The 51,719-nt window shown below is 72.4% G+C and carries 42 protein-coding genes and 1 pseudogene; 32 read left to right on the forward strand and 11 right to left on the reverse strand.

What is annotated here, in order from left to right; genetic code table 11:
• The 17 genes and pseudogenes from MXD95_RS19685 to MXD95_RS19765 form a co-directional block, all read left to right on the forward strand.
• A pseudogene (locus MXD95_RS19685) lies at window positions 1-1,527 on the forward strand (hypothetical protein); the annotation flags it as partial.
• 1 nt (window position 1,528) lies between these two features.
• The gene (locus tag MXD95_RS19690; protein WP_250642142.1) at window positions 1,529-1,948 is read left to right on the forward strand and encodes a roadblock/LC7 domain-containing protein; all 420 of its coding nucleotides are present in this window, start codon (window positions 1,529-1,531) and stop codon (window positions 1,946-1,948) included.
• A 109-nt stretch (window positions 1,949-2,057) separates the two neighbouring features.
• Window positions 2,058-2,429, forward strand: a complete 372-nt coding sequence (locus MXD95_RS19695; RefSeq protein WP_250642143.1) for a DUF742 domain-containing protein — start codon at window positions 2,058-2,060, stop codon at window positions 2,427-2,429.
• Entirely contained in the window at window positions 2,410-3,036 is a 627-nt protein-coding gene (locus MXD95_RS19700) for a GTP-binding protein (protein WP_250642144.1), read from the forward strand. Before MXD95_RS19695 ends, MXD95_RS19700 begins: the two co-directional genes overlap by 20 nt.
• A 116-nt stretch (window positions 3,037-3,152) precedes the next feature.
• Window positions 3,153-4,172, forward strand: a complete 1,020-nt coding sequence (locus MXD95_RS19705; RefSeq protein WP_250642145.1) for a LuxR C-terminal-related transcriptional regulator — start codon at window positions 3,153-3,155, stop codon at window positions 4,170-4,172.
• A gap of 458 nt (window positions 4,173-4,630) precedes the next feature.
• A complete protein-coding gene (locus tag MXD95_RS19710) occupies window positions 4,631-5,014 on the forward strand; it encodes a TcmI family type II polyketide cyclase (RefSeq protein ID WP_308301531.1) in 384 nt (127 codons plus the stop codon).
• Window positions 5,015-5,583: 569 nt separating this feature from the next.
• Window positions 5,584-5,841: an acyl carrier protein gene (locus tag MXD95_RS19715; RefSeq protein WP_250642146.1), complete on the forward strand. Its 258-nt coding sequence runs from the start codon at window positions 5,584-5,586 to the stop codon at window positions 5,839-5,841.
• 172 nt (window positions 5,842-6,013) lie between these two features.
• Window positions 6,014-6,523: an SRPBCC family protein gene (locus tag MXD95_RS19720; RefSeq protein WP_250642147.1), complete on the forward strand. Its 510-nt coding sequence runs from the start codon at window positions 6,014-6,016 to the stop codon at window positions 6,521-6,523.
• Window positions 6,524-6,537: 14 nt separating this feature from the next.
• Entirely contained in the window at window positions 6,538-7,038 is a 501-nt protein-coding gene (locus MXD95_RS19725; RefSeq protein WP_250642148.1) for a cupin domain-containing protein, read from the forward strand.
• A complete protein-coding gene (locus MXD95_RS19730; protein WP_250642149.1) occupies window positions 7,035-8,357 on the forward strand; it encodes a beta-ketoacyl-[acyl-carrier-protein] synthase family protein in 1,323 nt (440 codons plus the stop codon). The genes MXD95_RS19725 and MXD95_RS19730 overlap by 4 nt, the downstream gene beginning before the upstream one ends.
• A gap of 140 nt (window positions 8,358-8,497) precedes the next feature.
• Window positions 8,498-9,763, forward strand: a complete 1,266-nt coding sequence (locus MXD95_RS19735; RefSeq protein WP_250642178.1) for a beta-ketoacyl synthase N-terminal-like domain-containing protein — start codon at window positions 8,498-8,500, stop codon at window positions 9,761-9,763.
• A gap of 119 nt (window positions 9,764-9,882) precedes the next feature.
• Window positions 9,883-10,620: an SDR family NAD(P)-dependent oxidoreductase gene (locus MXD95_RS19740; RefSeq protein ID WP_250642150.1), complete on the forward strand. Its 738-nt coding sequence runs from the start codon at window positions 9,883-9,885 to the stop codon at window positions 10,618-10,620.
• Window positions 10,620-10,961: an antibiotic biosynthesis monooxygenase family protein gene (locus MXD95_RS19745; protein ID WP_250642151.1), complete on the forward strand. Its 342-nt coding sequence runs from the start codon at window positions 10,620-10,622 to the stop codon at window positions 10,959-10,961. Before MXD95_RS19740 ends, MXD95_RS19745 begins: the two co-directional genes overlap by 1 nt.
• 4 nt (window positions 10,962-10,965) lie before the next feature.
• Entirely contained in the window at window positions 10,966-11,436 is a 471-nt protein-coding gene (locus MXD95_RS19750) for an antibiotic biosynthesis monooxygenase family protein (RefSeq protein ID WP_308301532.1), read from the forward strand.
• Window positions 11,437-11,705: 269 nt separating this feature from the next.
• Window positions 11,706-13,103 (forward strand): hypothetical protein, encoded by a 1,398-nt coding sequence (locus tag MXD95_RS19755; protein WP_250642152.1) that lies wholly within the window; start codon window positions 11,706-11,708, stop codon window positions 13,101-13,103.
• A gap of 357 nt (window positions 13,104-13,460) precedes the next feature.
• Window positions 13,461-15,149 (forward strand): enoyl-CoA hydratase-related protein, encoded by a 1,689-nt coding sequence (locus MXD95_RS28630; protein WP_308301533.1) that lies wholly within the window; start codon window positions 13,461-13,463, stop codon window positions 15,147-15,149.
• Between the two features lie 1,494 nt (window positions 15,150-16,643).
• Window positions 16,644-17,981 carry an ATP-dependent 6-phosphofructokinase gene (locus MXD95_RS19765; protein WP_250642153.1) on the forward strand — a complete coding sequence of 446 codons (1,338 nt, stop codon included), beginning with the start codon at window positions 16,644-16,646 and terminating at the stop codon, window positions 17,979-17,981.
• Window positions 17,982-17,997: 16 nt separating this feature from the next.
• Here the strand turns inward: MXD95_RS19765 and metX are convergent, their stop codons facing one another.
• Window positions 17,998-19,176: a homoserine O-acetyltransferase MetX gene (metX, locus tag MXD95_RS19770; RefSeq protein WP_374122081.1), complete on the reverse strand. Its 1,179-nt coding sequence runs from the start codon at window positions 19,174-19,176 to the stop codon at window positions 17,998-18,000.
• Window positions 19,160-20,449: a bifunctional o-acetylhomoserine/o-acetylserine sulfhydrylase gene (locus MXD95_RS19775; protein WP_250642154.1), complete on the reverse strand. Its 1,290-nt coding sequence runs from the start codon at window positions 20,447-20,449 to the stop codon at window positions 19,160-19,162. The genes metX and MXD95_RS19775 overlap by 17 nt, the downstream gene beginning before the upstream one ends.
• A gap of 304 nt (window positions 20,450-20,753) precedes the next feature.
• Here MXD95_RS19775 and MXD95_RS19780 point away from each other — a divergent pair, with 304 nt between their 5' ends.
• Genes MXD95_RS19780 through MXD95_RS19800 form a run of 5 tightly spaced genes read left to right on the forward strand, consistent with a single transcriptional unit; the run spans window position 20,754 to window position 26,092 of the window.
• Entirely contained in the window at window positions 20,754-21,689 is a 936-nt protein-coding gene (locus MXD95_RS19780; RefSeq protein ID WP_250642155.1) for a proline dehydrogenase family protein, read from the forward strand.
• The gene (gene pruA / locus MXD95_RS19785) at window positions 21,686-23,347 is read left to right on the forward strand and encodes an L-glutamate gamma-semialdehyde dehydrogenase (RefSeq protein WP_250642156.1); all 1,662 of its coding nucleotides are present in this window, start codon (window positions 21,686-21,688) and stop codon (window positions 23,345-23,347) included. The genes MXD95_RS19780 and pruA overlap by 4 nt, the downstream gene beginning before the upstream one ends.
• Window positions 23,348-23,388: 41 nt before the next feature.
• Window positions 23,389-23,619, forward strand: a complete 231-nt coding sequence (locus MXD95_RS19790; protein WP_250642157.1) for a hypothetical protein — start codon at window positions 23,389-23,391, stop codon at window positions 23,617-23,619.
• A gap of 57 nt (window positions 23,620-23,676) precedes the next feature.
• Window positions 23,677-24,315, forward strand: coding sequence for a DUF5134 domain-containing protein (locus tag MXD95_RS19795; RefSeq protein ID WP_250642158.1), 639 nt, complete (start codon window positions 23,677-23,679; stop codon window positions 24,313-24,315).
• Window positions 24,316-24,352: 37 nt separating this feature from the next.
• Window positions 24,353-26,092, forward strand: coding sequence for a CoA transferase (locus MXD95_RS19800; RefSeq protein ID WP_250642159.1), 1,740 nt, complete (start codon window positions 24,353-24,355; stop codon window positions 26,090-26,092).
• A 12-nt stretch (window positions 26,093-26,104) separates the two neighbouring features.
• Here the strand turns inward: MXD95_RS19800 and MXD95_RS19805 are convergent, their stop codons facing one another.
• Window positions 26,105-27,292: a DUF4386 domain-containing protein gene (locus MXD95_RS19805; protein ID WP_250642160.1), complete on the reverse strand. Its 1,188-nt coding sequence runs from the start codon at window positions 27,290-27,292 to the stop codon at window positions 26,105-26,107.
• 804 nt (window positions 27,293-28,096) lie between these two features.
• Here MXD95_RS19805 and bfr point away from each other — a divergent pair.
• From bfr to MXD95_RS19820, 3 genes are all read left to right on the forward strand, one after another.
• Window positions 28,097-28,579, forward strand: a complete 483-nt coding sequence (bfr, locus tag MXD95_RS19810) for a bacterioferritin (protein ID WP_250642161.1) — start codon at window positions 28,097-28,099, stop codon at window positions 28,577-28,579.
• 532 nt (window positions 28,580-29,111) lie between these two features.
• Complete coding sequence (locus tag MXD95_RS19815) at window positions 29,112-29,720, forward strand: superoxide dismutase (protein WP_250642162.1); 609 nt, start codon at window positions 29,112-29,114, stop codon at window positions 29,718-29,720.
• Between the two features lie 357 nt (window positions 29,721-30,077).
• Window positions 30,078-30,854: an alpha/beta hydrolase gene (locus MXD95_RS19820; RefSeq protein WP_250642163.1), complete on the forward strand. Its 777-nt coding sequence runs from the start codon at window positions 30,078-30,080 to the stop codon at window positions 30,852-30,854.
• 17 nt (window positions 30,855-30,871) lie between these two features.
• Here MXD95_RS19820 and MXD95_RS19825 read toward each other — a convergent pair whose 3' ends face one another.
• Window positions 30,872-31,552 (reverse strand): HD domain-containing protein, encoded by a 681-nt coding sequence (locus tag MXD95_RS19825; RefSeq protein WP_308301534.1) that lies wholly within the window; start codon window positions 31,550-31,552, stop codon window positions 30,872-30,874.
• Between the two features lie 236 nt (window positions 31,553-31,788).
• On the opposite strand from MXD95_RS19825, the gene MXD95_RS19830 reads away from it, so the two are divergent.
• Together MXD95_RS19830 and MXD95_RS19835 are read left to right on the forward strand one after the other, a co-directional pair.
• Window positions 31,789-33,501: a GlnX family signal transduction membrane protein gene (locus MXD95_RS19830; protein WP_250642164.1), complete on the forward strand. Its 1,713-nt coding sequence runs from the start codon at window positions 31,789-31,791 to the stop codon at window positions 33,499-33,501.
• Window positions 33,498-34,652 (forward strand): glutamate ABC transporter substrate-binding protein, encoded by a 1,155-nt coding sequence (locus MXD95_RS19835; RefSeq protein WP_250642165.1) that lies wholly within the window; start codon window positions 33,498-33,500, stop codon window positions 34,650-34,652. Before MXD95_RS19830 ends, MXD95_RS19835 begins: the two co-directional genes overlap by 4 nt.
• Before the next feature lie 83 nt (window positions 34,653-34,735).
• Here the strand turns inward: MXD95_RS19835 and MXD95_RS19840 are convergent, their stop codons facing one another.
• Both MXD95_RS19840 and MXD95_RS19845 read right to left on the reverse strand, forming a co-directional pair.
• A complete protein-coding gene (locus tag MXD95_RS19840) occupies window positions 34,736-36,970 on the reverse strand; it encodes a serine/threonine-protein kinase (RefSeq protein ID WP_250642166.1) in 2,235 nt (744 codons plus the stop codon).
• A 949-nt stretch (window positions 36,971-37,919) separates the two neighbouring features.
• Window positions 37,920-38,198, reverse strand: coding sequence for a GlsB/YeaQ/YmgE family stress response membrane protein (locus tag MXD95_RS19845; RefSeq protein WP_250642167.1), 279 nt, complete (start codon window positions 38,196-38,198; stop codon window positions 37,920-37,922).
• Window positions 38,199-38,573: 375 nt separating this feature from the next.
• On the opposite strand from MXD95_RS19845, the gene ddaH reads away from it, so the two are divergent.
• Window positions 38,574-39,416 carry a dimethylargininase gene (gene ddaH, locus MXD95_RS19850; protein ID WP_374122082.1) on the forward strand — a complete coding sequence of 281 codons (843 nt, stop codon included), beginning with the start codon at window positions 38,574-38,576 and terminating at the stop codon, window positions 39,414-39,416.
• Window positions 39,417-39,572: 156 nt separating this feature from the next.
• Here ddaH and MXD95_RS19855 read toward each other — a convergent pair whose 3' ends face one another.
• Window positions 39,573-40,772, reverse strand: a complete 1,200-nt coding sequence (locus MXD95_RS19855) for an aminotransferase-like domain-containing protein (protein ID WP_250642169.1) — start codon at window positions 40,770-40,772, stop codon at window positions 39,573-39,575.
• Between the two features lie 219 nt (window positions 40,773-40,991).
• On the opposite strand from MXD95_RS19855, the gene mftR reads away from it, so the two are divergent.
• The 4 genes from mftR to MXD95_RS19875 all read left to right on the forward strand — a co-directional run bounded on the left by mftR (window position 40,992) and on the right by MXD95_RS19875 (window position 46,824).
• Window positions 40,992-41,651, forward strand: coding sequence for a mycofactocin system transcriptional regulator MftR (gene mftR, locus MXD95_RS19860; RefSeq protein ID WP_250642170.1), 660 nt, complete (start codon window positions 40,992-40,994; stop codon window positions 41,649-41,651).
• A 195-nt stretch (window positions 41,652-41,846) separates the two neighbouring features.
• Entirely contained in the window at window positions 41,847-42,539 is a 693-nt protein-coding gene (locus tag MXD95_RS19865; protein WP_250642171.1) for a hypothetical protein, read from the forward strand.
• Between the two features lie 274 nt (window positions 42,540-42,813).
• On the forward strand, window positions 42,814-43,809 hold the full coding sequence (locus tag MXD95_RS19870) for an undecaprenyl-diphosphate phosphatase (protein ID WP_250642182.1): 996 nt from the start codon (window positions 42,814-42,816) through the stop codon (window positions 43,807-43,809).
• 165 nt (window positions 43,810-43,974) lie between these two features.
• Window positions 43,975-46,824 (forward strand): cation-translocating P-type ATPase, encoded by a 2,850-nt coding sequence (locus MXD95_RS19875; protein ID WP_480024038.1) that lies wholly within the window; start codon window positions 43,975-43,977, stop codon window positions 46,822-46,824.
• A 28-nt stretch (window positions 46,825-46,852) separates the two neighbouring features.
• On the opposite strand, the gene MXD95_RS19880 is transcribed toward MXD95_RS19875, so the two are convergent.
• From MXD95_RS19880 to MXD95_RS19895, 4 genes are all read right to left on the reverse strand, one after another.
• The gene (locus MXD95_RS19880; protein WP_250642173.1) at window positions 46,853-49,279 is read right to left on the reverse strand and encodes a cytochrome c oxidase assembly protein; all 2,427 of its coding nucleotides are present in this window, start codon (window positions 49,277-49,279) and stop codon (window positions 46,853-46,855) included.
• Between the two features lie 2 nt (window positions 49,280-49,281).
• A complete protein-coding gene (locus MXD95_RS19885; protein ID WP_250642174.1) occupies window positions 49,282-49,980 on the reverse strand; it encodes a copper resistance CopC family protein in 699 nt (232 codons plus the stop codon).
• A gap of 120 nt (window positions 49,981-50,100) precedes the next feature.
• Complete coding sequence (locus tag MXD95_RS19890) at window positions 50,101-50,979, reverse strand: aminoglycoside phosphotransferase/kinase family protein (RefSeq protein ID WP_250642175.1); 879 nt, start codon at window positions 50,977-50,979, stop codon at window positions 50,101-50,103.
• 1 nt (window position 50,980) lies between these two features.
• Entirely contained in the window at window positions 50,981-51,481 is a 501-nt protein-coding gene (locus tag MXD95_RS19895; protein WP_250642176.1) for a glycine-rich domain-containing protein, read from the reverse strand.
• Window positions 51,482-51,719: the final 238 nt, after the last annotated feature.

Genomic DNA, 51,719 nt, shown 5'->3' on the forward strand with positions numbered 1-51,719 from the left:
CCTCACCGGCGGGTGCGCCTGCGGCGTTCCGTGGATCCCCGCCGGTCGGCTTCCCCGCTCCCGGTCATCCCGCGACGGCGGGGGGGGGGGGGGGGGGGGGGGGGGCCGCCGGGGGGGGGGGGGGGGGGGGGGGGGGGGGGGGGGGCGCCCCCCCCCCCCCCCGAGGCGGGCAGGACCGATGCCCTGTCCGGCCCCGTCGCGCTCAGCCCGGCCGGACCGTTCGAGCCGCCCACCGTGGCGCTTCCGGTCGCGCCGAGCGGCCCGACCGGCGGTGACTCCACCGACTCCACCGACTCCACCGGCTCGTTCACCGGTACCGGTGAGGGCGCCGCGGGCCGGGACGGCGAGTCGATCGGCTCGCGCGAGTCGTCGCGGGACGACGAGCGACCGCGCCGGCTGATCGCTGCGCGGTCGCGCATGGCCGAGACCCAGCCACCGCTGCCGCGCGGCTCGGACGAGACGCTCCTCGACGATCTGCCGGTGTTCGCCACCGTCCGGTCGAGCTGGTTCGTCGCCGACCGGCCGGGCCAGCAGCCAGGTGAACCTTCGGTCGAGGAGCTGGCGGGCCAGGCGGACCCGACCGATGCACCCGAGCCGAGCAGCCCGGGAGTGCCCACCACAGCTACATCTGCCGCGCCGCAGGGAGGAGAGTTCCCGGTGCTGCCCAGCCGTCGCTCCCGCTCCGGCCGTAGCCCGGTCGGGCCAGACATGGACACGCCCGGCACCGGGGCGGACGAGTCCGCGCCGCCCGCCCGAGGCACCGCGTCCTTCAGCGGTGGGGACCGGTCCGCCCGCGTGGACCATCCGGGCGGCTTGAGCCGGTCAGGCGGCCTCGAGCGGGGGAGCGGTCCGGACCAGTTCGGTCATGCCGCTGCTGCGGACCGGTTCGGGGAGAAAGACCGGTTCGGCGCGACGGAGCGGTTCGGGGCGACGGAGCGGTTCGGGGCCTTCGGTGCCGGACGTGGCGGTGCCGAGTCCGCGGGGTTCCCGTCCCAGGGACCTGGCCCGGCCGGGCCAGGCGAGACCGCTGCCCCCCTCGGCTACCTGCCCGGCGCGGGTGACCCGAGCGACGCCGGGACCGGCGCGGCGGCGCGTGACCTGACCGTCCGGCGGGATCCCCTCACCGCGCCGCTGAACCGCCCGACCGGGCCACGTACCGGTGGCTCCTCGCTGCCCGAGCCGCGATCGACCGGCGCGAGTCGGGGCGAGGCCCCGGCGACGGAGCAGCCGATCCTTCCCCCGCGCCGTGCCCAGCCGCCCGCCACGCGCGGCGCGGGCACTCCCACGCTCGACGGTGCGGAGCCGGAGAACCTCACCGACCTCGGGCTGCCCCGGCGGACCCGGCGGGCAAGCCTGGCCCCGCAGCTGCGCAGCGACGCGGCTCGGGAAGGCGCCGCCCCGCTGGCCGCGCAGCGCAGCCCGGAGGAGATCCGCTCGATGATGTCGTCCTTCCAGAGCAACTTTGGTCGCGGGCTCGTGGACGGACAGGAAGCCAACGACGGCGACGATCTGGGAAGGGTGACCTGAAATGCGTCCGCTGGGACCGTCCGAGAACATGAGCTGGTTGCTCAACAACCTCGTCAAGAAGGTGCCGGAAGTCACCTACGTGATCGCTCTGTCCTCCGACGGTCTGCTCCTCGCGACGTCGTACGGGATGGACCGGGCCACCGCCGACCAGCTTGCCGCGGTCGCGTCGGGGTTCAACAGCCTGGCCCGCGGCGCCGGCCGGTTCTTTGGCGGCGGCAACGTACGACAGACCATCGTCGAGATGGAGGAGGGTTTCCTGTTCGTGACCGCCGTCGGCGACGGCTCGTGCCTGGCGATCCTGTCCAGCCCGGGCGCGGACATCGGGCTCATCGCATATGAGATGGCCCTGCTGGTGACCAGGGTCGGAGAGTTCCTGACCCCGGAACTGCGCGCGCAGATGCAGTCCGCGCTGCCGCTGTAGCGGCGGCGGTACCGGCCGACGGGGGTACGGCCGTGAACCTGGTCTGCCGGTCGACCCCTGCCCGACCCGACCGGATCAGCACGCCCACTCGCGAGGCAGGAGGACCGGTATGTCGTACGACGAGGAATGGTTCGACGAAGAAGCGGGTCCGGTCGTCCGCCCCTATGCGGTCACCGGCGGCCGGACCCGCCCGACCAACCGGGCACTGGAGTTGGTCGCCCTCGTGACCACCACGCCCAACGGACGGCTGATGGCCGCGACGCTCGAGGCGGAGCAGCGCGCGATCGCGCTGCTGTGCCACCGGATGCAGTCGATCGTGGAGATCTCCGCGCGGCTCGACCTCCCGGTCGGCGTCGTGCGAGTTCTCGTCGGCGACATGCTCGACGGCGGCCTGGTCACGGTGGCCCGGCCGGCCCGCTCCTCGGACCGCCCTTCCGCTGCCCTCATCGAAAAGGTGCTCGATGGACTACAGGCCCTCTAGGCCGCGGTCACCGGAGACCGCGTCGCCACATCCGGTAAAGATCATCATTGCCGGCGGCTTCGGTGTCGGTAAGACGACGTTCGTCGGGGCGGTCAGCGAGATCCCTCCGCTGACCACGGAAGCCGCGATGACGTCGGCCAGCATCGGGATCGACGACACGAGCTCCGTCTCCGCGAAGACGACGACGACGGTGGCGATGGACTTCGGGCGGATCACGCTGGTGGACAGTGTCATCCTCTACCTTTTTGGGACGCCGGGGCAGGATCGCTTCTGGTTCATGTGGGACGAGCTGGTTCTCGGGGCGATCGGCGCGGTGGTGCTGGTGGACACCAGGCGCCTCGCCGACTCGTTTCCCGCCATCGACTACTTCGAGGAACGCGACATTCCGTTCCTCGTCGCGCTCAACCGGTTCGACGGATCCCGGGAGTACCGGGTGGAGGACGTCCGGGCGGCCCTGGATCTCGACCCCCGCCGTCCCATGGTGTTCTGCGACGCCCGTCAGCGAGAGTCGGTGCGCCAGTCGCTGGTCTCCCTGGTCCGCCATGCCCTGGACGTTGTCTCCGCGGAACAGTCCGGGCGGCCGATGCTGCCTCAGCGATCAGGGTGAGCAGCGCTGAGGACGGATCACGATCACCCGGCCTCTCCCGGCTGTCGTGGGCGCAGCCGGCGGCCGGCACTCGACCCCGAAGGGAGCGGCGCGAGCACACTCCGGAGAAGGACGCGGTGCCTGAGCTTCCCGAGTTCGACGACGTCACCCTGGCCGCCTACCGGGTCTGGTTGCGCCGTGCGTCCCTGACGGTCACCGAGGTGGCGGTGCTGCTCCAGAAACCGGTCCGCGACGTGGGACGGGTACGCGACCGACTGCTCGAGCTCGGCCTGTTGCTGGCCTCGCGGGAACGCCCCGGCCACTTCGTCGCCGTGCATCCGGAAACGGGTCTGGAACACCTGCTTCAGGTTCAGCACGAACAGCTCATCCAACGCCACGAGCGGCTGGTGCGGGCCCGCTCCCAGATCGGCGATCTCGTCGCCGACTACCTTGCGGGCCGGCCCGACCGGGACGGCGTCGAGGTGCAGCGCATCGACAGTGTCGACCAGGCTCGCGGCGAACTGCTCACCCTCGTGGGCCGGGCCGAACGGGAGGTGCTGACCCTGCACACCCGGCGGGGACTGTCGGGAGCGCTGTCCAACGACGTGCTGGCGACGGCGCTGCGCGCCCTGCGCCGTGGCGTGGTGATGCGCAGCGTCCTGCCCCGGGCGATGCGGCTCGACGAGCACGGGGCCGGCTATGTACGCACCGTCGCCGCACACGGCCTGGACGCGCGGGTTCTCGACGACCCGCGCCTCGATGCCACCGCCGTTGATGGCCGGGTCGCCCTGATCGGGCTGGGCGGGGTGCCGGGTGCGGGGCGCTCCGGCACCGGCGGACCGGCGCTGCTGGTCCGAACCCCGGAGCTGACCGCCGTGCTGCTCACCCTGTTCGAGCAGGTGTGGGAGACCGCCGAGCCGCTGGCCGGCGAGCCCGGGAAGGACAGCTCCGCGGCGGGCACGGATGACCGTCCCACCGACTCCGAACGGCTCCTGCTGCGTCTGCTCAGTCTCGGGGTGAAGGACGAGGCCGCGGCCCGGCACCTCGGCGTGTCCGTCCGCACCGTACGTCGCATGATCGCCGATCTCATGTCCAGGCTCGACGCGCGTAGCCGCTTCCAGGCGGGGACGATGGCCACCCGCCGCGGCTGGCTTTAGCAGAGGTCAGCGGGCCTCCGCCCGCTGTCCGGTCCGTTTCTGGGATGTCTCACATTTCGCCGCGGGCATTTGTCGTTCGGGCCGGTCCGAACCTCCTTGGCAGCGCCTGCCGGCCCGTGACGCGGACCGAACAACGGGGTCCCGGACGCGACACGAAGGCGGCGGCCGCGACGCGGAACTGCCAGCCGGGCGTGGGTGGCAGGAGGGTTTCGGGAGTGTCTTGGGTTGCCTGACCATGTGATTTGACGATGGCCTGGCAATACCGGGGGTGGCCATGGTGCGGGCCTTGGTCTGGCATTTGTCTGCCTGGCAGATTACTGCCAGGCGGATTCCAGGACAGCGGCAACGAGTGGCCGCATGCTCTCGATGTGCCGAGTACTGACAAGTGGTGGTCCGGCTCGTGTCCCTGGTCCGTGTGTCCCCTGGTCTCAGTCCCGAAGCGCCCGAGGAGCCACTCCGTGCCCGCAGTTGCCGGATCGCAGCCCGCCGTCAGTACGCCGGCGGCGTCGACCCACCGCACCCTGATCGTGGCGAGGATGAACCCCGCCGATGCCACCGCGGTGGCCCAGACCTTCGCCGAGTCGGACGCGGGGGAGCTACCCGGCATCGTGGGCGTCACCCGGCGTGAACTGTTCGCGTTCCACGGGTTGTACTTCCATCTCATCGAGGCCTCCGCGGATGTCGCGCCCGCGGTGTCGGACGTCCGGGACCACCCGCTTTTCGTCGATGTGAACCGCAAGCTCGAGCGCTACATCACGGCCTACGACCCGGACACCTGGCGCGGCCCGCGGGATGCGATGGCGCGCAGCTTCTACCACTGGACGCCGTCGACGCAGGCCTAGCCGCCAACGGCGCGCAGCGCCTCCGGTACGGCCGCGGGCGCAGCGCCGAGCGAGACCGAACCCCGACCGACAGCACGGGCGGCGATCCCGCCCCGGTGGGGAGCGTGGAAAACGTACGCGCGTGCGGGCCCGTCGTGGGCCTGCGGTGGGTCGGGTGGCCCGTCGGGATCGTCCCGCCTGGACGCACCAGACATGGTCCGGACCCGCGCCCCGCCCACTCGAACCCGCCGGCACAGCCCCACCCGCCGGCACAACCTTACCCGCCGGCACAGCCCCGCCCGCCGGCACAGCCCTCCGGCACCGCGCCCGCGTCCACACCGTCCGCGGCGGCGGCCGTCCGCACCGACGACCCGGCCGGGCCACCCGCGCCCCCGGGCTCTGGTCGCAGGTACACCGACGCTGGCAGATCCATGCCAGCGTCAGCCCGCCGCACCTGCGAACGCGCCTGTCCCGTGCCATGTGCTGTCCCGTGCCAAGCGCCGGGACCCCGCCCGCCTGCTTTGCGCCTGCCTACCCGATAGCGGTCCGGTCAAACCTGGCCGGACCCGATCAGTTCAGGAGAGTACGACATGCCCCCACAGTGGACCGCCGACGGACTGCTCGACTTCCTGACCACGCAGGCTGGTCTTCCGGCGCAGGACCGCCCCGGCGATCTGAACGTGACCTTCGCCGACATCGGCCTCGACTCGCTCGCCTTCCTGCAGCTGTCCGCCGAGGTCGCCGACCGCTTCGGCGTCGAGCTGCCGGCCGAGATGCCGGAGGACTACACGCTCGCCCAGATCCTCGGCACGGTCAACGGCGCCCTCGGCGAGCGCGAACCGGTCTGAGTGGACCCGGCCGCCCGATGACCTGATCCTCCCGATGTCCCAGCCACCCGGCCGTGCCGCGAGCACCGGAGCTTGTCCCGGCCGCCGAATCACACCCCGTCGCGGACGCCGATCGACCTCGGCCCCCCCGCGCGGGCCATCCCGGACGTCACTTCGACCTCGCGGAGCCGCTGTGAGTGGGCACACCGACAACTCGATCCTCATCAACGCCGACCTCGACACGGTCTGGACGATGACCAACGACCTGCCCTCGTGGCCGGAGCTGTTCACCGAGTACGCCTCGGTGGAGATCCTCGAGAAGACCGCCAACACCTTCCGGTTCCGGCTGACCATGCATCCCGACGAGAACGGCACGGCGTGGAGCTGGGTCTCCGAGCGCACGCTCGACCCGGTCAACCATGAGGTGCGCGCCTACCGGGTCGAGACCGGGCCGTTCGAGTACATGCACATCCACTGGACCTATACCCCCGAGGGAACCGGCACCCGGATGCGCTGGGTGCAGGACTTCCAGATGCGCCCCTCCGCCCCGGCCAACGACGAGCAGATGACCGCCCGGATCAACACCAACACGCCACGAGAGATGGCCGCGATCCGCGACAAGGTCGAACGGGCCGCGGCCGCCGGCCCCCTGCCGGCGCTGCGCGTGCCCGAGCCAGCCCACAGCCTCGCGGAACAGGTCTGAGGAGGACGACGGCGATGACTGCTCCGGTGACGACCACCCCGAAGGTTCTCTGCATCCACGACGTGGCCCCCAACCGGCGGCGTGGAGGTGACATCCGCACCCTGCTCTCGCCGGCCACGGTGGGTTCCACCTCGGGTTTCCTCGGCACGCTCACCCTGGAACCGGGCGAGGTGGTGACCGAGCACTGGCATCCGTACTCGGAGGAGTTCCTGTTCTGCGTGCGGGGGAGTGTGACCGCCCGCCTCGACGGCCAGCACCACGCGCTGCCAGCCGACTCCGGCGTCTGCATCCCGATCGGCATGCGCCATCGCATCGTCAACACCGGCGAGCAGACCGCGTTCCTGGTGTTCCACCTCAGCCCGTTGGCGCCCCGGCCGGACCTCGGCCACGTCGACACCGAGACGATCCCCAACCCGCACGTCCCGCACACCCCCGTCATCCTGTCCGGCCCGCACGCCGGGCACACCGTGCACACCGTGCACGCCGACGGTCTGTCGGCCGGGTCGACCCCGTGAGCGAACCGCGGCAGGTGGCCATCACCGGGGTGGGGGTGGTGGCCCCGGGGGGCACGGGACGCAAGGAGTTCTGGGCCCTGCTGACAGACGGCCGAACGGCGACCCGCCGGTTGTCGTTCTTCGACCCGTCCCAGTTCCGCTCCCAGGTCGCCGCCGAGTGCGACTTCGATCCGAGGGCGTCGGGCCTCACCGCCCGCGAGGTCGTCCGCAACGACCGGTTCGTGCAGTTCGCGCTGGCCGCGGCGCTCGAGGCGGTCGAGGACAGCGGTCTGGACCTGCGCCCGTCGGGTTGCGGTGGCCTCGGTGACGAGGGGGATCCGGGCGTCGCCGCCGGCCAGCCCGGGGACGGCCCGGTCATCGGGGTGTGCATGGGCAGCGCGGTCGGGGCGACGACCCGCCTGGAGAACGAGTACGTCGTCGTCTCCGACGCGGGGCGGCTGTGGGAGGTCGACCCCCACTACGCCAGCTCCTTCCTCTACCACGCGCTGGTCCCCAGCTGCCTGGCCACCGAGCTCGCCTGCCGGTTCGGGGCGCACGGGCCGGCCTCGGTGGTCTCCACCGGCTGCACCTCCGGCATCGACGCGGTGGGGTACGGCGCCCAGCTCATCGCGGACGGCGAGGCGGACATCGTGCTCGCCGGCGCCTCGGATGCGCCGATCTCCCCGATCTCCATCGCCTGCTTCGACGCGATCCGGGCGACGACGGCCCGCAACGACGACCCCGAACACGCCTCCCGTCCCTTCGACGTCAGCCGCGACGGGTTCGTCATGGGCGAGGGCAGCGCGGTCATGGTGCTCGAGGACGCGGCCTCGGCCCGCGCCCGGGGCGCCCACATCTACGCCCTGGTCGGCGGCTATGCCTCCCGGTCCAACGCGTTCCACATGACGGGCCTGCGTCCCGACGGCGTGGAGATGGCCGAGGCGATCCGGGTGGCGATGGACGCGGCCCAGGTCGGCGCGCACGACGTCGACTACATCAACGCGCACGGCTCGGGCACCAAGCAGAACGACCGGCACGAGACGGCTGCCTTCAAGCGGTCCCTGGGCTCTCGGGCCTACGACGTCCCGGTGAGCTCGATCAAGTCGATGATCGGCCACTCGCTGGGCGCGATCGGCTCGCTGGAGATCGCCGCCTGCGCTTTGGCCATCGAGAACGACGTCGTCCCGCCCACGGCGAACTGGTCCACCCGGGACCCGGCCTGCGACCTCGACTACGTCCCGAACACCGCCCGTGACCATCGGGTCGACGTCGCGGTGTCGGTCGGCAGCGGGTTCGGCGGCTTCCAGTCCGCGATCGTCCTCACCTCCCCGAACCGGTGAGCGCCATCACAGCGGGCGTCACGCCCGCCCGTGACGCCACCGCTCAGGCCGCCACCGGCGACCCGACCCCGCCCCCGACCCCGCCCCCGGGCCCGGCCGCGCAGACGCCGCCAGGCCCGCCACCCGGGTCGCCGCACGGACTGCCGGTGCGGATTCCGGCACAGGCCCGGCGGGTGCCGAGCACCGTGCGGCCCGTGGTGACCGGACTCGGCATCGTTGCTCCCAGTGGCATCGGCGTCGAGCAGTACTGGGCCTCGACGCTGCGCGGCGAGCTCGCGGTGGTGCCGATCAGCCGGTTCGACACCGCGCTCTACGACGCGAAGCTGGCCGGCGAGGTCACCGGTTTCGAGCCCGAGGAGCATGTCGACCAGCGCTACCTGGTCCAGACCGACCGCTGGACCTGGTTCGGGATGGCCGCCTCCGGACTGGCGCTCGCCGACGCCGACTACGATCCGTCGGCTCAGGAGGCGTACGCCACCGCGGTGGTCTTCGGCAGTGGCTCGGGCGGCAACGACTTCGGCCAGCGCGAGCTGCAGCGGCTGTGGAGCCGGGGGCGCACGGCCGTCAGCGTCTACCAGTCGATCGCCTGGTTCTACGCGGCGACCACCGGCCAGACCTCGATCCGCCACGGGCTGAAGGGACCGTCCGGGGTGGTCGTCAGCGACGGTGCCGGCGGTCTGGACAGCCTCGCCCAGGCCCGCCGCGTCATCCGGCGTGGTACCGGGGCGGTCCTCGCCGGCGGCGCCGAGTCGGGCCTCACGCCGTACGCCCTGACCTGCCATCAGGCCAGTGGCCGGGTCAGCACCGCGAGCGAGCCCGCGGCCGGCTACAAGCCGTTCGACGTGCGAGCCCGCGGCTATCTGCCCGGTGAGGGCGGGGTGACCCTGCTCGTCGAGGATCCGGCGGCCGCCGCCGTGCGCGGCGCGGCTCAGGTCTACGGCGAGATCGCCGGGTACGCGGCGACCCACGACGCCGTCGGCCATGCCCGCACGGCGCCGGACGGGCGATGGCTTGCCGCCGCGATGCGCCGCGCCCTCGCGGACGCCGAACTCGAGCCGGACGACATCGACGTCGTGTTCGCCGACGGCGCCGGCTCACCCGACCTGGACGCGCAGGAGGCGGCGGCGATCCGCGGCGTGTTCGGTGCCCGGCCGGTGCCGGTCACCGCCCCGCAGGGCCTGGTGGGGCGGCTGTGCGCGGGCGGGTCGGCGCTGTCCGTGGCCGCGGCGCTGCTCGCGATCCGCGACGGGGTCATCCCGGCTGTCGGGAACCTTGACGCCCCCGACCCCGCGCACGGTCTGGACCTGGTCGTCCGGCCGCGCCCCGGCCGGGTCCGCACGGCGCTGGTCAACGCCCGCGGCTACGGCGGGTTCAACAGCACCCTGATCGTCCGCGCCGTGCCCTAGCCGCGCCGCCGCGCCGCCGCGCCGCGGAGCAGGTCACTCCGCCGAGATGGCCTCAGCGCCGAATCGGCTCCGTCCGCACGAGATCACCTTCAATCCACGACCGAGGAGACGAGTCAACGATGTTCCCAGACCTGGCCGGGCGACGAGCCCTGGTCACCGGCGGTACCCGCGGCATCGGCCGGGCGGTCGTGCTCGGCCTCGCCCACGCCGGCGCCACCGTCGTCGTCGGCCACCAGCGCCAGACCGAAGAGGCCGAGAGCCTGCGCCGTGAGCTCAAGGACTCGGGCGGCGACCACCTGCTCGTCCAGGCCGACGTCGCCGACCCGGCCCAGATCGGCGAGCTGCTCGAGGCCACCGGGGCGCATCTCGGCGGCCTCGACATCGTCGTCAACAGCGTCGGCACGATCAGCCACATCCCGTACGCCCAGCTGCCCCTCGAGGCCTGGACCCAGGTGCTCACCACGAACCTCACCGCCACCCACCTGGTCACCCAGGGGGCGCTGGCGCTGCTCGGCGAATCCGGCTCGGTCGTCAACATCGGGTCCGGGGCGGGCCTGGTCGGCGTGCCGCTGCGCGCCCACTACACCGCGGCCAAGACCGGTCTGATCGGCCTCACCCGCTCGCTGTCGAAGGAGCTGGGCGCCCGGGGCATCCGAGTCAACCTGGTCTCGCCCGGGGTCATCGAGACCGACCAGGCCGCCGGCATGCCCGAGGCCGCCCGCACGGCCTACACCAACCGCATTCCGCTGCGCCGCCTCGGCGAGGCCCACGAGGTCGCCGCGGTCGTGCTGTTCCTCGCCAGCGACGTGTCGTCCTACGTCAACGGCGCCACCTTCACGGTCGACGGAGGTATCTGATGTCCTCGACGGCACCATTTCGGATCATGCTGACGATGCGGATCCACCCCGGCCGCGAGGCCGAGTTCGAGCAGACCTGGCTGAGCATCGGCGACACGGTCACGTCGCATCCGGCCAACCTCGGCCAGTGGCTGGTGCGCTCCGAGGATGAGCAGGGCACCTACTTCATTGTCAGCGACTGGGTGGACGAGGCGCAGTTCCGCGAGTTCGAACTCAGCGAGCGCCACCTGCACCACCGCCAGATGCTGCACCCGCTGCGGGCCAACGGAACCATGGCCACCGGCGCCGTCCTGGCCCACCTGACGGGCGCGGCGGCCGAGCCGGTGCCCGCGGCGGGGTAGCGCCGTGCCGGTCGAAGGACAGGTGGCGTCCGAGGCGCGGGCGTCGATCGACGAGCACCGCTCGCCGGACGGTCGGGCGTCGCCGGGCGAGCGGACGTCGGTCGCCGATCAGGATTCGGCCCACGGTCGGGTTCCCGGCGACGGCCGGGTGCGGGTCATGCTCTGGGCGATCGACCCGCCGGACCAGCCCGGCGCCGTCGAACGCGCGTACCACGAGATCAGCTCCAGGTTGGTCGGCACGCCCGGCCTGCTGGGCAACACGCTGCAGCGGTCGGCGGCCGACCCGTCGTGCTACGCCGTGGTGAGCGTGTGGTCGAGCATGGCCGATTTCAGCGTGTGGGAACAGGGCGCCAGCCATCGTGGGACGACCTCGCCGCTGCGACCGCTGCAGGATCCCGAGCGCCGTCCGATGATCCTCACGGAGATCGCCGCCTACGGTCCGCAGGGCCGGTTCGGCCCGCCGCCGCCGGCCTGATCGGCGGACGCCCGTGATGGGCGGGTGTTCGGGCCCGGTGCCACGCCGGCCGGGCCCGAACACCCGCCCTCCGCCCTCCGCCCTCCGCCCTCCGGCCGCCGCACGGCGGCTCCCGAGCGGTGTCGGCGGGGGTGAGGTCCGCCCGAGCGCCCGGAGCGCTCTACGTGGCAGTTTGGGGTCAAGGTGTAAAAAGGGCGCGATCCGTCCCGCGCGCGTCCGGCGTCCGGGTGCTGGGTGCGCGTCCACCGTGGCGCGGAAGGGGGAACCACATGCCGGACTCGTCGGCCCTGGACGTCCTGATCGGGCTGGCCCTCCTGTTCGCGGCCTTCAGCCTCGCGGTCTCGAGGATCAACGAAGCTGTCCTCGGCCTGCTGCACTACCGTGGCCGCCGGCTCGAGGCGGAACTGCGTGGTCTGCTTGGCGCCCACCTGCGGGCACACCTGCGCGGCGGCCAGAACGACCCGTCCGGCGCCAATCCGTCCGGCGCCAATCCGTCCGGCGCCGACTCGTCCGCCAGCACTCCTTCCGATAGCGATCCGTCCAGCGGCGGCCCGTCCGGCGGTAACTCGTCCGGCGGCGATCCGTCCGGTGGCGGCTCGTCTGACGGCGGCCCGTCTGACGTGGTGACCACGTTGTTCGATGGGCCGCTGCGCATGCTGCGTACCGCCGGGCACGACGAGGGCTCGGCGCGTGACGGCGGCGCCGACCTGGCCGACCATCCACCCGTGGGCGGTGGACTCGCGGCGGTGCGTCGGGCGCGGCGGCTGCGACTACCCTCCTACGTCCCGTCGACGGCCTTCGCGCAGGCCCTGGTCGACCTGGTGGATCCGCCGGCGCGGGCGATGCTGGCCCAGCTTCGCCCCGATGGACTCCCGCCCGGGATCTCCGACGATGAGCGTGTCGCCTACACGGCGGCCTATGAGGCGGCGACCCGCTCCCTGGATGAGGCGAGCGCCCAGGCGCTGTACGCGGTCACTCCTGAGCAGTACCCGGCCGGTCGGGTGATCGCGGCGGCCCTGGTCTCCGCGGTGGAGGCGGCGCCGGTGCGGACCCTCGAGCAGGGCTTGGCCGCGCTGCCGGCCTCCCCTGCGAAGGAGGCCCTGACCGCGGCCGTGGTCCGGGTGCGTGGGGACCGCGACAAGCTCGTGGCGGAACTCGCCGCCTGGTACGACCAGGCGATGGACCGGCTCTCGGGCTGGTACAAGCGTCGCGTCGCAGTGTTCATGCTGTGCTACGCGATCGTGCTCGCCGCGGCGTTCAACCTGGACGCGGTCGGCATCGCCCGGGCGATGTGGCAGGACGGTGCCGTGCGTGCGGCCGCCGTGAGCGCGGCGGGCGCGACGGTCGACCAGACACCGTCCGCGTCCATCGGCGCCAGTGCACAGCAGCCGCCGCAGGACGCGGCGCATTCCACCGAGGAGGCGGTCCGCGCCGTCCGGGACGCCTCCGGGCTGGCCCTGCCCATCGGCTGGACCCGGGCCAGCGACGACCGTGATGATCCACGGGAGGTACCGCACTCGGTCCGCGGCTGGCTGCTGAAGATCCTCGGCGTCGCCGTCACCTGCTTTGCCCTCACGGCGGGCGCACCGTTCTGGTTCGAGCTGCTCGGCCGGCTGGTGAACATGCGCTCCAGCGGCCCCAAGCCCCGCTCGACCACCGGCTCGTGACCTTGGCGCCCACCCGCGCCAACCACCCCCCCGCCCCTCCCCGCCCCTCACCCTCCGTAGAACCCGCCCGACTCGACCGACCGACTGCTATCGGGGTGGCGGGGGCGGTCGGCGGCTACATGTTCGTTCTACCGGGTTGCGAAGGGTATTCTGTCCTATTTTGTTCCTGTAGAAGGAACACGATGCTGCCATGTCCCGGCCACCTCGCCCGCGGGCCGGGCGCCATGCTGGCGGTGGGCTCGCGAAGTTCGTCACTGTGAGTCGGTATTGAGTGATGGTGCCCGACAGGGCGCGGGCGCCGCCGACCCGACGAACCAACGGCGACGGCCACCGGCAACGAGCACTAGCGTCGTGTACGTGAACTCCCCAGCGCCTGGAATGGGCACCACGCCGCCGGCCACCGTGCCCTCCGCCACGGCATTGCCGACCGGGGCATTGCCAGCCGGGGCGTCGCCAGCCGGGGCGTCGCCAGCCGGTGCATTGCCAGCCGGGGCGTCGCCGGCTGGGGCATTGCCGACCGGGGCATTGCCGACCGGGGCATTGCCGGCCGAGGCATTGCCAGCTGGGGCATTGTCAGCCCCGGTCACCGCCGCGGCCCGGCTCAGGTGGGATACCGAGGCGGCTCTCGTCGCGCTGCATGTCGATCCGGAGTCGTTCAGCCCCCTGGATGAGCATCCGATGGTCCTCGTCGACGCCGCATCGCCGGGCGCGCTGGGCGTGGCCGCGCTCACGCGGCACCTGCCCTGCGTCGGCGTCGCCGTCGCCAGGGATCCGCGACGGGTTCCGCCCGAGATCGTCGCCGCCGGCTTCGACATCCTGCTCACCGATGATCCGGGCGCACCGCGGCCCTGGGTCAGCCCGCCGGGTGGCATCGAGGCGGCGGTGGATCTGCTGTCGGGAGCAGTGGCGGCACATCCGTTCGCCGCGGTCGCCTTGGTGCAGTTGCTGCGGCTCAGCCGGCAGGGCGATGTCCGCGACGCTGTGGTCGCCGAGTCGTTCGCCTACTCCGCGTTACAGGCGGGCCCGGAGTTCGCCGCGTGGCTCGCCGCCCACCGCCAGCACCGCGCCACCCGCCGCCCGGATCGGCAGGCGGACGACGCGGCGCCAGCCGCGGGCGTGGCCGCACCGGATGTCCGTTCGCCGCAGGATGACCCATCGTCACGGGATGTCTGGTCCTCGCGGGATGTCCGTTCGTCGCGGGATGGCCGTTCGCCGGGGGATGGCCGTTCGTCGGGGGATGACCCATCGTCGCGGGATGTCCGGTCGCGGGATGACCGCCGGGGCGGCGAAGGGGGCCCACCCCACGCGGGGGAAAACGCCCCGGAACCTGCCGTCCTGATCCGGCGGGATGGTCCGGCGCTCACCGTGATTCTCAACCGGCCGCGGATGCACAACGCGGTCAACACCGGGATGCGCGACGCCCTGGTGGCGGCGTTCCGACTCGCGGCCGTCGACGATGACGTGACCGAGATCCGCCTGGCCGGTGCCGGACCGTCGTTCTCCAGCGGCGGTGACCTCACCGAGTTCGGCACGCTGCCGGATCCGGGCCGGGCGCATGCGGTGCGGACTGGGCGCAGCATCCCGTTGAGCCTGCTGGCGGCCCGGGTGCCCAAGACCGCCTATGTCCACGGCCGGTGCATTGGCGCGGGCGCGGAACTGTCCGCTTTCTGCGACCGGGTCATCGCAGCCCCGGACACGACCTTCCGGCTGCCGGAGATCGCGATGGGTCTGGTCCCCGGCGCGGGTGGAACCGCGAGCCTGCCACGCCGCATCGGCCGGCACCGAGCCTCCTACCTGATTCTCAGCGGGCAGCAGATCGGGGCGGACCAGGCGCTGGCCTGGGGCCTGGTCGACGCGATCGAGCCACGCTCGGCCATGCCGGTGGCTCCGGGCTTGGCGGCTCCGGGCTTGGTGGCTCCGGACTTGGCGGCTCCGGGCTTGGTGGCTCCGGACTTGGCGGCTCCGGGCTCGGTGGCTCCGGACTTGGCGGCTCCGGGCTCGGTGGCTCCGGACTTGGCGGCTCCGGGCTCGGTGGCTCCGGACTAGGCAGCTCCGGGCTTGGCGGCTCCGGGCTCGGTGGCTCCGGACTAGGCAGCTCCGGGCTCGGCTCCGGGCTTGGCGGCTCCGGCCCGTGCCGGGCGGGGCCGAGGAGCCGCGGCCTCCCGTAGCCACGGACCGCGCCGACCAGATCCGGGAGCTGCGGCCTTCGCAGCCACCGCCTTGGGGGGATCCGGGCACGGCGCGACGGTCGGTCCACTGCCGCGCTCGCCATCGCGGCAGTGGCCGTCGCGCCGTGCCTGGCTGGCTCCGACCCGATCCCTCCACGGGTCGGCGCCGTTCGTGCCGGACGGGCCGGGCGATCATTCGGGCCCGGCCGCCCGGAGTGCGCTGGCCTCTTCGAGACTCCCCGATCACGGCCATGCATGGCAGGGTCGACCGGAAGGATCCTCTCCTTCGATGGGTCCCGACCGCACCGGTCCCTGCGGCCCGGTGCCACGGACCGATCGGCTCTTGCGACCACCCACTGCCCCCGCGGCCAGCCCAGCCCATCACGACCCGCGAGCCATCTCCTTCCCCCCACCGACCCACCGCCGCCATCACCACCACCGACGCCGTCTGTGACGACGGATCGGCCCCGGGAAGTCTCCGTGTCGCTTCTACCGGGCTACGAAGGTACATATCGGACAAAAAACCAGTAGAGGCGACATCCTGCCCAGCGGCAGCGCCACCATCCCCGCAAGTCGGTCACGGACGGTGAGATTCGACGGGTCAATCCGGCCGCGAGCCGGGGATTCACGAGAAGCAACCCGGGTGCGGTGGTGGGCGGGGGATGGTCGGGGGCCGGGTGCGGTGGTGGGCCGGGGATGGGCGGCGCCGGGCGCGGCGCCGGGCGCCGGGCGCGGCGGCGGTCTGAGGGTGGGGCGGCGGATTGCGGTGGGACGGCGGTCTGCGGGTGGGGCGGTCTCCGGGGTGGGGCGGTCTGCGGGTGGGGCAGCGTCGCGGGCGGGGGCAGCGGGTGTCCGGCGTGTGCCTTCCGGCGGCGGAGTGCCCGGGCGTCATCTTCTGGACATGATGCTGTGACATCGAGGCGAGGGTCTCGGCATCTGGGTTGCGCGGCGCGCCATGGGTGTGCAGGGGGCCGGGCCGTATGGTCGGCGCGCTCGCTGCCTGCCGCGGATACGGCCCGGTGACCTCGGCGGGAACGGGGCGATGACCTTGGCCTGCGTCGCGGACGCGTCGGCGTGGGCCACGCCTGAGTGGCCGGTTTCGCGCCCGGCGGCGGGCACCGAGGTGTCCGCCGCGGACAACTCGTGGCCGACTTCGGCCAGAGTCAGGCCGGTTTCCTCATGATGAAGTGATTGTTTCCGTCCGCTGGTGGCCGGCTTGGTCCGCCGATGCCCCCGTGGACGAGGGTATGGCCCGGTAGTCTCGGTCTGGAAGAACTGGGTTGATCGGCGGCGTCCGCCGCAGGCTCGCCCGGGGTATGTATGGAGCGAAGAGACGACGAAGCGCCGATCGAGACGTGAGGGCCGGGCAACGGTGGGTGCGCCACTGCTGGTGGACAATGCAGATCTATCGGTGAAGACCTTGGGTCCATGCCGGATAGATTCTCCCCTTCTGTCGTTGTTGGGTGAACGTCCGACGACGCAGCACTACATCGACGAGTCCGACAAGGTCCTCTACGACGACACCACGTCGATGATCGCCGCGCGCGGTGTCGATCTTGACGCGCTTCCCGGGTTCGAACCGGCTGGGCCGCGGCGGAAGATCTACTTCGATCCGTCGAAGACCAGGGTCGGGATCGTGACCTGCGGCGGGCTGTGCCCCGGTCTGAACAACGTGATCCGCGGTCTGGTGCTGGAGCTGACCTCGCACTATCGCGTGCGGCGCATCGTCGGTTTCCGCAACGGCTATCAGGGATTCATCCCGCGTTACGGCCACGAGGTGGTCGATCTGACGCCGGAGAGCGTGACCAGCATCGACGATGACGGCGGAACGATTCTCGGCAGTTCCCGCGGCCAGCAGGATCCGAGTGAGATCGTCGACTGCCTGTCCCGCATGAACATCAACATCCTGTTCGTCATCGGCGGTGACGGCACGTTGCGTGGCGCGCGGGAGATCTCCCGGGTCGCCACCGAGCGCGGCGAGAAGATCGCGGTGGTCGGTATTCCGAAGACCATCGACAACGATATTCCCTACATCGATCAGAGCTTCGGTTTCCAGACCGCCTTCGGCAAGGCGGCGGAGTCGATCCGGGTTGCCCATGCCGAGGCCACCTCGGCGCCCGGGGGCCTGGGTGTGGTGCGGCTGATGGGGCGGCACTCTGGGTTCATCGCCTGTTATGCGACGCTTGCGAAGAGCAACGCGGATGTCGTGCTCATCCCGGAGCTGCCCTTCAAGCTCGAGGGCGAGGGCGGCCTGCTGCACTTCCTGCGCCGACGGATCGTGGAGCGGGGCCACGCCGTGCTGGTGGTCGCCGAGGGCGCCGGTCAGGAGCTCATCACCGACCAACCAGAAGGGTCGGACGCGTCCGGCAACCGCAAGCTGCACGACGTCGGTCAGGAACTGTCCCGCCGGATCAAGGAGCATTTCGACCTCGAGGGCGTCGAGCTGAACCTGAAGTACATCGACCCCAGCTATCTGATCCGCAGCGTCCCGGCGAACCCGTATGACAGCGTCTACACGATCCGCCTCGCGCATGCCGCCGTGCATGCCGCGATGTCCGGCCGGACGGAGATGGTGGTCGGGCGTTGGCGGCGCCGGTTCATCCACATTCCGATCGGGCTGGCAGTCAGCCAGCGCAATCAGGTGGACCCGGCGGGTGACCTGTGGATGTCGGTGCTGGAGGCCACCGGCCAGCCGCCCCGGTTCGAATAGCGCCGCCCGGATCGCGTCATCGTGGCCCCGGGGCCAGAGCGTCGCGGATGACGGCGCCGACCTGGTCGATCTCGAGGAGAAAGCCGTCATGCCCGCGCGGGGAGTGGATGCGCCGCAGCGGCACGCCAGTGAGGTCGGCCAGTTCCTGTTGCAGCCGGATCGGGTAAAGCCGATCCGAGTCCACCCCGGCGATGCTGAACGGCACCGGGCACCCCCGCAGCGCCGCCGGGTGCCCGCCTCGTCCGCGCCCGACATCCTGGGTCATCATCGCCCGGGTCAGGGTGACGTAGCTGCCGGCGTCGAAGCGGTGGGCCAGGCGGTCCGCATGATGGTCCAGGTAGGAGGCGACCGCGAACCGCCCGTCGGCCTGGACCCGCGCGCCGAACCGGGCGTCGAGCTCGGCCTCACTGCGGTAACTGATCTGGGCCATGCGCCGGGCCAGGCCCATGCCGGCCTGCGGCCCGTGCCCCGGCGGCTGGTGATGGTAGTCGCCGCCGTGCCAGCCGGGGCTGTCCGTGATCGCCTGGAGCTGCACCGCGTACAGCCCGATCTGCTCGGCGGTCGCCGCCGCACCACAGGCGACCACGACCGCGTGCGCCACCCGCTCGGGATGGCGCACGGCCCACTCCAGCGCCCGCATCCCGCCCATCGACCCGCCGACGACCATGGACCAGCGCCGGATGCCGAGCTGGTCGGCGAGTGTCGCCTCGACGCCGACCTGATCGGTGATGGTGATCTCCGGCCATCGCGCACCCCAGGGTTGGCCGTCCGGCGCGAGGCTGGCCGGCCCGGTGCTGCCCTGGCAGCCGCCGAGCACGTTGGGCGCGACAACGAACAGCCGCTCGGTGTCCAGCGCCCGCCCGGGTCCGATCAGGCCATCCCACCAGCCCGCGCTGGGATGGCCTGGCCCGGACGGGCCAGCGGCGTGACTGTCGCCGGTCAGCGCGTGCAGGACCAGCACGGCATTGCCGGCCGTGGCGTCGAGCCGCCCCCAGGTCTCGTAGGCGACCTGGACCCGCGGCACGACACCGCCGCGTTCTGGTCGAAGGGGCTCGGCCAGCACCGCGAAGCGGCGGTGTCCGACCGCATCGACCCCGGCCCGCCAGGCTCCGCCGGCCCCGGCGGCCGGCTCGACGCCGTGCGCCGGCTCGGCGTGTGGCGGTTCGGCGTGTGGCGGCTCAGCGCTTGGCGGCACGGAACCCCGCGTCGAGGTCGGCCAGGATGTCGTCGATGGACTCGATGCCCACCGACAGGCGGATCAGGTCGGGGGTCACCCCGGTCGCCGCCTGCTCGGCCTCGGTCAGCTGCGAGTGGGTGGTCGTCGCCGGATGGATGATGAGCGAGCGGACGTCACCGACATTGGCGAGGTGGCTGAACAGCTCCACGCCCTCCACGAACCGGCGGCCCGCCGTCGCGCCCCCGGCGATGCCGAACGAGAGGATCGCGCCCGCGCCGCGTGGCAGGACCTGCTGCGCCCGGGCGTACCAGGGCGAGGACGGCAGACCGGGATAGGCAACCCAGCTCACCTCGTCGCGGGCCTCGAGCCATTCGGCGACCCGCTGGGCGTTCGCGGTGTGCCGCTCGATCCGCAGCGACAGCGTCTCCAGGCCCTGCAGCAGCAGGAACGAGTTGAACGGCGAGATCGCCGCGCCGATGTCGCGCAGCAGCTGCACCCGAGCCTTCGCGATGTACGACCCGTGGCCGAGCGCCTCCCAGTAGACCAGCCCGTGGTAGCTCGGGTCGGGGGTGGTGAAGGAGCCGAAGCGGCCCGACGCGCCGTAGTCGAACCGCCCGCCGTCGACGATCACTCCGCCGATGGCCGTGCCGTGCCCACCGATGAACTTCGTCGCCGAGTGCACGACGATGTCCGCGCCATGCTCGAACGGTCGGTACAGGTACGGGGTTGCCAGGGTGTTGTCGACGATGAGGGGCAGGCCGTGGGTGTGGGCCACCTCGGCCACACTGGCGGTGTCCAGGATGTCACCACGCGGGTTGCCGATCGTCTCGCCGTAGAACGCCTTCGTGGTGGGGCGGACCGCGCCCCGCCAGGCGTCGAGATCGTCCGGGTCGACGAAGCTGACCTCCACCCCGAGTCTGGGCAGCGTGTAGTGGAACAGGTTGTACGTGCCGCCGTACAGGCTGGTGGAGGAGACGACATGATCCCCGGCCTGCGCGAGGTTGAGGATCGCCAGTGTCTCCGCGGCCTGGCCGGAAGCGGTGGCCAGGGCGCCGACGCCGCCTTCGAGGGCGGTGACGCGCTGCTCGAACACATCCTGCGTCGGATTCATGATCCGGGTGTAGATGTTGCCGGGTTCACCGAGGGCAAAGAGAGCCGCGGCGTGGTCGGTGTCGCGAAAGACGTAGCTCGTCGTCTGGTAGATCGGCACGGCCCGGGCGCCGGTGGTCGGATCGGGCTGCGCACCCGCGTGGATCTGCTGGGTCTCGAACGACCAGCCATCGGAGCTCATCGGCCTGCTCTCTCCCTATCAGTCATCGGTGCGTCGGCCATCGGTGCGTCGGCCATCGGTGAAGGCGGACATCGGTGAAGGCGGACGACGCTAACAGCGCACGACGCGTTTGTCTGCGTTCCGAGTCGCCATCGACGGCCGCCATGCCACACCAGGGAAACCGTCAGGTCGCATGCGGGAAACATGTCGCACGAGGGAAATTTGTGGGTTGCGGGCGAGGCGATGACTGGAGGGGACGCGGCGACCAGGAAGCGCTACCCTTCGTGTTTGGATACCTTCTTCGGGTAGCGAAGCGTGGGCGGTCATGATCAGGAATCTGGTACCCCATCTGGTCCGGACCACACCGGTGCGCGTGGCCCTGACCCACGGGCCCCTCTCGGCCGCGGTGACCGACCGGTTCGTGGCGGGCAACACGGATCAGGACGCGGTATCCGCGGTCCTGCGGCTGTCCGGCGCCGGGTTGCGGGCCTCGGTGGATCTGCTGGGCGAGGGTGCCCGGCGAGGCCAGGACGCCCAGCTCGCGGTGCACGCCTACCTGCGGCTGCTGGACCTGGCCGGCAAGGCCGGGGCGGCGGCGGGCCTGGACGTGTCGGTCAAGCTGTCGGCCCTGGGCCAGACCGTGCCGAGGGATGGTCGCTCGCTGTCGCGGGACAACGCGGCACTGATCGCCGACCGGGCGGCGGCGCTCGGCGCGACGCTCACCCTGGACATGGAGGACCACACCACCACCGATGCGACCCTGGCCACCCTGGCCGAGCTGCGCCGGGACCACCCGTCGGTCGGCGCCGTCGTGCAGGCGCGGCTGCGACGCACCGAGCAGGACTGCAGGGACCTCGCGTACGCCGGTTCCCGGGTGCGGCTGTGCAAGGGGGCCTACCTGGAGCCGGCCTCCGTCGCCTACCGCGGGCACCGCGCCGTGGCGGCGTCCTACGCGCGCTGTCTGGGCATCCTGCTGTCCGGCCCGGGTTATCCGATGGTAGCGACGCACGATCCGCAGCTGCTCGCCCTGACCGGGCGCCTGGCCCGCCACCTGAAGCGACCGGCCGACGACTTCGAATACCAGATGTTGTTCGGGGTGCGCCGCGCCGAACAGCGGCGGCTGGCCGTGGCCGGGGCGACAGTGCGGGTCTACCTGCCGTACGGACCGGACTGCGTGGCCTACCTGTCCCGGCGGGTGGTGGAGAGACCCGCGAACCTTTTGCTCGCCCTGCACGCCGCGAGCGATCGACGGCGCGGATGACCGCGCCCCGCGGGTCTGGTGGGTCGGTGGTGCCGGACGCGGTCAACGAGCCCGTCCGCGGTTACGCGCCAGGGTCGGCACAGCGCCGCGAGCTGCACCGCGCCCTGCTCGATCTCGGCGGCGAGCGGGTCGAGCTGACCAACACGATCGCCGGCCACAGCCGCCCGGGTGACGGCCCTGCCCGCGACGTCGTGCAGCCCCACGCCCACCGCCGGGTCCTGGGCACGCTGCGGGAGAGCACCCACGCCGACGCGGCCCGGGCGGTCGAGGCCGCCAAGGCGGCGGCGCCGGCCTGGCGGGAGCTCGCGTTCACCGACCGGGCGGCGGTGTTCCTGCGCGCCGCCGAGGCCCTGGCCGGCCCGTGGCGGGACACCCTCAACGCGGCGACCATGCTCGGCCAGGGCAAGACCTGCCATCAGGCCGAGATCGACGCGGCCTGCGAGCTCATCGACTTCTGGCGGTTCAACGTCGTTTTCGCCGCCCAGCTGTACGGCGAGCAGCCCCGTAGCGTCACCGGCGAATGGAATCGGCTCGATCCGCGGCCGCTGGAGGGATTCGTCTACGCCGTCACTCCCTTCAACTTCACCTCGATCGCCGGAAATCTGCCGACCGCGCCGGCCCTGATGGGGAACACCGTTGTCTGGAAACCGGCGCCGACGCAGGCATTCGCCGCGCATTTCCTCATGCGCCTGCTCGAATCGGCCGGTCTCCCACCCGGTGTGATCAACCTGGTGGGCGGATCAGGCGAACCGGTGAGTGAGGTCGTGTTCGGCGACCCGGAGCTCGCCGGCGTGCATTTCACCGGCTCCACCGCGGTTTTCGCCCGGCTGTGGCGGATGGTCGCGCACCACCTCGACCGGTACCGCACCTATCCCCGGCTCGTGGGGGAGACCGGCGGAAAGGACTTCGTCGTCGTCCATCCCTCCGCCGACATCGACGTCCTGACGACGGCACTCGTACGCGGAGCCTTCGAGTACAGCGGCCAGAAATGCTCGGCCGCCTCCCGGGCCTACCTTCCAGCGAGCCTCTGGCGGCGAATCGGCCGCGATCTCGCCGCGGCCACCGAGGCGCTCCCCGTCGGCGACATCAGCGATGCCGACACCTTCACCGGTGCGGTCATCGACGCCCGTGCCTACGCGCGGCTTGCCGCCGCCTGCGCCGCCGCGGCCGACGATCCCACCGTCACCGTTCTCGCCGGCGGCCGGTGCGAGGACAGCGTCGGCTGGTTCGTCCATCCCACCCTGCTGCTCGGCACCGATCCGGGGCGCCGCTGGTTCACCGAGGAACTGTTCGGTCCTCTCCTGTCCGTCCACGTCTACGACGACGACCGGCCCGATGCCTGGCCGGACGTGCTGCGCCTCGTCGACCGGACCAGCGCCTACGCCCTGACCGGAGCCGTCATCGGTACCGACCGCGGGGCACTCGCGCAGGCCGAGCGGGCGCTTCGCTTCTGCGCCGGCAATCTCTGCCTCAACGACGCGCCCACCGGGGCGGTCGTCGGGCGCCAGCCGTTCGGCGGCACTCGCCGCTCCGGCACCGACGACAAGGCCGGCTCGGCCCAGAACCTGCTTCGCTGGACCGCGCCCCGCGTCATCAAGGAGAACCTCGTCCCAGCGAGAAAACAGCATCGCGCGCACAACGGGATCCACGAACTCTAAACTTGGGCCATCCGGTCAGTCCCCCCAGCCCTGGAGTTCACATGTCGGCGACCGAGCGTCACGTCCTGACCTTCTGCGGGAAGTGCAGCTGTGGCTGCCCCGAGCTGTTCGTGGACCATGACGCACCGGCCGAGCGTCGCATCGTGCTCACCGACGACTTCGGCCAGCGGATCCAGATGAGCGTCGCGCAGCTGCGGGTCATCGTCGACGAGGCGAGTTCCGGCCAGATCACCGCGCTGGTGGACGCCGAGCTCGCGCTGGGCGTGGGCTGACGTGGCCGGACTGGGAGTCCAGGGTCGCGGTGGGACCGCCCGCCCGGCCGCGCCCCGGTGAACCACGACCATCTCGCCCGTTCCACCGCACAGCTGCCGGTCGCGGTCACCGTCGTCGCGGCGGCGCTGGCAGCGGTGGTCGGACTGTTCCATGCCGTTCGCGTGCTCGGCGTCGACCGCGGGTGGTCACGGTGGTCACGCCTGCCGGAGCCCGTCCGCCGCGTGGTGGGTGACCAGACCGGCCTCGACCCATCCGCCAGGTTCGTTCCGGCGGAGATCGGTCACACGGTCGTCGCGGCGGGCATGGTCGTGATGTTCGTGGGGCCCGCGTCCTGGTCGGCCTCGCTCGCCTTCACACTCGGCTGCGTGGCGCTGGCGCTGGCCTTTCTGGTTCTGGTGCTGACGGGCCCGGCGTGCTGCGAGCCGGCCCGTTGGTCGTGCTGTTCCATGCTGGTGGTGGAGTTCCTGGCGATGGCCTGCATGGCCCGCGCCGGGCGCTGGCCGATGGCCGACTTCGGCGCCCCCGGTGACCTGTCCGGCTGGCTCATCGTCGTGTTCGCGGTCTCGGCGGCGTCGGCGCTCGTCGGGTCGGCGGCGCGCCGGGCCTGGGCCGCCCATCCGGTGCGGACGGCGCCGATCACCCCTGCGGCCAGCCGGCTCGTGATGGCCTCCGCCATGCTGATCATGCTGGTATGAGTGGCGCGGGGGGCGCGTTCGTGGTGACCTCGTGCAGGTGAGCCGGCCCCCGACGCGCCCAGACCCGAACCCGGACCTGGACAGGCACCCGGGTCCGGACCCGGACCTGGACCTGGACCTGGACCCGCGGACGCGCCTGGATCGGCAATGGTGGGACGAGCTGCGCGCTGCCCTCGTGGGCCAGGGCCTGTCGGTCCCGGCCGAACCCCGCTCGTCCGCGGCGGCCTCCGGTCGCGACGCCGGGCCTGGGTTCGATCTCGCCCGATCGGCGGTGCCCGCGCTCACCTGGGCCGACAGTGGCCTCATGTGGCTCACCGGGTCACCGGGAGCGCCTCCGACGCTCCCGGACGGCCCGGTGATCGGGCGTTGTGACGCGGCCGCGCGGATGTTCGCCGCGCTGTCCGCCGAACGCGGCCAGACGCAGCATCCTGAGGTCGCGACCCTGCTGGGCGGCCGGGCGGCGCTGCTGGGACTGAGCCGGCACGGGCGTCGGTCCGCCGGGGGAAGCTGCCGGCTGCTGCCGACGGCGGACGGCTGGATCGCGGTGAACCTGGCCCGAACGGCGGACCTGGAGGCCGTCGCCGCCCTGCTCGGCGCGCTCGGCGCTGACCCGGCCCCGGCGGGCGCCGCGGCGCGGGCGTCCGAAGGCGGGCCACCGGGGCCGGAGTACGAGTCGGTGGGGTCGGTGGGGTCGGTGGAACGGCAGGCCGAGATCGGTCTGGTCTCGCCGCAGGGGGCCTGGTCGGCGCTGTCCGCGGCGGTCCGCGACCGACCGGCCACGGAGGTGGTCGAGCTTGCCCAACTGTTGTCGATGCCGGTCTCCGCGCTGCGTACGGACCGGCGCCCACCGCCCGTGCGGACCCATCCGGTCCCGGGAGCCCGACCGGGGGCCGCGGGGTCGTGGGGCCGGCGAGCGAGGCCCGGCTCGGATCTCGGGGATCTCGGCGGTGACGGTCTCCTGGTGGTCGACCTGTCCGCGATGTGGGCGGGCCCGCTGTGCGCGTACCTGCTCGGCCGGATCGGCTGCCGAGTGATCAAAGTGGAGAGCGCGCGTCGCCTCGACGGGGCACGCCATGGCAGCCCGGCGTTCTATGACTGGCTGCACGCCGGGCACGAGAGCGTGCTGCTCGACTTCGCCACCGCGGACGGGCGGGCGATGCTGCGCCGTCTGCTGGACCACGCGGACGTCGTCATCGAGTCGTCGCGTCCGAGGGCGCTCGCCCAGCTCGGGATCGAGGCGCCCGAGGTCGTCGCAGCCCGTGCCGGCCGGGTCTGGGTGAGCATCACCGGCTACGGGCGCACGTTCGGCTCGTCCTGCACCGGTCCGGACCCGGTGGCGTTCGGGGACGACGCCGCGGTGGCCGGCGGTCTGGTCGGCTGGCAGCCGGGCGAGCACGCGGCCGCGCCGACCCCGGTGTTCTGCGCGGACGCGATCGCGGACCCGCTGACCGGCCTGTTCGCGGCGGTAGCGGTCACGGCATCCCTGCGCGCGGGCGGCGGGCACCTGCTCGATGTCGCCATGCGGGACGTGGCGGCCTGGGTGGGAGCTCCACCGGACGCCGCCCAGGCGGCGCGGATGGGTGCGGGTGCGGGCGCGGGCGCGGTGCGGGTGACCGGGTCCGATCAGCGGGGCTGGACGGTTCACCAGGAGGGCAGATCAGGGCGGGTCGCGCGCCCACGGCCGCCCTGGCCGAGCGGCACGGACGGGTCCCGGCCGCGCGCGCCCGAACCGGGGGCGCACACCCGCGCGGTCCTGGCCGGGCTGCTCCCGGCCTGAACACCACCACCATCACGACGCCGCGGCGGCGTCGCCTCGGGAGTCGTCGCGCCGGGACAGGGTGTCGATTCCGGGCTCGGTGGGATCGTCGTTACCGATGGCCCGGCCTGCGGGCTGGGGCGCCGCGCGCACGGGGGCGGCGGGCCGGCTGTGCTCGGCGGCGCCCGGCCGGTCGATCTGGGTGACTGCCTCGAAGACGGCGTCGTCCAGGACGGCGGCGGGCCCGGCCGGTGGCGCCATCGCACCGGGCGCACGGGTCGCCTGCGCTGTCATGAGTGTCGCCACCTGCGCCGCCGGCAGCGCCGCCACCCGGGCATTGTCCGGACCGTCCGGGACCGGCTGCGAGTCCGACCGGTCCAGGGCCAGTCCCCGGGGATCCGCGTACACTCCTGTCCCGACCAGCCCGCCCGGGATCGGGGGCTGCGGATCGGAGGCCGCCCGGGTCGGCGGGGGCCTGGATCCAGACCAGCCGCCGAGGTCGGGCTGCTGGCGACCCGGCGCGAGGTGCCAGACGGCGACCGCGAGGCCGACCAGCCACAGATTCCACAGAAACTGGCCGATGACGCGGCCGGTCACCGCCGCGGCGAACCCGAACGGCAGCAGCGCGCCACCCAGCATGCCGAGCGAGGCCACCGCTGCCCAGATCCCGAGTCCGGCGAGCGCCGCCTGTGGGCGCCGGCTGTCGGCCGCCGCGAGCAGCGGCAGGCGTGCGCGCACCACCCCAGCCACCAGGCACACCGACCAGCACGCGGTGAGCAGGCAGGCGAGCACCTCGCCGATCATGATTCCGAACAGGGTGCGGGCGGCGTCGAAGACGAGCGAGGTCTGGTCCGAGGGGTTGGGAGCGGCCGCACGCCGGAACAACGCGGGTACGACGAACAGCCAGAACAGCAGGCCGACGAGATGAGCGGCGCTCGCCGCGGTGGCGAGGACGATGGGAAGGGGGCGGTGCGGCCCCCCGGGCAGCAGCTGCATGATCCCCGCCGTGATGGGGACGAGGAGGGCTGCCGCGACGACGGAGAGAACGAGCCCGGTGACGACGGCGAACCAGTGGCCCTGCAGCGCCGCGAGGCTGGCGGTACCCGAGGCCGTGAGGACCTCGGGATAGCCTGCGGCGCGGCGCAGCATGGTCAGGCCGACGGCGCCGCACACGGCACTCACCAGCAGCAGAGTCGCAGTGGTGCGCTGACCGGTGAACATCGACGCCGCACCTCCCGCGGGGGCCAGGGCCAGGACCGCAGCCCGTCGGCAGTCGCGACCGCCGGGGGAGTCCACCACCTCGCCCGTTCGGAGGTAGCGACCGTTGCATCGCTTAGAGTAATCGAAGGTGGGCGACGCGGCTCGGCGCGAGTGCCCTTGCGGGTGGTCTGTCCGGGCAGTTCCACCGCCTACCGCCTACCGCCTACCGCCTACCGGACACGGCGGGGCGGGGACGTGCCGGGACCGGCGGGTGACGGGGAACGGCGGTGGTGTGCGGTCCCACCGTGGTGGGCGCCCGTCGCCGGGTACCCCCGAACCACGGGACGGCAGTCGCATGATTTTCCACACGCCCGTCCTGGCCTTTCGGCGAGCGGGAGCGACATCCTCGCCGCAATGTCGCCGGATGGCCGTCCGACAGTCGAGGGGCATCCAGGGTCGATGGCTAATGTGGGGTATCCAAAGGTGCCTGGATCCTGCGGCTAATGTGGCGTAGCGCCCGTTCCTCGGATCTCCTCTGGGTAGGCTCTCCTAACTTTGGTCAACCTAACCTGGATGTCGTTGTCGGGCGCGTTGTGGGATCTGGCCGGCCCGGCGCGATGCGAATTCCCTATCCATGTGATTTGCTGAGACCGACAGGGGCGCGCGTCCGACCGCTCCGACCGCTCCGATCGGTCTGTGTCGCTGCCGTCGCGGATCGTCGAGGTCGGGACGTGGGGGTTGGGATGTCCGTGCGAGGACGGCCGTCCGCCCCGGCAAAGGCTCTGATGACTGGGCAGTGCGGTTGGCGAAAGGATGTGGAACGAGATGGCGACCCGCGGGGACGCTGAAATCATCGAACTACTGAACAGTGTGCTGACGAACGAGCTGACGACGATTAACCAGTACTTTCTGCACAGTCGGATGCAGCGCAACTGGGGTTACCGCCGTATCTCCGAGCACTATTATCACGAGTCCATCGACGAGATGAAGCACGCCGACCGCCTCATCGAGCGTGTGCTTTATCTCGGTGGACTGCCGAACCTGCAGCGGCTGCACACGCTGCGGATCGGGGAGACCGTGCCCGAGCAGCTTGAGATCGACCGTAGTGGCGAGTTCGGGGCGGTCGATCTCCTCCGGCGCGCCGTCGCGCTGAGCCGGGAGCGCGGGGATGTCGGTTCGGCGGTGCTCTTCGAGCAGATCCTCGTCTCCGAGGAGGAGCACATCGACTGGCTGGACGCGCAGCTCGAGCTGATCTCTCAGCTCGGTGCCGCCCACTATCTGAGCCAGCAGATCCACGAGGACGACTGAGCGGGACTCCGCCGTCGCGAGGGCGCGGTGGTACCCGCGGTCCCGGCGCGCCGGCCCATGGTGCCGGGTGGGCCGCGGCCGGAGCCGTCGGCCGCGCGGGAGCGCCGAGCTGACCGAGTGGTCGCTTGCGGGGGATCGGCGGGCGGCCGTTGCGCTATCCGGAGTGCCCGCATTTCCGGACTGCTGCAAATTCGTTACTGGCTGTTGTTTCCTGGAGGCCGCTCGAGGTATGTGTGTCTCTCGGTAGGGGATGGTGTGGGCTGTGGTGCTGCAGGACCGAACCTCCGGACGATAGGGTTCAACCGGAGGCTCACGGTATCTGGCGTCGAGATCATCTGGCGTCAGGGTCATCTGGTGTCAGGGTGCTCCCGTCGCCATCACGGCGGCGGGCCGGAGAGGAGCGGGTGTTCGCTGTCTGGCTCCGTCCGGCCCGGCGGCCCCCCGACGCCATCGAGCCGCCTACCTGAACCGCCGGGAGTACCCGTACGGGTGCCCCCAGCCAATCCCTCGCAAATGGAAGGACCGTGCTCTAGTGGCGACGTACACTCTGCCGGACCTGAAGTACGACTATGGTGCGCTGGAACCGTCCATCATCGGGCAGATAGTCGAACTGCACCATGACAAGCACCACGCGACCTACGTCAAGGGTGCGAACGACACTCTGGAGAAGATCGCCGAGGCGCGGGACAAGGGCGACTTCGGGGCGATCGTCGGCCTGGAGAAGACGCTGGCGTTCAACCTCTCCGGCCACATTCTTCACTCGATCTACTGGGAGAACCTCTCTCCGGACGGCGGCGACAAGCCGGACGGTGCGCTCGGCGAGGCGATCGCCGCGGACTTCGGCTCGTTCGACGCTTTCAAGGCGCAGCTGAACTCCGCGACGACCACCGTGCAGGGCTCCGGCTGGGGCGTCCTCGCCTATGACGCGACCGGCGACCGGCTGCTCATCGAGCAGGTGTACGACCACCAGAGCAACGTGGGCATCGGGAACACGCCGCTGCTCGTGTTCGATGCCTGGGAGCACGCCTGGTACCTGCAGTACAAGAACGTGAAGGCCGACTACGCGGCCGCCCTGTGGAACATCGTCAGCTGGGCCGACGTCGCCGCCCGTTACGGGAAGGCCAAGGGCGCCTCCGCCTGAGTGTGTGGTGGGTGCCGCGGGCGCCCGCGGCGGGCATCGCGGTGTTACCGGCCGGTGTCCGACGCGGGTGTCCCGGATGTCCCGGGTGCTGCGTCGGGCGCCGGCGAACGCCGCCGGACAGGGTCGGATGCGCACGTCAACGGGCATGGCGAGGACATCGGTGTCGGGTGTCGAACCCAGGGAATTTCGGCGAGCGGCTCCGGATGGCCGTGCCACCGTCCTACCCTGGTGCCAGGCTGCCGAGCGTGGTTCCGCGGTGACGGTTTCCGTGGGTTCGCCGCATCTGCCCGGCTGTCCTGGCCTTTCGGGTCGCCGTCGCGCGGCGGCCCGATCCCTGCGAGAGAGACCGAGGCGCCGATGACGTCGCCCCTGCATCCGCCGCTGCACACCGCCGAGCACGCCCCGACCGCGGACACCCGCGGTCCGATCGTTGTTCCGCCCGGGCCACGGCGCCCCCGCCCGGACGAGGCGGGACCACCGCGCATCCCGGCCCCCGGCCTGGCCCCCAGAGGCTCCCCGGCCGCCAGACCTGCCGTCCAGGCCGTCCAGGCCATCCAGGTCGGCCACACCGCACAGACGGCGCCGTCGGCAAGGGGTGTCGCCCTGGCGCGTCGGGAGGTCCGCTCGGTCGTGGCGATTCTGCCCGGCCGTGGGCAGGACAGCGACGTGTTCGCCGCACTCGCGGACCGGCTCGCGCTCGACGGCCATCAGCTCACCGTCGTCACGGACGGGGCCAACCGCATCCCCGCGGTGGTCGAGACCCGGGTCCCGGGGGTGCCGTTCGTGCTACTGGGAGCTGACACCGGCGCGCTGGCAGCGCTGGCGATGGTCGGTTCGCCCGCGGTGCGGCCCGATGGCCTGGTCCTGCTCGGGCTTCCCTCACTGCACACGCCGGTCGCGTCGCTGCCGGTCGCGGAGCCGCTGCCCCGCGCGCTTCCCGATCTGCCGATCCTGCTGATCCACGGCGCCAAGGACGAGGTCAGCCCGCTGTCGCTGGTCCGCATGACGACCAGGACCGCGTCGCGGGCGGAGCTCGCCGTCGTCAGCGGCGGTCATGACCTGCTCGCCGGCCCCGGACGACGCAGCGTCGCCGCACGCACGCTGCTGTTCCTGGAGAGTCTTCCGGACGCCTGACCGCGCGGCGCCGCTGGTCAGGAAAGCAGGTAGCCGCGACGCACCGCGGCGTCGAGCATCGTCCGGACATACTCCCAGAGAGCCGGGGAGCCCTGTTCGATCACCTCTCGATGCGCGAGGACGTCCACGTGGCGCACCCCATGGGGGCGCCACGTGCTCCCGCCGGTGTAGAAGTTCAGGAGCAACGGCTGGACCCGATCGAGCGCGCGGGCGAATCGCGCGTCGGCGGTGTCGCGGCGCTCGAACTCCTCCCACAGCGCGCGCAGGGGCGTGGCCTGGTCGGGCGGCAGCTGAGGGAACAACTGGTCGGCGGCGGCGCGCTCGCGCTGTTGCTGCCCGGCGACCGCGTGCGGGTCGTAGACGAACGTGTCCCCGGCGTAGATCTCGACAAGGTCGTGGACGAGCAGCATGCGCAGTACCCGGCCGTGGTCGACGCCCGCCGCCGCGTACTCGCCCAGGACGACGGCGAGCATCGCCAGGTGCCAGGAGTGCTCGGCGTCGTTCTCCGGGCGGGACAGATCGACCAGGTTGCTGCGCCGCAGCACCGACTTGAGCTTGTCGATCTCCATCAGGAACGCGATCTGACGGGCGAGACGTGCGTCGGTGATCCCCTGCGGCGGCGCGACCGGCAGGGTCGGCGGTGGCGCCGCCGCGTCGTTCGGGTGCGATCCAGGGCGGCCCGGTTCGGCTGATGTCATGAGCGCTGACCTTACGGACGAATCACCGGTGCGCGCGGGCGGACGCCGCGGCCATGGGCGCAGTGACCGGACAAACGGTTACGTCGAGTAACTATATTGCCGCCTGACGTGTACGCTCAGTGAGTGTGACGGGTGTGGTGTCGACTCCGGCCGATGCGCTGAGAACACGGCCGCAGGGCTGGCGGCGCGCCGTGGAACCACCGGCGGCGCGGCGCCGACGGGTACCGCGGATGTCGATGGTCGTACGCGTGGTCCGGATCGCACGCGGGGCCGCGCGGCATTGCGACGCCGAGGTACGCCTGGTCGGCCTGCTCGCGCTGGTGGTGCTTGCCCTGGGCCTGTTCGGATTCACGATCCGTGCCGTCGTCTCGCATCGGCTGGAGGCGACCGATGATCTGCTGGCCCGCCAGGGTCGGGCCCTGGCCACCGCCCAGGAGCTGCGGGCGGCGCTGTCCCAGGCGGACGCGGCCGCGGCGGCCGAGGTGTTCGCGCCCGTCGAGCTGCTGGTGGACCGCGGTGCGCCGAGCGCGCAGCAGCGGCGACGCTATGACGGGATCAAGTCGGACGTGTCGTTCGAGATGAGCGTCGCCGCGTCCGCCCGCAGTGTGCTGGACCTGCGCAGACTCGATCCCGCCCTGTGCCCGGACGACACCGACGCCCGGCTGGTACCGGGCGCGGTCGATCCAGGGGCCGACCTCGGGAGGGCGACGGACGGCGGCGGCCCGCCGGTGACGGCTGGTCACGACCAGTCCGGCGGCCTGGAACCGCCCTGGTCGGATACCTCGGGTCCGCAGGTACCCGGTCCGGGCACGGCGGCCGCACCGGCGGGTGCCGCCGGCGCGACGCCGGGCGCCGTGGTCGCCGACGGCGCGCGGGCGGCGGGCAGCGGGGATGGCCCCGCCGCGGCACCGGCTGGAGAGTCCTGCCCGCTGGATCTGCTCGCCCAGGAGATCCCGGTCTACAACGGGATGGTCGAGCGGGCGCGGGCGAACGACCGGGTGGAGCTGTCGGTCGGCGAGGCCTACCTGCGCGCGGCGTCGACGATGATGCGGGCGGAGATACTGCCCGCGACGGAGGTCCTGGTCGCGCGCTACGCCGACGCCGTCGACCGCGCCTATCGGCACGCGACGGGAGCCCGCGGCGAGTGGGCTGTCGTCGTCACCGCCGCCGTCGCGCTCGGCGCACTGGTCGGCGCCCAGGTGCTGCTGGTCCGCCGGACCAATCGGCTGGTCAACCCCGGCCTGCTGATCGCCACCGCCGCGGTCCTGGCGGCGGTCACCTGGACGGCGGTGGCCTTCGGCACGCAGCAGAGCAGGCTGGACGCGGGCCGGGACGCGGGATACCGCCCCATGACCCTGCTCGCGCGGTCCAAGACCCTCGCCCTCGAGGCCAGGGTCGACGAGAACCTGTCGCTGGCAGCGCTGGGTAACGGTCTGCGCTTCGACGAGCATTTCGCCTGGGTCGCGCGGGGACTGGGATTCGACTCGTCCGGTGAGCGCCTGCCCCCCGAACCGGTCACCCGCCGGGGCTCCCTGGTCGTCGCGCTCGACGCCCCCGCGGGCGGCGGGACGCCGACGGACCTCGAGGCGGACCTGCGGGCATGGCTGCGGATCCGCCAGTCCGTGGTGCGGCTGCTGGCGTCCTCGCCGGACTCGGTAGTCGCCGCCGCGCATGGTCCGGGCGACGCGGGTATCAGAGGCGACCCGCGATCGTCCGACGCGTTCGGCGAGGCGGTGACCCGCACGCTGGGGCCGGGGACCACGGCGTTCACCCGCTTCCTCGGCACGCTCGACGTCGCGGTCGACACGGCACGCGGGCGGTTCGACACCGACGTCCACCAGGCCGGTGCGGCGCTGCGGGGACTGCGACTGGCCGGCCCGGCGCTGGTGCTCGCCGCGATCATCGCCGCGGTGGCCGGCATCTGGCCGCGACTGCGGGAGTATCTGTGACCAGCGGCACCGGTGCGGGTGATCGCCGCCGGTCCGCCCGCGCGTGGGCACTCGGCGCGGGCGCCCTGACCCTGACCCTGATCCTCGTCCTGGCCGCCTGCGGCACGGCCCGTAGCCCGCTGCCGATCGAGGCCGGTCCGCTGCCGGCCTCTCCAGCGCCAGCCGAGCCGGATGGCCCACATGGCCCCGGTGCGGTCGGTGGGCCCGCGGGGCCTGGTTCGGGCGCCGTCGGTGCCACGCGGGCGGATGGCACCTGCCGCCAGGACGGCCGTCCCGTGCGTGCCAGTGAACCGCCGCTCGCGCCGCTGCCTCCGCCGGGCCACATGCCCGCGGGCTCTCGGCTGCGTTCGATCGCGCAGGACCGCGGCTACCTGCGAATCGGCATCGTGACCGACGCGCCGCCGGCCGGGCTGATGAACTGGCGCACCCTGCGGCTGGAGGGATTCGACGTCGGCATCGCCCGTGCGGTGGCTGCGGCGATCTTCGGCTCGACGGATGTGGACAGCCATATCCAGTTCCGCGCGGTGACCACCACGGACCGGGAGGACCTGCTGCGCTCGAACATGGTGGACATGCTGGTGGCCACCATGACCATCACCTGCGAGCGCAAGCGGCAGGTGCGTTTTTCCAGCGTCTACTACGAGGCGACGCTGCGTCTGCTGGTGCGGGCTGGCTCGGGCATCGACAGCCTCACGGCACTGGCCGGGCGGCCGGTGTGCACCGCGGCGGGCGGCACCGCGGACGAGAAGCTCGAGCGCGTCCGACCCCCCGAGACGCCGCGGGTCGTGACCCTGCCCCGCATCGCCGACTGCCTGGTCGCGCTGCAGTACGGGGACGTCGACGCGATCGTCGGCGATGACGTGCTGCTGGCCGGTCTGGCCGCGCAGGACCCCTACACCACGGTGCTGGGACCGGGCGCGTTCGGCGCCGCGCTCGCCGCCCATGGCGGGCTGGACGAGCCGTACGGCATCGCGATGCCGATCACCGGCGACGCCGCGAGCGACGATGCGTTCGTGTCGTTCGTCAACGGCGTCCTGCGGCAGATCATGGTCGACGGGACCTGGTCGCGCCTGTACGACGAGTGGCTGCGCCCCGGGCTGCGCGCGCAGGGCCACCCGCCGCTGGCGGATCTCGACCGCGACTCCACCTGAAGGCCAGGCCGGGCGCCCAGGCGGGACTCTCGCTCGGGACCCACCCTTGACCTGTGCTCGGGATGTGTGCTCGGGATGTGTGCTCAGAAAAAGGTGCGGGGACGGGCTCGGTTCGCCTGGTCCACCAGCCGAACCCGGCCGGCCCGGTCGGGAGCGAGGCGGGCCATGTCCCGGTAGGTCCGGGCGAGCCCCGAGCGCAGCTCCCGTTCGGTCATCGGCCGGTCGAGCATCAGCGCCGCGCCGGTGCCCCCGCGCACGGCCAGGCCGGCATCAAGGCCGGCATCCAGAGCAGCATTGAGGCCGACGTCCAGGCCGGCATCGAGGCCAGCGTCGAGCAGGGCCAGGGCGCACACATAGAGGTCCCGTCGCAGTTCGACCCGGCGCCGCTCACCCAGGTCCAGGCGGGGGTCGGTGAGCATGGCCGCGGCGCGCGTCAGCGCCGTGTGGCCCGTGCCCGGTGGGTCGTCCTCGGCGGCGCGGGCGATCAGTACCTCGATCATCCGGGCGCGCGCGGCAGTGTACGCGGAGGACGTGCGGGGCACCCGCCCGTAGGCGTCGAGCCGGCCGTCCGGGTCGGTGCGGCAGCGGGCCAGCCCGAACGCGGCACTGGTGACCCCCGGGTCGATCGTGCCCACGATGTCGTACAGGTCGGCGGCCCGGGCTCTGGCCGCCTCGCGCTGCTGGGGAGAGCTGGCCCGCGCGGCGATCTCCGACAACGCCGTCGCGAGCGCGAGGCGCGGCGCAAGCTCCCCGGGCAGCTGCGAGTACACCCGGTCGAAGGCGGCCACGGCCAGGCCCGGCGTGCCACCGACGAGCGCGGCGACCCCTCGGTACCAGTCCACCCGCCACTCCAGGGGAGCTGTGCGGGCCGCCTCGTCCAGGACGCGGGCGGCCGCGCCGAGCTGGCCGGCGCGGATCGCGACGCGGGCCTGGGCAAGGCGGACCTCGGTGGTGACCGGGACGATCGCGGCCAGTCGGGCGGCCAGGGCGGCGGGCTCCTCGTCGGACCCCGCCGCCAGCGCCGGGGCATGCGGGTCATCCGGGTCGACGCGCAGTTCCGGCAGCACCTCCCAGGCGAGCGGTGCCGCGAGCGGGCCGGCCTCGCCGGTGGGATGGCTCGCCGTGTCGAACCACCGGCTCGCCAGCGGCGGGACCGGGCCCTCGGTACGGGCGACGATCTCGTACAGCACTCCGACGAGTTCGTCGGCAAGCTCGATGACACTCTGGAACCGTCGACTCGGATCGGTCGCGGTGGCCCGGCGCAGCAGGCGGTCCAGCGACTCGAACTGCCGCAGCGGCAGGTGGGCGCGGCGCGGGGGCAGGACATGGCGGTAGGCGTCGATGAAACCGGCGAATCGCCCGAGTACCAGGCGGGCAAGGGTCCGCGCGACCGCGAAGACGTCGGTGGTGACCGAGGGGGCGCAACGGGTGATGCCGTCGGGACGTTCCCCGTCGTCGTCGAGCTCCGGCGCCCGGTAGCCGGGGGTGGACAGATAGCCGGAGACCCGGTCGTCGATCCGGCGCGCACCGCCCAGATCGATCAGCTTCACGCCGGACGGGGTGATCATCACATTGTCCGGTTTGAAATCGCAGTAGACGAGCCCCATGCGGTGCAGGTAGCCGAGCGCCGGCAGCACGCGCAGCAGATAGCGCAGGATGTCGGCCACCGGTGGCAGCGGCGGCCCTGCGCCCGTTCCCGTGTGGGCGGGGACCGTGTGGGCGGGGACCGTGTGGGCCGGGTGGGTCGTGGGGGCTGGGCGGGCCGACTGGGCCGCGTCGGCCATGGTCGCCAGGGAGATTCCAGGCACGTATTCCATGACGATGTAGTCCTCGCTGGCGTGCGCGACGTAGTCGAGGATCTTCACGATGCTGGGATGGGAGACCGTGGTGAGAATGCGCCGCTCGACCTCGGCGATGCGCCGGGCCTCCGGATTCGCCGCGTCGAGCAGACCCTTGAGCACCACCCAGGCTTGGACGTCGTCGCCCCCGAGATTGTCGTCGGTGGCCGCGTACACCCAGCCGAGCCCGCCGTGGGCAATGACTCCGTGGACGGTGTATCTGCCGACGCGTTCGCCGGGGCGCAGCTTCACCGTGAACGAGTAGCGGTGCCCGCAGCCGGCGCAGGAACCGTCGAGCGGGACCGATCCCGCCTCGTCCGGCTGGGCCACCGGCGCGCCGCACCCGGCGCATTCCCGCAGCGCGGCCGGCACGCTGGGTGCCTCCAGCAGCGCCGGCTCCGCGCCGACCGTCCGGGTGCTCCGCCGCGGCAGGCGCAGGGGGTCACGCGTGGAGCCGGGTGCGGGCCGGCCACGTGGCACGCTCGTCGACCGGGGAACGGGGACCGCCGGCCCGTCCGGGCCCCCTGTGCCACCAGCGCCACCGCCACCTGCGCCACTAGTGCCATCTGCGCCACCTGTGCCATCTGCGCCACCTGTGCCGCCCGACAGCCCTGGGCGGATCTCGCTCTCGCCGTCGTCGCCCGGGCGGGGAGAGCCGGTGAACCGCGCCCTGGCCGGTTCGGTCGGCTCGAGCGGATCGCCGGGTCGTGTGGCATCGCCAGGCTGTGCTGCGCCGTGCTCCGACATCGGCAACCTCCACCCCGATCAGCCTCGATCCATCGGCGCCACCCGCCATCGACGCTCGCGCCCGGTAGTCGGGTGCCTCCAGACCGACAGCATGACAGGGTGAGGCGGCCTTCGGCGAGGCGTCCACGGCGAGGTCGCAACGGCGACGTGTCCACGGCGAGGCGTCCACGGCGAGGCGTCCACGGCGAGGCGTCCACGGGGAGGCGTCTACGGCGAGGCGTCCACGGGGAGGCGTCGGCGCCCGGCGGGCACGGTGGTCAGGGATTCCGTCGGCCGATGCGGCGTCGGTCCGCCGCCACAGGCCCAGAGTCACGTTCTGCAACGAAATTCCCGGGGTCAGACCGGCCGAAGATCCAAACAGGTCGTCGTGGGGGTGTTCGTGTCCGATTTGCCCCCCACAGCGACCTGGGTAGCCGGATCTTGCTCCGCCGCCCGGCGCGGACGGTAACGATCAAGGGGCCTGGGGGGACCTGCGGTGGGATCCGGGTGAGGGTCGGCCTCGTCGGTGGCCGGTCGGCAGTGTGAACGCGCGGCCGGGCCAACCGGTCCTGCGCCGGCGAACAGGACGGCAAGGTCGTCATGGCGCGTACAACGGTGGGCGGGGTGACCGGTGGGGTGTCCCAGGGCCAGCCCGCCCACCGTCGACGTTATGTGATCATCCGTGGCCCGGCGGGCCGTGCGGTCAGTGGCGCACCGCGCGGCGACCGGAGACGGCCCGGTAGACGAGCAGGGCGGCGATCGCGCCGATCACGGAGCCGATGAAGCCCGACGGCTGGAAGGCACCCTCGCTGAGGTCATGGCCGAAAAGAACGTAGCCGAGGAATCCACCGATGAACGAGCCGACAATACCCAGGCCAATTGTTGCCGGAATACCTATCGGGTCACGCCCGGGGACCAGAAGACGGGCCACGGCGCCAGCCGCCAGGCCGAGCAGAATGAAGGTGATGATGAACCAGAGCACGGGAACCTCCGCAGTTTTTTCGGGGCCGGCGGCGGCCAGGTGTGCCGCTTTCCGGTCTGCCGGGCTGATCGAAGGATGATGTCCCCGGTGCCGACTCCATCAAACGGCCCTTTTCGGTAAAGGTTCCCGGCTGGGCCGAGGTAAGGGAAGTCGGTCCGGAAGGTCAGGCCGCCGCAGCCGGCTCCGGCGGCGTCCAGGCGATTGGGCGTCAGGGCGTCAGGGCGTCAAGGCGGGAAGGCGTCAAGGCGGGAAGGCGGGAAGGCGGGAAGGCTGCGACGGTGCGCCATCAGGCATGCGGATGTTGGCGCTGCGCGGCAGGACGGTAACGTTGCGCGTCAAGGAGTTTCGCGAACCACCTCTGGCCCAGGGGGTTGGATGACGCCAGAGCCGCCTTTGGTCCGCCGAGCGCGCCCACGCCGGTACCTGATGTGTCGACCGACCTGGTTCGACGTGCGGTACGCCATCAATCCGTGGATGGACCCGCGCCAGCCGGTCGATGTCGTGCGGGCGTGCGCGCAGTGGGAAGCGCTGCGGGCCCTGTACCTGGATCTCGGCCACACCGTCGAGCTCATCGATCCCCTGCCCGGGTTGCCGGACATGGTCTTCGCGGCCAACGGCGGGCTTGTCGTCGACGGGCGTGCCCTGGGGGTGCGGTTCCGCCATCCGCAGCGGCGCGGTGAGGAGGCGCCCTACCTGCGGCGCCTGGCGACCCTCGCCGTGCGGGGGGTGCACCGGCCGAACTTCGTCAACGAGGGTGAGGGCGATCTGCTGCCGGTCGGCTCGACCATTCTCGCCGGAACGGGATTTCGTTCCGAGCCCGCGGCACACGCGGAGGCGTCCCGCGTCCTGGGCTGCCCGGTGCGCACTCTCACCCTGGTCGACCCGCGCTTCTACCACCTGGACACGGCGCTGTGCGTCCTCGACGACGATCTGATCGCGTATCTGCCGGAGGCCTTCGACGCGCCCAGCCGCGCCCTGCTGGAGTCCCTGTTTCCCAGCGCGATCACGGTCGTGCAGCGGGAGGCCGCGGCCTTCGCTCTCAACGCGGTCAGCGACGGTCGCCATGTGATCATGCCCGCCGGGGCCGAGGGCTTTGCGGCCGCGCTGCGCGAGCGAGGGTTCGCACCCATCGAGATCGAGTTCGACGAGCTGCGGCGCGGCGGAGGCGGGATCAAGTGTGCGACCCTGGAGATTCGTAGGCCCGGCCGGATGGACTGATGCCGCCCGTCCGCCCGTCCGCCCGTCCGCCCGTCCGCCCGTCCGCCCGTCCGCCCGTCCGCCTGCGAGCCCCGCGTCCGCGTGCTCGGCATCGCTACCGCTGGCCGACGGATCTTCCGTCGGGGCGCCAGAGGCGTCCAGCCCGGCTGCGAGACGCTATCCGCGGGCGCCGCGCAGCACGTCGCCGAGCCGGCCCAGTCCTTCGCGCACCCGTCCAGGCGCGTGGGTGGTGAACGACAGCCGCAGCGTGCGCGGATCCGCGACGCCGGCGAAGAATGCCGCTCCCGGCACATAGGCGACGCCCCGGGCCAGCGCGGCGGGGAGCAGCGCGGTGGCGTCACTTCCCGCGGGCAGGCGCGCCCAGACGAACATGCCGCCCTCGGGCCGGTTCCAGCGGCTGCCGGCGGGCAGCGCGGCCGGCAGGGCGGCGAGCAGCGCGTCGCGCCGTTCGCGGTAGGCGGCGCACATGAGCGCGATCCGTGCGTCGGGGTCCGCCGCGGCGAGGTACCAGGCGGCCGCCGCCTGGTCGACGGTGGAGGTGTGCAGATCGGTGGCCTGCTTGGCGATGACGCAGGCGCGCCGCAACTCGGCGGGGGCGCGCAGCCAGCCCAGCCGCATGCCCGGCGCCATCGTCTTGGACAGGCTGCCGAGCAGTACCGTCCGGTCGGCGGCACCGGGAAGGGTGGCGATCCACGGCTGCGGTTCACCGTCGAGGCGAAGCTCCCCGTAGGGATCGTCCTCGATGATCCAGAGCCCTCGCCGGGCGGCGATGTCGGCGACGGCTTGGCGCCGGGAGGCGGGCATTGTGTGTCCGGTGGGATTCTGGAAGGTCGGCACGAGGTAGAGCAGGCGGGGCCGGTGGCGGGCGACGATCTCGTCGAGCCGGTCGGGTAGCACGCCGTCCTCGTCGGTCGGGACGGCCAGCACCCGGGCGCCGGCGAGGTCGAAGGCCTGCAACGCCGCCAGATAGGTTGGTTCCTCCACGACGACGACGTCCCCGGGATCGAGCAGGGCGGCGGTGAGCAGGGCGAGGGCCTGCTGGGAGCCGGAGGTGACCACCAGGTCCTCCGGGTCGGTCGCGAGCCCCCGTCGCTCCAGGCGGGCGGCGAGGGCGGTCCGCAGGTTCGGGTCACCCTCGCTGGTGGAGTACTGCAGGGCGGCGCGGGGGTGCTCGGCGAGCACCCGGTCGTAGGCGCGGCGCAGCCCTTCGGCGTCGAACAGTTCGGCGGCAGGCAGACCGCCGGCGAACGAGATCAGCTCCGGGTCGGCGGTCAGGGCGAGCAGGTCACGCACGGGCGAGGTGCGCAGCCGGCTGGCCCGGGTGGCGAGCGAGACGGGTGCGGCGACGGCTGTCATGGCGACCTGGCTTTCCGAACGGGCCGACCGCCTCGCATCCGGGCGGACAACCCGAATCCCGGCGACCCTACGTTTCATATAGTGGGATTGATCTCTCATATTTGAGCTGGTCCGATCGTAACGGACTGTTGCGGGCCGGGGCACTCCCGGCGGCCTGGGTGACCATCGCGGACCGTGGCGGGTGCGAGGCGGTGACGCGGTGCCGTGGGATGATCGCGGGTGAACGCGGCGCGCCGGCCGCGGGCAGGGAAGGGGTGGTGGGCGGTGGTCGCCTCGGTGGTGCCCCGCGACGGGGAGACCCGGCGTGCCGGGCGGCGGCCCGCGACGAACGCGGATGAGCTTGAGCGCCTCGCGCTGCATCTGTTCACCGAACGCGGGTTCGACGAGACGACGGTGGAGGACATCGCCCGAGAGGCAGGCATCGGCCGACGGACGTTCTTCCGGTACTTCGCGTCCAAGAACGACCTGGCCTGGGGAAACTTCGACGCGCACCTGGTGGTCATGCGCACGGCACTGGTGGAGTCGGCGCCCGACCGGCCCACTCTGGACGTGCTGCGCCAGGCGATCCTGGACTTCAACACCTATCCGCCGGCCGAGGCCGTCTGGCTGCGCCGGCGCATGACGTTGATCCTGGGTACCCCCACGCTGCAGGCGCACTCGACGTTGCGTTTCGCCAGCTGGCGCGATGTCGTCGCGGAGTTCGTCGGCCGGCGGGCCGGTCAGCCGCCGGGCTCCCTGGTCCCGCAGGCGGTCGCTGCCGCGCACCTCGGCGTCGCGGTGACCGCCTACGAGCAGTGGCTGCGAGATGACGCCGGCGACCTGGTAGCGATCCTCGACGATGCCCTTCGGTTCTTGGGCAGCGGATTCCTGGGGCTCTGACCCGTCCCGCGCGGAGCTGGCTGGATACGGAGCTGGCTGGATACGGAGCTGGATGCGCGGAGCCGGACGTGGGTGGGGCGCCTGGCGTGCGGTGGCACACCCACCGGGTTGCTGTCAGGCTGTGTGCGCATCGATGCGATCGGTGACGTCGGCGGCTGCTGGCGGGGATCGTGGACGGTCGGGAGGAACGGCTCCATGGCAGGCACAAGCTCGCACAACGGCGTCGGCCCAGGTGATCTCGTCCTGCGCGCAGATCCGGCATCGGCCGCGCTGACCAGCCCGCTGTTCGTGTCGCCGGCGCACGATGACAGGGCGGCCCGGCCCCGGCCCCGGCCGAGGGCGACGGGCGCGACTGCGGCGGGCAACGGCGACGTGGCCACGACCGGATCCGAGCCGCCGGCCACGTCCAGGATGTCACGCACGGCAGGGCATCGTGGTACCACCGTGCGGCTGCCATTCCTGACCGTCCATCTCGAACTCACCGCGCCGTCGGCACCCGCGCCGTCCCGGTTGCGGATCGGGCCGGTGGGTGTGCCGACGCCGGGACGTGTGGCCCGCTACCTGGGACTGGGCGTGCTGGTCGGTGTCGAGCTGGTCGAATGGCCGGTCGCGCTGGCCGTGGCGGCCGCGAGTCGCATCGTCGACCGTGCCTGGGGCACGGCCAGGACGGCGTCGGGCAGCGGCCACGCGACCAGCGTCGGAACCACCGGAACCACCAGCGCCAGAACCACCAGCGCCAGCGCCGGAGCCATCAATGCCAGAACCACCAGCGCCGGAGGCAGAGCCGGCGTCGGTGTGGCCACGGCCCACACGAGCACGCGCGGGGACCGCCCGGCCGGCGCTGGCACCGGCCGGGCCAGCCGGCGAGCCGCGCCGCGGGCGCGATAGGTAGGGGGACCGCCGCTGCCATCGCCGCTGTCGCGCCCAAGGTCCCACTGCCGCGACCGGAAGTCCCTGTCACCGAACTCGCGCCGCCGGCCGTCACGGTGATGGTCGGCCGCTCCGAGGGCCGGGATGTTCGAGCGTTAGCGTGGCACCTGTGTGGGCATGGGGTGCGGGCAGTGGATGGAGCGGCGGCCGGGAGGCCACCCGTGGCGTGGCGGGTGGCCGGGCCCAGCATGTGATCCCAGCACGTGACCTGTGCGCGCGTCGGACGGTCGTGGTGAACTACCCGCAGGCGGCGGTGCTCGGCCTGGTGCAGGGACTTACCGAGTTCCTGCCGGTCTCCTCCAGCGCGCATCTGCGGATCGTCGCCGCGATGGCGGGCTGGGACGATCCTGGCGCGGCCTTCTCGGCTGTCACCCAGATCGGCACGGAGGCGACCGTCCTGCTCTACTTCCGGCGCGACATCGCCCGGATCGCGCGGGCCTGGGGGCGATCGGTCCGAGAGCGGAGGATCCGAGCCGACCCGGACGCGCGGATCGGCTGGCTGGTGCTGGTCGGTACCGTCCCGATCGGCGTGTGCGGCCTGACGCTCAAGGACGCGATCGAGGGGCCGTTCCGAGATCTTCGCCTGACCGCGGCGAGCCTCGTTGGATTCGGGCTCGTGCTCGGCGCCGCCGACCGGTCCGCCGGGGGTGGGCGCGGGAGCAGCCTTGCCGCGTCCCCGGCCCGGCGCCGGCGGACCTTGACCGACCTCACGGTACGGGACGGAGTTCTCTACGGATTCGCCCAGACGGCGGCGCTGATTCCCGGTGTGTCCCGGTCTGGCGCCACGATCAGCGGCGGCCTGCTGCTCGGCTACACCCGTCTGGCGGCGGCCCGCTACTCGTTCCTGCTCGCCCTGCCGGCGGTGCTCGCCTCGGGGCTGTTAGAGCTGCGTCACCTTGCCCAGCGAGATGTCCCTGTGGTTCGAGATGTCACCGGGGTGCCTGGCGATGGCACGGGGGCGCCGGACGGCACGGCTGAGGATGGCGACGCCGACCACGGTTGCGGTGTGGAGCCGAGTTCCGGTGCGCGGCTGCCCTGGGGGCCGACCCTGCTGGCCACCGGCGTCGCGTTCGCCACCGGCTATGCGTCCATCGCCTGGTTCCTGCCCTACGTCTCGACCCGCAGCTTCGCGCCGTTTGTCGCCTACCGTGTGGGCCTCGGTGCGCTGGTACTCCTCTCGCTGGCCGCGGGTGCGCTCGAGACAGAGGCGGGCGCGCTGCGCGGCTGAGCGATCGGCGGGCGAACCCGGGTTCCAGCGGGTCGACTACGGTGGGTTCGCGGCCCGTGCGGCGCGCGGTCCGGCGCGGTGGGTGGGATCTCCGGGGGGAATCCGCCAGGCGTGGACGAGGTGTGCGACGGGCTGGAGGACACGATGGATCGGTCACAGGCCGAGATGGACGCACCGGAGTCGCAGGCGCGGCAGCCGGGTGTGCCCGAGGTAAGCGCGCCCGGGGCTAGCGTGCCGGTGACAACTGCGGCTGAGACAACTGCGGCTGATGAGACGAACGCGGCTGAGACGAACGCGGCTGAGGTGAACGTGCCCAGCCCGGGTGGACCGGAACGAGAGCCTGATCCGCTCACGGCCGGACTGACGGCGGCCGAGGTTGCCGAGCGGATCGCCGATGGCCGGGTCAACGACCTGCCGGTGCGATCGAGCCGCACCGTCGCCGAGATCGTCCGGGCTAACGTCCTGACTCGGATCAACGCCCTCATCGGCGTTCTGTTCGTCCTGGTGATGATCGTCGGGCCGATCCAGGACGGCCTTTTCGGCGGTGTGATCATTGCGAACACGTTGGTCGGGATGTTCCAGGAGTTGCGTGCCAAGCGCACCCTGGACCAGCTGGCGCTGATCGGACAGGCGCGCCCGGTCGTGCGCCGCGACGGGATCGGCGCACCGCTGCCCGCCGCCGAGATCGTCCTCGACGACGTCATCGAGCTCGGCTTGGGCGACCGGATTCCGGTCGATGGCGAGATCGTGGCCGCTGACCGGCTCGAGGTCGACGAATCGCTGCTCACCGGCGAGGCGGATCCGGTGCACAAGCAGCCCGGCGACACGGTGATGTCGGGGAGCTTCGTCGTCGCCGGCGCCGGGGCGTTCCGCGCCACCCGGGTCGGCCGCCAGGCGTATGCTGCCCAGCTCGCCGAGGAGGCGAGCCGGTTCACCCTGGTGCGCTCGGAGCTGCGCAGCGGCATCAGCAAGATCCTCCGGGTGGTCACCTGGATGATCATCCCGGCCGGGATCGCCCTCGTCATCAGCCAGCTTCGCGTCAACCAGCACGATGTGCCCGAGGCCATCCGCCGCATGGTCGCCGGACTTGTGCCGATGGTGCCCGAGGGCCTGGTCCTGCTCACCTCGGTGGCATTCGCCGTCGGGGTGGTCCGGCTGGGGCGCCGCCAGTGCCTGGTGCAGGAACTGCCGGCGATCGAGGGGCTGGCCCGCGTCGACGTCGTCTGCCTGGACAAGACCGGCACCCTCACCGAAGCGGCGATGGACGTCACCGAGGTGCGGCTCGTCGGCGACGCCGCGACCTGCGCCGATGACCGGGCCTCCACGGGCCGGGCCTCCGCGGGCCGGGCCTCCGCGGGCGAGGCGTCCGGGGGCGAGACACCCTCGCGCGAGCAGGGTGACCCGGATTCCTCGGGGTGGTCCGACCCGCTGGCCCGGGTGCGCGCGGCGCTGGGCGCGCTCGGGGCCGCGGACGGGCGGCCCAATCCCAGCATGCAGGCGATCATCGACGCCTGCCCGGCACCCGAAGGGTGGACCGCGCACGCTGACGCGCCGTTCTCCTCGGCCCGCAAGTGGAGCGGGGCAACCCTCGCCGACGACACCGGCGGCGTCGCCACCTGGCTGCTCGGCGCCCCCGATGTGCTGCTGGCGGACGGGCACCCGGTGCTCGCCGAGGCCGACGCGTTCGGCGCCCAGGGGCTGCGGGTCCTGCTGCTCGGGTGCACCACGACGTCGCTCGACCAGGCACTGGCGGATCCGGCCGCCGTGACGGGCGCGTTCACCCCCGCGGCGCTGGTCGTGCTCGCCCAGCGGCTGCGCGCCGACGCCGACGACACCCTGCGGTACTTCGCCGAGCAGAACGTCGCCGCAAAGGTGATCTCCGGGGACAGCGCGCTGTCCGTCGGCGCGGTCGCCCGGGGACTGGGCCTGCCCGGCGCCGAGGACCCGGTGGATGCGCGCACCCTGCCGACCGACCGGGACACCCTGGCCACGCTCATGGAAACCCACTCGGTGTTCGGCCGGGTCACCCCGCAGCAGAAGCGGGAGATGGTCGCCGCGCTGCAGTCCCGCGGGCACACGGTGGCGATGACCGGCGACGGGGTCAACGACGTCCTGGCCCTCAAGGACGCCGACATCGGCGTCGCGATGGGCTCGGGCAGCCAGGCCGCCCGTGGCGTCGCGCAGATCGTGCTGCTGGACAACAGTTTCGCGACCCTGCCGTCGGTGGTCGCCGAGGGCCGCCGTGTCATCGGTAACATCGAACGGGTCGCGAACCTGTTCCTGACCAAGACCGTCTACTCGGTGCTGCTGGCCGTTCTCGTGGTCGTCACCGGCGTGCCCTACCCGTTCCTGCCGCGCCATCTGACCCTGCTGGGGTCGCTGACGATCGGCATTCCGGCGTTCTTCCTGGCGCTCGCGCCCAACACCGAGCGGGCCCGTCCGGACTTCGTCGGCCGCGTCCTGCGCTTCGCGGTGCCCGCGGGCCTGATCGCCGGCGCGGCCACGATGGCCTCCTATCTGCTGGCCCGCTCGATCTACGACGACCTGGACGCCGAGACGTCGATGGCGACGCTGACCCTGTTCGTCCTCGCGCTGTGGGCGCTGGCGATCGTGGCCCGTCCCTACACCTGGTGGCGGATCGCGCTGGTGCTCACCATGGCGGGCGCTTTCGTGCTGGTGCTGGTCATTCCGTTCGGGCAGGACTTCTTCCAGCTCTCCCTGGTCGGCACCACCGGGCCGCTGTGCGGGCTGGGCATCGCGGCGGGCGGGTGTGTGCTGCTCGAGATCGCCTGGCTGGTGATCCGCGGACGTGATGCCGATGCGGATCGGCGTGCCAGGCTCACCGCCGCGGCCGCTCGCCCCGCGCAACGCAGCAACGTGCGCACCCTGCCCGCCAGCAGGGTCCCATCGGCGGCGTCGCCCGCGGTGGCGCCCTCCCCGTCGGTGGCGCCCTCCCCGCCCTCCCCGCCCGCGGCGTCCCCACCGGCAGCAGCCTCGCCACCCTCGGGGGGCTGACCTGCCGGTCGTCCGGCGCGTCTGGCCGTTACCGGCCGGGGGGATCCCGGTCGTCGGCGGCCTCGCGGGGCCGGGGCGCCCGCACCACGGGCACCGGTGTCGGCCGGCCAGTGGGGGGCGGCTGGCCGCCGCCGGGGCGGGCGGAGAGCCGGGCCAGGTAGGCGTTGTAGGCGTCGAGTTCGGCGTCGACGTCTCCGGCGGCGGCGATGCGCCGCTCGCGGGCGCGGTTGCCCCGGTCGTCCGCGCGGGCCCACTGGGCGGCCAGCACCAGCAGCACGGTGAAGGTGGGGATCTCGCCGAACGACCAGGCGATACCGCCGGCGGTGTGCTGGTCGGACAGCGGGCTCTGTCCCCACGGCCGGACCAGCCGCTCGTACCAGTCGCCGCCCAGCAGCGAGTTCGAGCCCATGATCGTTAGCCCGAGGAAGGTGTGGAACGGCACGACGGCGATCAGCATGAGGATCCGCGCGGGATGGGGCAGCCGCCGCGGCATCGGATCGATCCCGATGATCAGTTCGAAGAACAGCAGCCCGACCACCAGGAAGTGCACGTTCATGTAGAGGTGGCCGAGGTGGTTGTGCATCAGAGTGGTCAGCAGCGACGTCAGGTACAGCACGTACAGGCCGCCGACGAAGTTGATGGTGACCACCACCGGATGCGTGAGGAACCGCACCGGCCAGGAGTGCAGCCCCGCCACCAGCCACTCCCGCGGCCCGCCGCGGTGCGGTGCGCGGGCCGGGCGCATCGCGCGCAGCGCCAGCGTCACCGGTGCGCCGAGCACCAGCGGGATCGGCGCCGCCATGTTCAGCAGCATGTGCTGGGTCATGTGCACGCTGAGCAGCACCGGCCCGTACCGGCCAAGGCCGCTGCAGGTGGCGACGAGGACGACGAACAGGCCGACGAACCAGGCCACCGTGCGCCCCACCGGCCAGCGGTCACCGCGGGCGCGCAGTCGACGCACCCCGGCCAGGTACACCCCGGCGCCGAACACGCAGCCGGCGAGGAAGACCCAGTCGATGTGCCAGTCGAGGGCGAGCCGCGCCGCCGTGACCCGCGGCGGCATCGGGTAGCCGAGCAGCACCCGGGTCGGGTCGTCCGGGAGGTAGGCGTCATCGACCGGGGGAGCGGTGCGGGCCAGGCCCACCGCCAGCCCGAGCGTCGCGACGAGCACCGTGAGCTCCACGCTCGCCAGGCGCACGAACGTCCCGAGCGGCGAGACCGCGGACGCGTCGGAGGGGGACGGCGCGGCGGCCAGGTGGTCGATGACCCGGCGCCGCAGCAGGCCACCGAGGGCCACCGCGGCGACAAGGCCGACGGCCTTGAGCAGGACGAGCACGCCGTAGCGGGTGTTCCACAGCGGTGCGACTCCGCCGAGGCGCAGCGCAGCGCTGCCGATACCGCTCACGGCGGTCGCCGCGGCGGCGCCCGCGGCGAAGCGGCCGTACCGGCGCAGCGCGGGTCCGAACGTTGCGGCTGGTAGCCGTACCGCGCCGAGCAGGCCGAGCAGCCCGCCCACCCACAGCGAGGCGGCGATCACGTGGACCGCCAGCGCCACGATCGCCACCGCATGCTGCCCGGAGCTTGAGGCATGACCGGCGAGGACCGGGGGCAGCAGTGCCGCGCCGGCCAGGATCAGCAACGCGCCGGCGGCGGTGGTCGTCGTCACCGTCCGGCCGACGATCGCGACGAGCAGCGCGAGCACGGCCACGACCAGCAGCGACCTGCCCTGAGAGGTCGACGTGACGAAGGAACGCAGCGCCTTGCGGTCCAGGACGTCGCCGGCCGGGCGGGCCGACACATCCGACAGGGTGAACACCAGCTCGGCCAGGGTGGCGAGCAGCCAGACCACCGCGGCATCGGCCGCGCGGCGCCCGCGGCTACGCGCTGTCGCGGTCAGCAGCCTCCGCGCCGCCGCCCGGGAGATCCCGGCACCCGCGCTCTCGGACTGGCTCGTCCCGTCTGCGCTGCTCGTCCCGTCTGTGCCGTTGGTACGGCCTGCGCCGTTCGTCCCGCCCGTGCCGTTCGTACGGCCAGTGCCGTCCCTACCGGCGGTGCCTCCTGTCGCGGCGGGGCCTCCGGGCGCGGAGCGGGCGGCCGGCAGCAGGACGGCGGCGGTCAGCAACCAGCCGAGAGTCGCCACGGCCGCGATCCGGCCGACCAGCTGGGAGACGGGCAGCGCCCAGTGCGTGCCCGTTCCCGAGGACGGCAGCCCGGGCAGTCGCAACGTTCCCGGACCCGTCCCGATCACCAGGGCAAGAACGCCGAGGCCAGCGCCCGCGGCCACCACCAGGGCCCACCTGACCGCGGGCGGGACCCGGGTGGACGGGGCCGCCGGGGAGACCGCGATGGGCGGGGCGGTGGGAGAGGTGGGGGCGGGGGAGTCCGGGGTCGGCGGGGTCGGGGACGAGTCGCCGCCGGCGGCGTGCGGGGTGCCCGGCGAGGAGGGGAGATCCATGATCAGTGCGCTCCCGGGCGGCGTCGTCGGACAAGGTATGCGGCACCACCGGCCAGCGTGGCGGCAAGGACCACGGCACCCGCCACGGTCCAGGCCGTGCCGTTCCCGCCCGCGCTGTCGGTCGAGGTGCCGCCGGCGGCGGAGCCGGTGGGGGAGGACGACACGGAGGCGATAGGACCTGCCCCGGTGCGAACCGGCGAGGTCGTGGCCGGCGCGGCACTGTGAGCCGTTGCCGTGGCGTCAGGTGTGGCGGAGGCGGCCGGTGCGGGGGTCAGCGCGGCGGCCTGTGCGACCGTGAAGTCGAAGGTACCGCCAACGGGATGGCCGTCCGCCGACACCGCCTGGTAGGCGACGGTGTACCGGCCGTTACCCAGCGCCGACAACGCCTGGTGCACGGAGGTGCCCTGCACCTGTGGGTCACCGCGAGTGTGGGCTGTCCCGTCCGGGCTGGTCACGGCGACGCGGGTGTAGCGGGACGACACCGCCTCGTTGAAGGTCAGGACGACCTCGCCGGGCGCCTGCGCCAGGATCGCCCCGGCGGCCGGGGACGTCAGCTCGAGCCGCGAATGGGCGGAGGCGGGCACGGCCAGCGCCGCCACCAGCGCCGTCAGGACGGCGGCGAGGCCCGCGACCGTGTGCCCGATCGGCCGGAACCGGCCCTGGCGGCGGCCGGCGGCCGGGAACTGCACCTGTCGTCGCACCCCGCAGATTCTACGCCCGGTAGAAAGTCCGTTCTGGTCGTTGCTGGGCGGGACGGACGCGGTGGCAGCAGCGTGGCTGAGATCGTGAGCCTCGGCGCAGTGGTCGACGTCGCGCCGATCTCAGTCTGATCTGCCGACGTGCCACGCCGCGTAGTTGCGGGCGGCGCGGACCCACGGGCCGCCCGCGCCTTCCACGGCCTCCCGATAGGTCCACAGGCCGGCGACGAGCGCGGCGAACGCGGTCAGTGCGGCGCTGTCGGTCGGCCAGCCTGGCCGGGCGGCTGCCCATTCTTCGGCGTCGTGCGGGGTGTGCCCGGCGTCGATGAGTCGGATGACCAGGAAGGCCGGGTCAACCCAGCCGGCCGCGGCACCGGGAAAGCCCCAGTCGATCACGTGGACCTCGCCGCCGGCACCGACGATGAACTGGTCGGCGTGCAGATCGGTGTGGACGAGCCGGTCGCCCTGCACGGCCTGGGGTGCGAGCGAGGCCCACTGGTCCATCTGGTCGACGTCGAAGCCGGTGACGGCATGCGGGGCGACGTCAGGGAGCCGGCGCCACCAGTCCCGGACACTCCACCGATCGTGCAGACCGCGTATCCCTGGTGCGGGTAGGGCGCTGATCCGGTCCAGGGTCTGCCCGACAATCGCGAGGTCGGCCGAGCCGGGGGAGAGATCCGCGGGCCGGCCGGGCAGGTACTGGAAGCCGACGACGAGCCATGGGTCGCTGTCCACTTCGACGTCCTCGGCGAAGATCACTGCTGGGGCGATGCCAGGGGCGAGTGTCCCAGCCGTGATCTCGTTACGCAGCCAGCGCATGCGCCGGCTGATTCCGCGGACCGCTTTCACGAACACCGCGCCGTCACGGGTGTGGAAGACGGCAGCGAGGTCGTTGTTCTGACCGCCCGGCACCGCCGATACCGAGTCCACCGTGCCCAGGTGACGCCCGGCCGCCTGACGCACCACAGCGGGAAGCGAGCCCCAGCCGTCAACCATGGTCATCTCATCCTCGCGACGGGATCCGGGTTCCCTCGTTCTCGTTGCCATCCTTGCCGGACGCGGAGCAGTTTCCCTCGTCCGCGCACTCGTCGTGTCGGCCCTCGACGGTCGGGGGCCACAGGTCAGCATCGACGATGTATCCGGCGGCGGTGATCGCGGCCAGGGTACGGGTGCGTGCAGCGGTGGCGTCGAGCGCCTTGCCGGTCGGGTCGGTGGGGACGTGGTGGATGTATCGGCCGGCGATCTGGTGGCAGAAGTCGGTGTAGTCGCGGGTGTAGAGCAGGAACGTGTGCCAGCCGATATCGACGAGGCGGCTCGGAACCAGCCGGGTGTCCGGATCTGCGGCACTGGCGGCGAGGAAGGCCAGCGTCTGGTCCATGATCCTGACCGCGAGGTCGCGGTCATCTGCAGCCTCGGGGGCGATTCGGTCGGTCAGCCGGTCGAACAGGTCGGCTCGTATCAGGAACCGACTCGTCTTCACAGGGGCTTCTGCCAGAACGGTCATGGTGTGCTCCTCACGGTGCCCATTCGTGCCCTCCAGACGCTTCGGTCCGGCACGGTGGTGGTCGGCCTGAGTCGGAGAGTAAGAGCCTCCCGCGAGCATGACCAGAAAGATTCTCGAAGTTTCTCCAAACGGTCAGCGGGATGGTCCGGCCGCGAAACTAGTGCCTTGTCAGGCCACGTTCGCCCGCTTGACGATGTCCCGCAGCTTCTGATCTTCGACGTGCTGGTTCCGCCAGTCG

It is taken from the genome of Frankia sp. AiPa1 (genome assembly GCF_023243075.1).
Classification (GTDB): Bacteria; Actinomycetota; Actinomycetes; order Frankiales; family Frankiaceae; genus Frankia.

What these genes read in the sequence shown, in the direction of transcription:
- MXD95_RS19690 (WP_250642142.1), top strand. Translation starts at nt 1,529, where the DNA reads ATGCGTCCGCTGGGACCGTCCGAGAACATGAGCTGGTTGCTCAACAAC.
- MXD95_RS19695 (WP_250642143.1), top strand. Translation starts at nt 2,058, where the DNA reads ATGTCGTACGACGAGGAATGGTTCGACGAAGAAGCGGGTCCGGTCGTC.
- MXD95_RS19700 (WP_250642144.1), top strand. Translation starts at nt 2,410, where the DNA reads ATGGACTACAGGCCCTCTAGGCCGCGGTCACCGGAGACCGCGTCGCCA.
- MXD95_RS19715 (WP_250642146.1), top strand. Translation starts at nt 5,584, where the DNA reads ATGCCCCCACAGTGGACCGCCGACGGACTGCTCGACTTCCTGACCACG.
- MXD95_RS19725 (WP_250642148.1), top strand. Translation starts at nt 6,538, where the DNA reads ATGACTGCTCCGGTGACGACCACCCCGAAGGTTCTCTGCATCCACGAC.
- MXD95_RS19740 (WP_250642150.1), top strand. Translation starts at nt 9,883, where the DNA reads ATGTTCCCAGACCTGGCCGGGCGACGAGCCCTGGTCACCGGCGGTACC.
- MXD95_RS19745 (WP_250642151.1), top strand. Translation starts at nt 10,620, where the DNA reads ATGTCCTCGACGGCACCATTTCGGATCATGCTGACGATGCGGATCCAC.
- MXD95_RS19755 (WP_250642152.1), top strand. Translation starts at nt 11,706, where the DNA reads ATGCCGGACTCGTCGGCCCTGGACGTCCTGATCGGGCTGGCCCTCCTG.
- MXD95_RS19775 (WP_250642154.1), bottom strand. Translation starts at nt 20,449, where the DNA reads ATGAGCTCCGATGGCTGGTCGTTCGAGACCCAGCAGATCCACGCGGGT.
- MXD95_RS19780 (WP_250642155.1), top strand. Translation starts at nt 20,754, where the DNA reads ATGATCAGGAATCTGGTACCCCATCTGGTCCGGACCACACCGGTGCGC.
- pruA (WP_250642156.1), top strand. Translation starts at nt 21,686, where the DNA reads ATGACCGCGCCCCGCGGGTCTGGTGGGTCGGTGGTGCCGGACGCGGTC.
- MXD95_RS19790 (WP_250642157.1), top strand. Translation starts at nt 23,389, where the DNA reads ATGTCGGCGACCGAGCGTCACGTCCTGACCTTCTGCGGGAAGTGCAGC.
- MXD95_RS19805 (WP_250642160.1), bottom strand. Translation starts at nt 27,292, where the DNA reads ATGTTCACCGGTCAGCGCACCACTGCGACTCTGCTGCTGGTGAGTGCC.
- bfr (WP_250642161.1), top strand. Translation starts at nt 28,097, where the DNA reads ATGGCGACCCGCGGGGACGCTGAAATCATCGAACTACTGAACAGTGTG.
- MXD95_RS19820 (WP_250642163.1), top strand. Translation starts at nt 30,078, where the DNA reads ATGACGTCGCCCCTGCATCCGCCGCTGCACACCGCCGAGCACGCCCCG.
- MXD95_RS19825 (WP_308301534.1), bottom strand. Translation starts at nt 31,552, where the DNA reads ATGACATCAGCCGAACCGGGCCGCCCTGGATCGCACCCGAACGACGCG.
- MXD95_RS19830 (WP_250642164.1), top strand. Translation starts at nt 31,789, where the DNA reads ATGGTCGTACGCGTGGTCCGGATCGCACGCGGGGCCGCGCGGCATTGC.
- ddaH (WP_374122082.1), top strand. Translation starts at nt 38,574, where the DNA reads ATGACGCCAGAGCCGCCTTTGGTCCGCCGAGCGCGCCCACGCCGGTAC.
- MXD95_RS19855 (WP_250642169.1), bottom strand. Translation starts at nt 40,772, where the DNA reads ATGACAGCCGTCGCCGCACCCGTCTCGCTCGCCACCCGGGCCAGCCGG.
- MXD95_RS19865 (WP_250642171.1), top strand. Translation starts at nt 41,847, where the DNA reads ATGGCAGGCACAAGCTCGCACAACGGCGTCGGCCCAGGTGATCTCGTC.
- MXD95_RS19875 (WP_480024038.1), top strand. Translation starts at nt 43,975, where the DNA reads ATGGACGCACCGGAGTCGCAGGCGCGGCAGCCGGGTGTGCCCGAGGTA.
- MXD95_RS19880 (WP_250642173.1), bottom strand. Translation starts at nt 49,279, where the DNA reads ATGGATCTCCCCTCCTCGCCGGGCACCCCGCACGCCGCCGGCGGCGAC.
- MXD95_RS19890 (WP_250642175.1), bottom strand. Translation starts at nt 50,979, where the DNA reads ATGACCATGGTTGACGGCTGGGGCTCGCTTCCCGCTGTGGTGCGTCAG.
- MXD95_RS19895 (WP_250642176.1), bottom strand. Translation starts at nt 51,481, where the DNA reads ATGACCGTTCTGGCAGAAGCCCCTGTGAAGACGAGTCGGTTCCTGATA.